The organism is Macrococcus capreoli (assembly GCF_025628935.1).
Taxonomy (GTDB): domain Bacteria; phylum Bacillota; class Bacilli; order Staphylococcales; family Staphylococcaceae; genus Macrococcoides; species Macrococcoides capreoli.
Genome location: NZ_JAOTIS010000001.1, coordinates 173,015 through 230,685, shown reverse-complemented (window position 1 = coordinate 230,685; position 57,671 = coordinate 173,015). Strand labels below are relative to the sequence as shown.

Genomic DNA, 57,671 nt, shown 5'->3' with positions numbered 1-57,671 from the left:
AATAAACTTTTTCATACATACCTCTTATATAATTTGATATATTACAAATTTAAACCTTTGCATGTTTATAGTCAATAAATTGTAATATTAAATCGTTTATTCATATAAAAAGAGTTAAAAATGTTTATCCAACATTTTTAACTCTTTTCTTAATATTTAATGTAATTAACATAACGGATTGTTAATTAACCAATAGAACCTTCCATTTCAAACTTAATTAAACGGTTCATTTCAACTGCGTATTCCATCGGTAATTCTTTAGTGAACGGCTCGATGAAGCCCATTACGATCATTTCTGTCGCTTCTTCTTCAGAAATACCACGACTCATTAAGTAGAATAATTGCTCTTCAGATACTTTAGAAACTTTCGCTTCGTGTTCTAAAGAAATATTGTCATTTAACATTTCGTTGTATGGGATTGTATCTGATGTAGATTCGTTATCCATAATTAATGTATCACATTCGATATTTGAGCGTGCACCTGTTGCTTTACGTCCGAAGTGAACGATACCACGGTATACAACTTTACCACCTTGTTTAGAAATCGATTTAGAAACAATTGTAGAAGACGTGTTTGGTGCCATGTGCATCATTTTCGCACCAGCATCCTGAACTTGTCCTTTACCTGCTAAAGCGATTGATAATGTCATACCACGTGCACCTTCACCTAATAAGTAACATGCAGGGTATTTCATTGTAAGTTTAGAACCAATGTTACCATCAATCCATTCCATCGTTCCGTTTTCATAAACGAAAGTACGTTTCGTAACTAAGTTGAATACGTTATTCGCCCAGTTTTGAATTGTTGTATATCGGCAGTATGCATCTTTCTTAACGATGATTTCTACTACAGCCGAGTGTAATGAATTCGTTGTGTAAACTGGAGCAGTACAACCTTCAACATAATGTACGCTTGCGCCTTCATCAACGATGATTAACGTTCTTTCGAATTGACCCATATTTTCTGAATTAATACGGAAGTATGCTTGTAAAGGTGTTTCTAATTTAACACCTTTTGGCACGTAGATGAATGATCCACCAGACCAAACGGCTGAGTTTAAAGCTGCAAATTTATTATCTGCAGGTGGAATCACTTTCGCAAAGTGTTCTTTAAAGATATCTTCATTCTCACGTAATGCTGAATCAGTATCTTTAAAGATAATGCCTTGCTCTTCTAAATCTGTCTGCATATTGTGGTATACAACTTCAGATTCATACTGCGCTGATACACCTGCTAAATATTTTTGTTCTGCTTCAGGAATACCTAATTTATCAAATGTTTGTTTAATTTCTTCAGGAACTTCATCCCATGAACGTTCTGTATGTTCAGATGGTTTTACGTAATACGTAATTTCATCAAAGTTTAATTCAGATAAATCCCCACCCCACATTGGCATAGGCATTTTGTAGAATTGTTTTAAAGATTTTAATCGGAAGTCTAACATCCATTCAGGTTCATCTTTCATTTTAGAAATTTCTCTCACGATATCTTCTGTTAATCCTCGTTCAGAACGGAATATCGATACGTCTTTATCATGGAAACCATATTTGTAATCGCCAACATCTGGTGCTTGTTTAACCATTTCGTTCACTCCTTTTATTCTTCATTTTTCGTGCCACGTTCCAGCGCTTTCCACGCTAACGTCGCACATTTAATACGTGCCGGGAATTTCGCAACGCCTGAAAGCGCCTCGATATCCCCTGCATCTTCTTCTATTTCGTAGTCTTCACCAAGCATCATCTTTGAGAATTCATCACTCATTTTGAGTGCTTCTGCAATTGTCTTTCCTTTAATCGCTTCAGTCATCATCGAAGCACTCGACATAGAAATTGAACAACCTTCGCCGTCAAACTTGGCATCACGAACAACTTCATCCTGAATATCAAGCGTTAAGCGAATGCGATCGCCACACGTCGGGTTATTCATATCAATTGTTAAAGCACCATCTTCAATGACCCCTTTATTGCGTGGGTTCTTGTAATGGTCCATAATAACCGAACGATAAAGTTGGTCTAAATTATTAAAACTCATAACTGAAAAACTCCTTTGTTTCTTTCAGGCTTTGAACGAATGTGTCTATTTCATCTTTTGTGTTATAGATGTAGAAACTTGCACGTGCTGTAGATGATTGATTTAACCATTTCATTAACGGTTGCGCACAATGGTGCCCTGCACGAATGGCAATCCCATGTGAATCTAATGCAGTCGCTAAATCATGGGGATGAACACCTTGTAAATTGAATGTAATTAACCCGGCACGTTTGTCTGCTGCAGGACCGTATATTTCAACACCTTCAATTTCACTCATCTTTTCGTATGCATAAGCTGTTAATTCGTGTTCGTAAGCTAGGATGTTATCCATACCGACTTCAGTTAAATAGTTGATCGCTTCTGCTAAACCAACTGCTTCAGCGATTAATGGTGTTCCCGCTTCAAACTTCGTCGGTAATTCCGTCCATGTCGATTCTTGTAAACCTACAAAGTCAATCATATCGCCACCAAACTCTATTGGCTCCATTTTATTCAGTAATGCTTTCTTACCGTATAATGCACCAATACCTGTTGGGCCTAACATTTTATGACCACTGAATGCGAAGAAATCACAATCTAAATCTACAACATCGACTTTCATATGTGGAATAGATTGTGCGCCATCAACCACCATAATTGCGCCATGTTCATGTGCAATTTGTGCGACACTTTTCACATCATTAATCGTACCTAATACATTTGAAACGTGAGCCATTGCCACGATTTTTGTTTTATTCGTAATTGTTGCTCTTACATTTTCTAATGTAATCGTTCCATCTGCTTCCATTGGAATATATTTCAACACGGCTTTTTTACGTTTCGCAAGTTGCTGCCACGGGACTAAGTTCGCATGATGTTCCATCTGGGTGATGACAATTTCATCACCTTCCTGAACTGCCATATCACCATAACTCTGTGCCACTGTATTAATTGCAGTTGTCGTCCCACGTGTGAATATAATTTCTTCAAAATACTTCGCATTGATGAATGCACGAACAGTTTCGCGTGCATTTTCGTATCCATCTGTCGCACGCGTCCCTAAAGTGTGTACACCACGATGTACATTTGCGTTCATATGCTCATAGTAATATTTTGTTTTATCGATTACACTTAACGGTTTCTGACTTGTAGCAGAAGAATCTAAATAAACTAAATCTTTTCCATTTACTTGCTCACTTAATATCGGAAAATCTTTTCTGATTGCATCAATATTTAAATTGGTCATTTATTATCAAGACCTTTCAGAACGTATTTAATAATTATAATTTACCCATTACTTTTTCTTCGATAACATCTGTTAATTGACGTTTGACTGCTTCAATCGGTAATTCTGTAACAACTGGTGCTAAGAAACCATGAATCACTAAACGTTCAGCTTCCTGTTTAGAAATACCACGACTCATTAAATAAAATAATTGCATTGGATCAACACGACCAACAGATGCTGCGTGACCTGCTGTGACATCATCTTCATCGATTAATAGAATTGGGTTGGCGTCTCCGCGTGCTTTCTCAGATAACATTAAGACACGAGATTCTTGTTGTGCATCTGCTTTCGTTCCACCATGTTTAATGTGTCCAATACCATTAAAGATTGATGAAGCTGAATCTTTCATTACACCATGTTTTAAGATGTGACCTTCACTTGCTTTACCATATTGAATAATTTGTGTTGTGAAGTTTAATTTTTGTTCGCCACGACCTACAACGACAATCTTTAAATCACTCTTAGCGTTATCGCCATTTAAGTAAGTTGTATTGTCGTTAATTGTATCGCCGTCATTCATTAAGCCTAATGCCCAGTCAATTGTTGCATCTTTCGCTGCCATACCACGACGAATCACATGACCAGTGAATCCTTTATTTAAGAAGTCTACAGCACCGTACGTGATTTTAGCGTTATCTTTCGCGATCACTTCTGAAATAATGTTTAATTGTGCATCTTTCGTTTCAACTGTTGATAAATAGTTCTCAACGTAAGTCACTTCTGCACTTTGATCAGCAACGATTACTAAATGGTTAATAATATTTACATCTGCATCGTCATGTAATACTACGTATTGAATTGCGTTTTCTACGATAACATTGCGTGGAACGTAAACGAATAATCCACCGTTCATCATTGCAGCATGTAATGCTGTTAAACGATGTTCGTCAACTTTTACCGCTTCAGTCATATAATATTGTTTCACTAAGTCAGCATTTTCAATTAATGCTGTTTCAATATCTTTAATAATAACACCTTGATCAATTAAAGATTGTTCAACTTTAACTAATGCGGGAGTGTTATTATGTTGAACGATTAAGTTTTCAACATTGTCCATATCTAATAAGTTTTTAACTGCTTCTGGTAATGCGTCTGTTGAAGCATACACATCACTTTTAATATCTTTATGATGGACATCAAATACCCATTTATCTAATTTTGTTTTATCTGGTTTCGGCATTTCAATTGTATTGATTTTACCGAAAGCATCTACACGTAAATCTGTCATCCATGATGGTTCTTTACGTGAGCTTGAGAAATCTTTAAGTATCTCGTTCGTTACATCTATTGTGCTCATCACATTTTCCTCCTAGTTATTAATCAGGCTTACGCGTTTACAGTTTCATCTTGAATGTTTAACTCTTGTTTAATCCAGTCATAACCTTCTGCTTCAAGACGTTTTGCTAATTCTTCGCCACCTGATTTAACCACTCTACCTTGCATCATTACGTGTACATGGTCAGGTGTAATGTAGTTTAATAAACGTTGGTAATGCGTAATGATTAAGCAACCGAAGTTTTCGCCGCGCATTGCGTTAATCCCTTTAGAAACAACTTTTAACGCATCGATATCTAAACCTGAGTCAATTTCATCTAAGATAGCGAATTTTGGTTCTAACATCATTAATTGAAGAATTTCGTTACGTTTCTTTTCTCCACCTGAGAATCCTTCGTTTAAGTATCGTTGTGCCATATCTAAATCCATTTCTAAATATTCCATGTTTTTATCTAATTTCTTAATGAATTGCATTAAGTTGATTTCGTTACCTTCACCACGTTTCGCGTTAATTGCTGAACGTAAGAAATCAGCATTTGTTACACCAGAAATTTCAGAAGGATATTGCATTGCTAGGAATAGACCTGCTTGTGCGCGTTCATCAACTTCCATCTCTAATACGTTTTTACCGTCAAGTAATACTTCACCTTGTGTTACTTCATATTTAGGATGACCCATAATTGCTGATGATAATGTAGATTTACCAGTACCGTTTGGTCCCATAATTGCGTGAATTTCATTTTGTTTAATTGTTAAATTTACACCTTTTAAAATTTCTTTACCTTCAATAGACACGTGTAAATCTTTAATTTCTAATACTGATACCATGTTGAATTCCCTCCGATATATATAATAATTTCGTCTTATCTAGTTTATAATAATTTTAATCTGAGGTCAAAGACCTATGACTTAAATCACAGTCTTTATTATAACCTAATTCAGTCTTTTATTAAATTAAACGGGCTAACTTTTTTATACGGATTGAGAATATTACAATATTTATTGAAAATGAAAGCTTATAATAGGCTATCACAACCATTTGATATACAATAAAACTAATAAATAGAGGAGGCTATTATGTATATAATTTCAACGATACTCGCAACAATTGTGTGTATTGAACATGTTTATATTATGATGTTAGAAATGTTTTTTAGTGATTCTAAACGGGCTGCAGCAACATTCAATATTGAGCAAAGCTTTTTACAGGACGATAGAGTTAAGACATTATTTAAAAACCAGGGATTATATAATGGTTTTTTAGCTGCAGGATTAGCGTATGGATTATTCTTTAGTGCACACACACTAGAAATTACGACGATGTTTGTAATATTCGTTATCATTGCAGCAGTGTACGGAGCGATGACGAGCAGCAAAGGAATACTGATTAAACAAGGATTACCTGCATTACTTGCTTTAATTGCGATAATTATCTTTAATTAGAAAAAGAACCTTACCATAAATCAGTTGATTACGGTAAGGTTCTTTTATTTTGGATATAGCCTTTGAAGACAGTCTTTCCTGACTAAACGGCGTTTTCAATTTATTCGGACCTTAACGCATTGAAAACAGCCTCTGCTATTACTTCGCAGGGATCACAGATCCATTATATTTCTTGTTAATAAAGTCTTGAATTTCTTTTGATTGTAATACTTTCACTAACGCTTTAATTTTCTTATCGTCTTTATGTCCTTCCTGAACGGCGATAAGGTTAGCATATGGTGAATCTTTACCTTCAATTGCAATTGAATCTTTAACCGGATTCAATTTGTTTTCTAATGCAAAGTTTGAGTTGATGATTGTCGCATCACCTTCACCGTTATTATAAGTTTTCGGTACAAACTCAGCTGCTTGTTTATTGTTGAATTGAATATCTTTTTTGTTTTCAACGATATCTTTAAATGTTGCTTTAACTGGATCTACGCCATCTTTTAATTTAATTAATCCTTCTTTTGTAAAGAATGATAAGAAACGGCCTTCTTCAGCTGGGTTATTTGAAACATACACTGTAGCGCCTTTAGGTAAATCTTTTAATGATTTAACTTTTTTAGAATACACAGCCATCGGTTCAATATGTACGTTCCCTGCTGATTCAATTTTATATCCTTTAGCTTTTTTCTCAGTTTCTAAATACGGTGTGTGCTGGAAGAAGTTCGCATCAAGGTCACCTTCCGTTAACATACGGTTAGGAGTCGTATAATCATTGATGATTTTAATTTTTAAGTCGTATCCTTCTTTTTTAAGTGCTGCTTTCGCTTGTTCTAATATTTCTGCATGTGGTGCAGGTGAAGCACCAACAACGATTGTCTTTTCATCTGATTTAGATGATTTACTCTCTTTTCCATTGCCACAAGCGGCTAATACTAAAATTAAAGATGCTGCAAATATTACATATAAAAATTTCTTCATGATAACACTCCTCTTATTTAATTTTTAGTTTATTATTTATAAAAATCCGAATGGATAATTATCGTTTATCAACTTTCTTAGTAATGAAGTCACCGACAAACTGAATCGCAAACACAATCAGTAATATAATCACTGTTGAAACAAAGATGACATCATTTTGTCCGCGTGTAAAACCAACTAAGTACGCTAAGTTACCTAAACCACCGGCACCGATAACACCGGCAATTGCTGTTGATCCAACAAGCGCAATTGTTGTCACGGTAATACCTGAAATAATTGCGGGTAAACTTTCCGGAATTAATACTTTCTTAATTAATGTCCACGTATTCGCACCCATTGATTCAACTGCTTCAATGACACCTTTATCAATTTCTTTTAATCCAATTTCAACTAATCGCGCATAGAATGGTGCTGCACCGATAATTAATGCCGGTAATGCACCTTTCACACCACTAATTGTATTCATAATAAGGTTTGTGAACGGGAATAATAATAAGATTAATATAATGAACGGAATCGCTCTAAATAAGTTCACGATAAATGCCGTAATACTATAAAAAACACGTGCTGCTTTCGATTTACTGCGTGACGTTAAAAATAAAATAATACCGATAATTAATCCAAAGATAAATGTAAAAATGGCGGAGATAAATGTCATCGATAACGTTTCAACGGTTGCTGTCCAGACATCTGACCATACTACATTCTTCATACTTAACATATCTGTTAATGTGTTCATAAATTTATCCATGTCGTTCTACCTCCATCTCTACACCATGACGTTGTAATTCTTCAGCAATAGGTTGGAGTGAACCGTTGACCCCTTCAACATGTACGATTAAATTACCGAACGATCCTGATTGTGTATGTTTTACATTACCAGCAAGAATATTCATATCCAGACCATATTTCTTAATGACTTTACTTACAATCGGTTGGCCTGTTGATGAGCCGACAAATTTCAATCGTAATATACTGCCATGAGGATATGCTAATTTAATTTCTTCAATGGAAGCTTCTGTTTCATTATCCTGGATATCGTCACGAACGAAACGTTTCGTAATATTCGTCTTCGGATGGTTAAATACTTCAATAACTGAACCTTCTTCAACAACTTTACCTAATTCCATCACTGCGACTTTATGACAAATCTTACGAATAACTTCCATTTCATGTGTAATTAATATAATCGTTAAGTTTAATGATTTATTAATATCAACGAGTAAATCTAATATTTCATCTGTCGTTTGTGGGTCAAGCGCACTTGTTGCTTCATCACAAAGTAATACTTTCGGATCATTACTTAATGCGCGTGCAATTCCTACACGTTGTTTTTGTCCTCCCGATAATTCAGAAGGAAATGCATTTTCGCGCCCTTCAAGTCCTACAAGTTTAATTAACGATTTCACTTTCGGATCAATATCACTTTTCTTTACACCAGCGATTTCTAATGGTAAAGCGATATTGTCATACACCGTTCTGCTCCACAGTAAATTAAAGTGCTGGAATATCATTGAGATTTTCTGACGCTCTTTATTTAATTGCTGCTTAGACAGTTTGTTAATCGTACTACCGTTAACGATAACATCACCACTCGTCGGTAACTCTAAACCGTTAAACATGCGGATTAACGTACTTTTACCAGCACCACTGAAACCGATGATGCCATATATTTCTCCACTTTGTATTTCTAAATTGACATGGTCAACCGCTTGAATATTTCCTTTTTTCGTTGTAAATGTTTTTACAACATTATTTAATGTAATCAATTTTGTCCTCCTAACAAAAAACGTCTTTCTTATGCGAACATAAGAAAGACGATAATAATCTATTGTCGACTCTCTCATCTTCTAAAGTTATCAACTTTATGTGAATTGGCACCTTGTCGTATTGACGGTTGCCGGGTTTCATAGGGCACATCCCTCCACCTCTCTTGATAAGAGCATATTCAGTTGTAATTTAATATGTGTTTAATATTAAAATAGTTTTAGTATTTCGTCAACAGTAAATTTATATTTTCGTATAAAGTTGTAACAGATTCAAACTGATACGAAATATCTTTCACAATACCATCCTTCACAAATAACATGACAGGAACGCTTTGTATGCAAAAATGCTGGCTGATATCTTCATAATAATTTAAATCGATCTTTTTAACTTGAACTTGCTTTGCAGCACTTGTAATATCCAGCATCTTCTCAGCCAGTTTACAAGTACCACAAAACGGTGTATATCCAAAAACAATATAAGGTGATGCTATTCCCTCATATTGCAAACGCTTGTTTAAGTTCATAATGTGCGGGTTTACCTTTCCAGTTGAAATGCGCTTTTACATCAAATTGATGCTTTTCCATCGTACGTGCTAAATAGTCAAGCGGACAATTGCCCACTTCACCATATTTCGGATCAATATGAATATGATTACTCTCACTTAAATGTCGTTTAAACCACGACCTAATCTTACGACCGGCTTTATCACTATCTGTCATAATATAAACTTTATGATGATATAAATCTTCAATCATATCATCCAGTTTACCGATACCCATCGTGCCATTCGTGCAAATAATATGTACAGGCTCAGATAATACTTCTTGTAATCTTAGTTTATCAAGCTTACCTTCTACTACGATAACTTTAGTAATTACAGACATGTCCATCACCTTTTTATCATATTGTATTCAGTTTTGACGTACGTTTACAAAAAAATTTCCTTGATAATCATATTATCAAGGAAATTATAACATTTATGCGTTAATCATTTCATCATATTGTGCTTGATCCATTAAATCTTCTAAACCAGCATCGTCAGCTTCAACTTTAATCATCCACGCTTGATCCATTGCTGATTCATTCACTAATTCAGGTGAATCTTCTAATTCTGAGTTAACTTCGATTACTTTACCAGAGATTGGTGCATATAATTCAGATACAGTCTTAACTGATTCAACGCTACCAAATGGTGCGCCAACTTCGATTTCGTCACCAACTTCAGGTAATTCAACGAATACGATATCCCCTAATTCAGATTGTGCAAAGTCTGTAATTCCGATTGTTTTTACGTTATCTTCTGATTTTACCCATTCATGGTCTTTTGAAAATTTTAAGTTTGACATTATAAAACCCTCCGTTTAATAAAAGTACTATCATTTATAATAATGACATAATGTAAGCGTTTATTCAATCATTTTATAACCAAGTGTGCTCGTATTCCTGTTCTTTGAATCCTAATGTAATTTTAGAACCGTTGACTGCTAACGGTCTTTTCACTAACATCCCATCAGATGCAAGCAATGCTAATTTTTCTTCCATTGTCTTTTCGCTTAACGTTTCTTTAAGGTTTAATGCCTTAAATTTCGTGCCTTGTTTATTAAATAATAAATCAACATCAACATTTGTTGCTGCAATGATTTGTTCAAATTCTTTCGCTGTCGGTGTATGTTCTACAATATGAATCGGTTCAAAACTTACGCCATGTGTTTCTAAATATTGAGCTGCTTTTCTACACGTACTACAGTTCGGTAATTGATAAAATTTAATCATGTTGTGTCCTCCTTAATCAGTTAACATCATATTAACAATTATTATTAACATATACAACTTCAATCCTTATCGTTTTCTATTTCAATAAAAAGGTATATAATAATGACATAAAAAAATATTGTGAGGTAATAACAATGAGAACGATAAGTCAATATGAAGAATTTAAAGATATCATCAACCAGGATGAAAAAGTAATTGTGAAATTCTTTGCCGATTGGTGCCCGGATTGTACACGTATGGATTTCTGGATAGATCCGATTGTTGATGAGTATAATGATTATACATGGTATAAAATCAACCGCGATCAAGTCCCAGAAGCAGCGGATGAAAATGAAGTAATGGGTATTCCAAGTATATTAATATTTGAAAAAGGTGAAAAGCTTGCTCATTTACACTCAGCGAATGCAAAAACACCTGAATCAGTTAAAGCATTTTTAGCAGAAAACCTTAAATAATCTAAAGTCATCCTAATGTTTGTGTTGTTAGGATGACTTTTTGTTTAATATTCAGAGATTAATTGATTGTTTTTTCTTACTTTAAACTCCGCTTCAGTTTGCGCAGTTAAGTACACAGCACCGTAAATCATTTCGTCATCATTGCACCCTAAGTGTCTGGACAATTCTGGATTTAATAATGGTGGCTGCGTCTTTATGCAACTACCTACGCCTTCTTCATAAAGCGCTAAACATAACGTTTGCATGAACCCACCAATCGCCAGTACATCTTCTAAATGTTCTTTCTGACGACGATCACGCGGCCCGATGACAATCAATATGCCTGCTAATAATTGCGTACTTTCAATATGCTTATTTATTTTTGCGTCATTATTTTTAAACGCAATATTGGCAAATGCACGCGCATAATCTTCAAGTCGGTCTTTTTTCACCCAATTTATACGCCATGGTTCACGCATACCATGATTCGGGCTATACGTTGCAAGATCAATCGCTCGAACGACACGTTCATCTTCAACATGAGTATCAATATATTGTTTAATACTTCTTCTATTTTTAATTGCCTCTTTTAATTCCATAATAAAAACCCCTTTATAATTGATAACCATTATCAATTATAAAGAAGTCATTTGCATTTGTAAATTATGATTTATATAGCGTGATTTGGTCGTGTAAATCTTTAATATGAATTTGACCTGGTGCTACCGGTTCTCCAACATATCCAAACGTCATTGAAGAGCCGAACACACCACATGCAACACGCGTAATTCTTCCGATTTCCTCCATCGCGATACCGATAATATTTAAATTGCAATTTTGCTTCGTTTCATACACAACCGACATTAAATTAAGCACATCTTTACCGTCATTTGGTTTGACGGCAAGTTTACAATAATCTGCGTTTAATTGAATCATACGATTATAAATTGCGAGCATATCTTTTATACGTGGTGTAAATTCGTATTCATGATGACTTATTAATACTTCAATGTCGTTTGCACGTGCTAATTCTAATAATTTTTGCATATAATCGTCGTACATCATTAATTCTAAATCGATAATATTACATAATTTTTTCTCAATCACCGCTTTTAATAATTCGAAGTATGCATCCATCGTAATTTTAGTTTTGCCATTTAAATCTTCTGTTCGATATGTAAACAGTATTTGTTTCGATGGGAACTTTGATTTGATCCATTGAATCTCTGTTTCATAAAATGCAATAGTTTCATTTACTAAATCCGCACGATATTCAATGACATCGAAATAATCAGCGTATTGAATCGCTTCCTGAATGATTTCGTTATCTGTATTTTGAACATTCGATAACGTTAATATTACCTTTGGAATCGCACCTTTTTGCTCCGTCATGATAAGTCCTCCTCTGATTTATCCAATATTAACAGTGAAAGTATGGTAAAATAGAAAAGTGCTGTTAATTATTGAACAATAGCTTAATTCTATTTTACCTTAATTGTTCAATTAATTGTATCAATTATACCCATATTTTAAATTCAGTAGAATTTATATTGGAACGCATATTGAATAAAAATATGGAGGCTTATTAAGTGAAAACACTATTTGATTTAAAAACATTACCAGGCTGGACGATTGATAATCATACTAAGATAGCGATACGTCTAGTAGAAAATGAAAACTATATTGCTATTACAAAACCTATTTATAAAAGTCATAGTGTGATGGATATTATTGAATTTATAAAACAAAATGATGGTACTGTCGAATTCAACAATAGAAACAATAATAATCAAATTGCTGTAACTATTGATTACGATGAAAAGAAAATTTATATAAAAAGCGCTTAAACTTAGCTAGAATCAAATTATTTTTCTTATTCCGGGATATCAATAGGATTATTAAGGTATTCATAGTATAATTAAAATGCAATATACATACATATTGCATTTTAATTATACTTTTTTTGAGAAAGGAGGAATCTATATGTTTAAGGAATTTAAAGCATTCGCATTAAAAGGGAACGTTTTAGAATTGGCTGTGGCAGTTGTTCTTGGTGCAGCTTTTGGAAAAATTATAGCATCATTAGTAGCTGATATTATTATGCCTGTAATTGGTCTTATTTTTGGCAATACTGATTTTGCGTCTAATTGGGTATATAAAGGAATTAAATACGGTTTATTTGTTCAATCAATTATCGACTTTATTATCGTTGCATTCGCAATCTTCATGTTTATTCAAATCATCAATAAATTAACAAAAGCTCAACCGACTGAAGAAACCGTTGAAGAAAATGTACAGTTATTAACTGAAATCCGTGATTTATTACGAAAATAATCTATTTCTATGGCCTCTATTTAAGCATAGGGGCTTTTTTTATAATTTATTTGAAATCTAATTTGAATTTTGTTATATTTAAATATGCTAGTTATTTTATCATACTATCTCGGGGGCGTTACGGATTCGACAGGGGTCACTTGGGTTGGTATAGCGTGTCGGAGGGTTGTCTTCGTTATCAACACAACAGTTATAATAACTGGCAAAACAAACAATTTCGCAGTAGCTGCCTAATCGCACTCTGCACCTCTCTCAAGCATCGCCTATGTGCCTGATGTAGAGGTTCAACTTTAGTAGGATACGACGAACACTTCCGCCTGTAGTCAGTTCGTAAGAGATTAATCGGGCTAGCGATACATTCGGATGTCCGTTTTCAGATGTATCGTGAACTTTAATAACAGGACTACACACGTAGAAGTATCAATTGCAGGATCTTTGGACGCGGGTTCGACTCCCGCCGTCTCCATACATTAGCCGCTTAACCGCATGGTTGAGCGGTTTTTCAATTTTTTAGGAAGCATTTTGGACACAAATTTATATATAAATAAAAAAACTACTAATCCATTGATTAGTAGTTTGCGCGTTCTTTCAACGCTCTATCCATTTCACGTTTCGCTTCTTTTGCTTTCAACGCATGTCGCTTATCGTAATCTTTCTTACCCTTTGCAAGACCAACAAGCATTTTACAGTAACCATTCTTAATATATAACTTAAGTGGCACTAACGCGTACCCTTGCTCACGCGTCTGACCGAACAATTTATCGATTTGTTTACGTTTCATAAGTAACTTACGCGTTCTCAGCGGATCATGATTAAAGCGATTCCCTTCTTCGTACGGTGCAATATGCATATTATATACATACAATTCACCGTTATAGACTCTTGCATAAGAGTCTTTCAGATTGGCACTGCCACGGCGTATCGATTTAATTTCAGTCCCCTGCAGAACGATACCCGCTTCAAACGTTTCTTCTATCGTATAGTCATGACTCGCTTTTCTATTTTGTGCTAACGTTTTCCCTTCACCTTTCGGCATAACTTCACCTCTATTTCTTTTTACCTCGACCAGCATTTTTCACAGCTTTCGATTTATAGAATGGCTTTTTACCACCTTTTTTCTTCGCTGCTTTACTGAATTTTTCTCCTGCCGCTTTACCGCGACCTTTTTTACGGGGCTTTTGATTAGATTGGTTGCTACCACTTCTACGTTCTGCTTTTATTTTCACTTCTCGAATTTTACTTTCAATCTTATCCATGTCCATGCCGACAATCGCAAAGTCAATCATACGTTCTTCGACATTCACATCGACAACTTTTACTTTTACTTTCTGACCAATCTTAAACACTTTACCGTGTCGTTCACCAATCATTGCCATATGTCGCTCATCAAAGTGATAATAATCATCCGTCATATTTGAATTATGAACCATACCTTCAATCGTATTCTCTAACTCCACAAACATTCCGAAGTTCGCGACAGAACTAATAATACCGTCAAATTGTTCTCCTAAATGCTGAATCATATATTCTGCTTTCTTCAAGTCATCCGTATCGCGTTCGGCATCAATCGCGCGTCGTTCACGTTTTGAAGTATGTTCACTAATATCTACTAATTTATCAGCCCAAAGCTCTTTCTGCTCTTCATTCATAGAATGCTCAATTAAATATTTACGGATTAATCGATGCACGATTAAATCCGGATAACGTCTGATCGGCGATGTAAAATGCGTATAATATTCAGCCGACAATCCAAAGTGTCCTAAGTTCTGCTCTGAATATTTCGCCTGTTGCATTGAACGTAACATCAATGTTGAAATCACTAGTTCTTCAGGTTTATCTTTAATTTCTTTTCCGATATTTTGTAACGTCTTCGGATGGATATTCTCGGTACCGCCTTTAACGATTAACCCGAAGTTTGTAATAAATTCAAAAAAACGTTTCAAACGATCGGCTTTCGGTTCTTCGTGTATACGATAAATAAACGGCACTTTAAGTTTCGCAAAATGTTCAGCAACTGTTTCATTTGCCATTAACATAAATGATTCAATCAGTCGCTCACCTAAGCCTCGCTCACGAATGACTACTTCTTTCGGAACGCCAACTTCATCGACTAAAATCTTTGCTTCTTTTAAGTCAAAGTCAATTTCTCCACGTTTCACACGCATTTGCTTTAAGATATCTGCTAAGTCTTTCGCGTTTATCAACATTTCATGTATATGTTGATATTCATGAATCAATATCTCATCTTTATCTTCTAATATACGGTTAACCGCATCATACGTCATACGTTCATCCGAATGAATCACACTTTGATAAATAGAATGATTGACAACATGACCTGTATGGTCAATTTCCATCTCACAACTTAATGTTAATCGGTCAACTTTTGGATTTAACGAACAAATGCCGTTACTTAAGCGATGTGGAATCATCGGTATCACACGGTCCACTAAATATACACTTGTTCCACGTTCAAACGCATCTTGATCAAGCATAGAACCTTCAGTGACATAATGACTGACATCCGCTATCGATACAATCAAGTTGTAATTACCATTATCAAGTTTTTCTACACTAATCGCGTCATCTAAGTCTTTCGCATCTGCACCGTCAATCGTAATCGTTAATACGTCACGTAAATCCACACGGTTTTTATAATCTTTTTCATCTATTTCATCAGGTACTTGATTCGCTTCTTCAATCGTTGCAGGATTAAAGTCGATATTAATACCATGATTGTAGATGATTGATAATATATCGACACCAGGATCATTTTTATGTCCTAGAATCGCTTTAACCATACCTTCTGGATTATTTGTGCCATCAGCGTATTGTGTAAGTTCTACTAATACTTTATGCCCTTCTACAGCACCTAAATTTTTACCTTTAGGAATAAAGATATCTTGCGTGATACGTTTATCATCCGGTAATACGAAACCAAAATGTCGTGCTTCAGTATATGTCCCAACCACTTGCGTAATTGCACGCTTTTGAATCGCTTTAACTTCACCTTCATTACGCCCGTCATTAGCTTTAGACACTTTCACTAGTACTGTGTCACCATCCATCGCACGATTAATCTTATTCGGCGGAATAAAGACATCTTCTATTGTTTCATTGTCAGGGCGTACAAATGCAAAGCCTTTTTTATGTTGACTTAAAGTCCCTTGCACTAATTCACCAGGACTTCCTGGCATATAATATTTATCATTCTTTGTACGTTGAATTCTACCTGTCTGCTCTAATGCAACTAATGTTTTCACGAGTCCAGTAAAGGCATCTGCATCTTTTAATCCGAGATGTGTTTCAATTTCTTCTACCGTAATTGCATTTCCTTTTAATGATTGTAAATATGCAATAACTTCTTCTTCAAATAGATGCATAAAATTGCCTCCTTTTAATTTGACCACTCTAATGTCTCTAAAAATGCTAAATAGTCTTCAAACAACTGTTCTTTCTCAATATCAATCGTTACAACATGGCCACTCTTCTCATACCAGTGAATCTCCTTGTCATCACTTTCTGATTCATTATAAATAATATTCGCTGAATCAATATCAATCATCGTATCTAATCGACCTTGTGCAACAAATAATGGTGCATACACATTACCTAATGTCGGTCTGATTTCTGCTAATGTCGATTGTAATTCTTCGAGCATTGAAGTTGGATGAAATGCCTGCATTTCCTGTTCAATTTGTTCAGGCGATTTCCCTTCACGCTTCTTAAATTCTCGTGCATACGCTAATACACCTTCAAACATCGCACCTGTTGTCTTAATATGCATCGGTGAACAAAAAGTTCCGACACCTAATACGTCACGATACTGACTCAGTTTTAAACTAAATACACCACCGAGTGAAACACCTGCAACTGCGATTTCGTCATATCCTTTAGATTTTAAAAAATCATATGCTTCAATAACTTGACTCCACCATACATGTGGACTAGAAGCGAGCAGTTCTTCAGGAGGAACACCATGCCCTTCATAATGGGGTGCATATGTTGTATAGCCTTGCTTTTGTAAGAAACGTCCGAGTTGGCGGACATCAGACGAATTGCCTGTAAACCCATGTAATAATAATACGGCGCGTTGTCCTTCTTCAAAGAAAAACGGTTTCGGTAATTGTATTCTCATCGTCAAAACTCCTTATATTCATATTGTATGTGTTTTAAGCCGAAATTTAAAATAAAAAAGTCCGAACAATGTGTCCGGACCCTTTATTAAATACCAAAATAACCAATTGCAATTGTAATTAAGAAAAGTAAAACAGACGCAACAATTGTAATTCTATTTAAGATTAAATCAACACCACGTTGTTTTTGTTTTCCGAATAATTGTTCAGCTCCACCACTAATTGCTCCTGATAAGCCATTACTCTTACCTTCTTGTAATAACACAACAGTGATCAATACAAGACAATCAATAATAAGTAATACAGTTAATAATGTATTCATTGATGGTCCTCCTCAATTTCTAATAACTCTTATAATATTAACATATTCACATGTAAAAAGAAACATAAAGAAAAGGGACGTCGTCACGTCCCTTTTCAGTGTATAGACTATTCTGTTAATATTATTTGTTTAAATTATAGAATGAATTTAATCCTTCATATTTAGCAGTTTCAAATAATTCATCTTCAATACGTAATAATTGGTTGTATTTTGCAATACGGTCCGTACGAGATAATGATCCCGTTTTAATTTGACCTGCATTTGTTGCAACTGCGATATCAGCAATTGTAGTATCTTCAGTTTCACCAGAACGGTGAGAAACTACTGCAGTATAGCCTGCTTTTTGGGCCATTTCAATTGCTTCAAATGTTTCAGTTAAAGTACCGATTTGGTTCACTTTAATTAAGATTGAGTTACCAACGCCTTCTTTAATACCGCGTTCTAAAATCTTAGTATTTGTAACGAATAAGTCATCACCAACTAATTGAACTTTATCGCCTAAACGTTCAGTTAATGCTTTCCATCCGTCCCAGTCGTTTTCATCCATACCATCTTCAATCGTAATGATTGGGTATTTGTTTACTAATTCTTCTAAGTAATCTACTTGTTCAGCTGAAGTACGTTTCGCGCCGCCTTCACCTTCAAATTTAGAATAGTCGTAAACACCGTTTTCGTAGAATTCAGATGAAGCACAGTCGAATCCTAAGAATACATCTTTACCTGGCTCTAAACCAGCTGCTTTAATTGCTTCTAAAATTGTTTCAACAGCATCTTCAGTACCTTCAAATGTTGGTGCGAAACCACCTTCATCACCTACTGCAGTAACTAAGCCACGTGATTTTAAGATCTTCGCTAAGTTATGGAAGATTTCAGCACCCCAACGTAATGCTTCTTTGAAGTTAGGAGCACCAACTGGTAATACCATGAACTCCTGGAATGCGATTGGAGCATCTGAGTGAGAACCACCGTTAACGATGTTCATCATTGGAACTGGTAATTGAGTCCCGTTAAATCCACCTAAATATTTATATAAAGGCATACCTAAATATTCAGCAGCAGCACGTGCTACAGCAATAGAAACACCTAAAATAGCGTTAGCGCCTAATTTACCTTTGTTGTCAGTACCGTCTAAAGCAATCATCATTTTATCGATAGAAACTTGATCTAATACTGAGAAGTCGCCTTCAATAATTTCAGGTGCGATAATTTCGTTAACGTTCTCAACAGCTTTTAAAACACCTTTACCCATGTAACGAGAAGCATCGCCGTCACGTAATTCAACAGCTTCATGTTCACCAGTAGAAGCACCTGAAGGTACTAAAGCACGACCTAACGCACCACTTTCAGTAAATACTTCAACCTCAATTGTTGGGTTACCTCTTGAATCTAGTACTTCGCGTGCATAAACATCTGTAATAATTGGCATGTGTAAAACTCCTTTGTTGTTTGTTTTATTTTCTATTTCATTATTCATGATTTATCATCAATATGCAATTAATTAAATTAATTTTAGTAATACTATTCATTCAAAAATGAATTATTTCTGAATTAATGATTCTCCTGTCATTTCTACAGGTTGTTCAACACCTAATAAGTCGACTAATGTCGGTGCTAAATCAGCTAAGCGACCACCACTTCGTAATGTAACGTCTTCTTTTGTAACAATCACTGGTACTGGATTAGTTGTGTGTGCCGTCATCGGCTTGCCATCGATTGTTAATACTTCATCGGAGTTACCATGGTCGGCAGTAATGATTGCTGTTCCACCCATTGCAAGAATCTTATCAACAACGGCACCTAGACACTCATCTACCGCTTCAATTGCTTTAATTGTTGGTTCCAGCATACCTGAATGACCTACCATATCCGGGTTAGCAAAGTTTAATAATACTAAGTCTAAATCCCCTTTATCAAGTTCAGCAAGTAATGCATCACGCACTTCATAGGCACTCATTTCAGGCTTTAAGTCATAGGTTGCAACTTTTGGAGAATCAATTAATACACGACGTTCTCCATCGAATTCTTCATTTCGGCCACCACTCATGAAATACGTTACATGTGGATACTTCTCTGTTTCAGCAATACGTAATTGTTTTAAACCATTTTTACTTGCTACTTCACCAATCGTATTCACTAAATCCTCTTTTTCAAATACAACGTCAGCTTTAACTTGATCATTATATTTCGTAAATGTAACGAATTTAATACCGATTAAACGTCTGTCCATTTTAAAGCCATCAAATTCTTCATTCGTATATACTTCTGATAATTGTGCTGCACGGTCCGGACGGAAATTGAAGAAAATCATCGCGTCACCATCGTTAACACCTGTATTCTCAGAACCTGCTTCATTGTCTTTGACAACGAATGGTACTACGAATTCATCATTGATACCTTCAGCATAACTTGCTTCAATTCCTTCTTTAGCCGTCTTGTATTCGACACCTTTTCCGTAAGTCATCGCATCATATGCTAATTGTTCACGATCCCAGCGTTTGTCTCTGTCCATTGCGTAATAACGACCCGATACAGAAGCAAATTGGCCGATACCAATCGCTTTAAATTGACGTTCAGTTTCTTCAACGAATTGTAATGCTGTTTGCTGTCCTACATCACGTCCATCTAAAAAGGCATGCACGTAAACTTTCTCTACGCCTTGTTCTTTCGCGAGCTTTAATAAAGCAAACAAATGCTCATAATGGCTGTGTACTCCACCATCAGAAAGTAAACCCATTAAATGTAACACAGAATGATGTGATTTAACATGTGCCATTGCATCAAGTAACACTTTATTCGTAAAGAAGTCACCATCTTGAATTGATTTATTAATGCGTGTTAATGATTGATATACAATACGACCTGCACCAATATTTAAGTGACCTACTTCAGAGTTACCCATTTGACCTTCTGGTAGACCAACATCAAGGCCACAAGCTTTTAATTGTTCATGTGGATATTTGTTGTAGTAACGATCAAAGTTCGGTTTATTGGCTTGCGCCACTGCATTACCAAACGTTTCTTTACGGCAGGCAAAGCCGTCTAAAATGATTAAAGCTGTCGGGCTTTTCATTATTTAGCACCTTCTAACAATTTAACGAATGATTCAACTTCTAACGATGCGCCACCCACAAGTGCGCCATCAATATTTTCATTAGCCATGTATTCTTTAATATTCTCAGGTTTCACTGAACCACCATATTGAATACGAACAGCTTGCGCTACTTCTTTGTTGAAATCTTTTTCTACAACTGAACGAACAAACTTACAAGAGCTTTCAGCATCTTCACTTGTCGCCGATTTACCCGTACCGATTGCCCAGATTGGCTCATATGCAATGACTGCTGATTTCACTTGTTCTTCTGTAAATCCTTTTAAAGCATTGCTTACTTGTGATCCAACACGTGCTTCAAATTGCCTTGATTCACGTTCTTCGTCTGTTTCACCACAACAAATGATTGGTGTCATTCCATGTTTAAATACTGCTAATGCTTTCTTATTTACATCTTCATCTGTTTCACCGAAGTATTCACGACGCTCAGAGTGACCTAATACAACATATTTCACACCTAAATCTTTTAATGCTGCTGGTGAAGTTTCACCCGTAAATGCACCATTATCCTCGAAATAACAGTTTTGAGCACCAATATTTAAACCTTCAACATTTGCACTTACTAAAGCATCTAATTGGATTGCTGGTGCACAGATTACTGCATCAACACTTTCAGTACTTGGTAATTCTGGTAATTTTGTAACAAAATCTTTTGCTTCTTTTACAGTTTTGTTCATTTTCCAGTTACCTGCAATAATTGGTTTTCTCATAATAACATCCACCTTTTTATTTTTCAGAAATTGATTTAATACCTGGTAATTCTTTACCTTCTAAATATTCTAATGACGCGCCGCCACCTGTTGAAATGTGTGTAAATTTATCCGCAAATCCTAAATCTTGAGCTGCAGCAGCTGAATCACCACCACCGATAATAGTAGTTGCACCTTCTAAATGCGCGATAGCTTCACAAACACCGATTGTACCTTTAGCAAAGTTGCTCATTTCGAATACACCCATCGGTCCATTCCATACAACTGTTTTAGCACCTTCTAATTCTTTCTTAAATAAAGCAACAGTCTCAGGTCCAATGTCTAATGATTGTAAGTCTTGTGGAATGGCATCAACTGTTACAGTTGAAATTTCTCCATCATTTGAGAATTCTTTTGTAACGACTGCATCGACTGGTAATACAATTTTACCTTCACCACGTGCTAATAAATCATTTGCTAATTCGATTTTATCTGCTTCTAATAATGATTGACCGATTTCTTTACCTTGCGCTTTTAAGAATGTATAAGCCATTCCACCACCGATTAATACTTTATCAGCTACTTTTAATAAATTTTCAATAACACCGATTTTATCTGAAACTTTTGCTCCACCTAAAATCGCTACAAATGGACGTTCTGGGTTTTCTACAACGCCCCCGATGAACTTAATTTCTTTTTCCATTAAGAAGCCAGCTGCAGTTTCTAAATGTGTTGCTACACCAACGTTTGATGCATGTTCACGATGCGCAGTACCGAAAGCGTCGTTAACGAATACATCACCTAAAGATGCCCAGTACTTACCTAATTCAGGATCATTTTTACTTTCTTTTTTACCTTCTAAATCTTCAAAACGTGTATTTTCAAATAATAATACATCTCCAGCATTTAATGTATCGATTGCCGATTCTAATGCTTCGCCACGCGTTTCCGGTACGAATTTAACTTCTTTACCAAGTAATTCAGTTAATCGTACAGCGACTGGTTGTAATGATAACTTCGCTTTATCCTCTTCCGTTTTTACTTTACCTAAATGAGAGAATAATATGACTTTTCCACCTTGCTCTATAATATATTTAATAGTAGGTAATGCTTCTACAATACGATTGTCATTCGTAATCGCACCATCTTTCATTGGTACGTTGAAATCCGCACGTACTAAAACCTTTTTATCTTTTAAGTCTAAATCTGAAACAATTTTTTTAACCATCTTTGTGGCCTCCTATAAAATATTAGTCGTACGATGTTAATTATATCAATGAACCCCTTATATTAAAATAAGCGAGAGAAGCGTAATCTTCTCCCGCTTACGCGTGTTAATATTCTTATTTAGCTTGAGCTTGTTCAGCTAAGAATTCTAAAGTACGTACTAATTGAGCAGTATAACTCATTTCGTTGTCATACCATGCAACAGTTTTAACCATTTGGTGTTCACCAACAGTCATAACACGAGTTTGTGTTGCATCGAATAATGAACCGTAAGTGATTCCGATGATATCAGATGATACGATTTCATCTTCAGTATAACCAAATGATTCATTTGAAGCAGCTTTCATAGCAGCATTAACTTCTTCTACAGTTACTTCTTTTTCTAAGATTGTTGTTAACTCAGTAACAGATCCTGTTGGAACTGGAACACGTTGAGCAGATCCATCTAATTTTCCTTTTAATTCAGGAATAACTAAACCGATAGCTTTAGCAGCACCTGTTGAGTTAGGTACGATGTTGTTTGCTGCAGCACGTGCACGACGGAAGTCACCTTTCGCATGTGGAGCATCTAACGTGTTTTGGTCACCTGTGAATGCGTGAACTGTCATCATTAATCCTTCAATGATACCAAATTCGTCATTTAATACTTTAGCCATTGGAGCTAAACAGTTTGTAGTACATGAAGCACCAGAAACGATTTCTTCACTACCATCTAATACGTCATGGTTAACGTTGTATACAACAGTTTTTAAATCACCTTTTGCCGGTGCTGAAATTAATACTTTTTTAGCGCCCGCTTCAATATGTGCTTGTGCTTTTTCTTTGTCTGTAAAGAAACCAGTACATTCTAAAACTACATCGATTTCTAATTCTTTCCAAGGTAATTCAGCCGGGTTAGGATTTTCGAATGATTTGATTTCACGACCATTTACTCGGAAACCACCTTCAATTACTTCAACCTCTTCTTTAAAACGACCTTGTGTAGTATCATATTTTAATAAATGTGCTAACATTTTATCGTCAGTTAAATCGTTTACCGCAACTACATCAATACCTTCTACTTCTTGTAATCTTCTGAATGCTAAACGTCCAATTCTACCAAATCCGTTAATTGCTACTTTTACTGCCATGTTAATGGCCTCCTTTATATATCTTATATATTTTATTAGGGTGAACCCTAAGTGAATCTCAAATGATTATTGCTTTAATTATTATCGTTAGAACATTTAACTCTTTTTGTATCTTTTATCAATTAATATTACACAATACAACAACACTATTATTATAACCCTATTTCATAATAAAACAAAAATATTACTCACATCCGAAAGATTATCCGAATAAATTTAATAATATATGTTATTTTATCTATATAGCATCATCTTTATCGTATCTTCTTATGACGATACAGTTGAAAGTGCTTGTTGATTGATTTGATTCACTAACCAATGTGCAACTGCTGAATCAATAATTAATATCGTATGTTTCGGCGCGACATTTAAATATGCTTCAATCGCATGTTGTTTCGTGCTGCCACCTGCTACCGCTATAATCTTCATCGATTCATTTAAATCTTCGAGCTGAATACCAACCGTTCGCACTTTATGTACGACGTCACCTTTAGCATTGAAGTAATAACCAAAAGCCTCTGCAACTGCCTGTTGCGCATCCAGCGTCTTAAAATCATCTTTAGAAGATTGTCTGCGTTTCGCCATCTTTAATGCATCACCAATACCGTGTATGATTACATCCGCATGTTTAATATGATGTAATACGCGTTTGACAGATGGTTCATTAACCAATGTCTTATATGCCTCTTCACTCACTTGATCCGGAACATATAACACTTCAAACTGACACTTACCATGCTCTGCCATTTGCTGGACGATTGCATTCGCTTGAAAAGATAATTCTTCACCTAATCCTCCGCGAGCTGGTGTAAAAGTGATTCGTTTATTTAATGGTTTCAATTGATTCGCAACGCTTAGCATTGTAGAACCACCTGTTACCGATACGATATCGCCATCATGAACAATTCTTTGAAGCACATTACTGGCCGCTTCACCTAATCGATTCTTAACGATGTCATCTGTATCAACATTACCATTCACGATAATCACTTCATTTAAACCATAATGCGTCTTAATTTGTTGCGATAAACTTTCAAGAGCCGCGTAACCTTCCATTAAAGCACGCAATTCAGAAACCAAATCAATACCTGACTCTGTAATTGTCATGCCTTTAGATGAAATATTGACTAACCCTTGTGCTTTCAACAAATCAATTTCAGTCCGTAGCACACGTTCAGTGATTAACAATATGTCACTTAATGCTCTACGTCCTATCGGTTGATGGAGATGAATCGTATCTAATATTAAATATCGTCGATACATCTTTTCAATTAAATCGGGAATCAGAAGTTGCTGAACTTGTAATAAATGATTCATACGACTCCTCCTTTAATTGATAACTAGTTGGACTCATTTTGTCCCAGATGGGTCAAAAACCAACTTACGTTACAAAGCAATCATAACAAGCATTAAAATGTTTTGCAAGTATTAAGAAAAATTAAAAACGTTTACATTAATAATTTTTTCTTAAATTCATTATTTTGACGAAATTTGTTCCATATATTCAATAATCGTGACGAAATCAATTTGACCTTCCTGTATTACGAATGCCCTTTCTGCATCAACTAATACAGGTACGCGCATACAATATAATTCATTCAATTGGTCATCCGACAGAATATTGATCTCTTTCACCTCAAATGAACATTGCGCTTGTGCAAATTCAATTTGAATTTTAGCATCGTTACATAATCCACAACGTGGCTGTGTGTATAAAATTAAATCTTTCATGTGATCCTCCTATGTAAAACAATTAAGATAAATTAAGTTAAGCTACTATCAATACTTACTTACTACTATTATAATAGGAATAACGTATGACAAGAAAAGAATATGCAGCAGTTCAAATCTTTGACTATATTTGACGTTATAGTGTATATTATTTTTAACAGTAAATAAGGAGGCAATACAATATGAATTTAATACCAACAGTTATCGAATCAACAAATCGTGGTGAACGCGCTTATGATATTTATTCACGTTTACTCAAAGATAGAATTATTATGTTAGGCTCTGCAATTGATGATAACGTAGCAAACTCTATCGTTTCTCAATTACTATTTTTACAAGCACAAGATGCTGAGAAAGATATTTATTTATATATCAACTCGCCAGGTGGTAGTGTTACAGCTGGAATGGCAATTTATGATACGATGCAACATATTAAACCGGATGTACAAACAATTTGTATCGGTATGGCAGCATCTATGGGATCATTCTTATTAGCAGCTGGTGCGAAAGGAAAGCGCTTTGCATTACCGAATGCTGAAGTGATGATTCATCAGCCATTAGGTGGCGCACAAGGTCAAGCGACAGAAATCGAAATCGCGGCACGTCATATTTTAAAAACACGTGAAAAGTTAAACCGCATTTTATCAGAACGTACAGGTCAACCGATTGAAAAAATCGAAAAAGATACTGATCGTGATAATTTCTTATCTGCCGATGAAGCTAAAGCTTACGGATTAATCGATGAAGTAATGCATCCGATTGAAGATAAAAAATAATTGTTTACAAGAATAGTTGTAATTAATGTATATCATTAATAACCATCCAGACATCATCAACTGATGAAAATGTCTGGATGGTTTTTTCATTAATTATGACTGTATTTATTTTTTCTGATATTTAATTTTATTAGTTTGCTTTGGAGCACCTTTATAACAGAATATTTTTCCATTTTATATCCATGATAATAATAGACAAAATAAACACTCACAAATAGTAATTATTCCTATTTAAGAAAATTAATTTACAAAAGATTTACACTACTGCCCTCTTTTATTTACAATCTTCTGATAAATTGATTATGAATTTAATTTCAAAAATTATTTTTCGGAGGCATATTATGAAAGCAATTAACAAAGTTTTAGCAACAACTTTAACGGCAGGTTTATTAGCAACAACATTTCCAGTAACACATACTGGAAACACTGTACAAGCTGCAACAAAAGTTTGTAAATCAAATAAGAAAACACCTAAAAATGTTATCTTTATGATTGGTGATGGCATGGGGCCATCTTATATTGCTGCACATCGTTATATGCGAGATAACAAAGCGACGAAACAACTTGACCGTATTTCATTTGATGATTATTTATTAGGTGCACAAACAACAATCGCTGATGATGAACACCAAAATATTACAGATTCAGCTTCTGCTGCGACTGCAATGAGTGCGGGTGTAAAAACTTATAACAGTGCGATTGCTGTTGACGTTAATAAACATGAAGTAAAAACAGTATTAGAGCAAGCAAAATCTAAATATAAATCAACAGGTTTAGTTGCAACGAGTGAAGTTACGCATGCAACACCAGCAGCATACGGTGCGCATGATGAATCACGTAAAAATATGGCAGCGATCGCTGATGATTACTACGATGAAATGATTAATAAACAACATAAAGTTGATGTTATTCTTGGCGGTGGTAAAGATTACTTTGAACGTAAAGACAGAAACCTAATTAAAGCTTTTGAAAAAGACGGCTATAAATATGTAACAAACAAAAACGAATTATTAAAAGCAACTGCTGATACAAAAGCGAAACAATTGTTAGGATTGTTCTCACCAGGTGGTATGCCAAAAATGATTGATAGAGATGACAATATGCCATCATTACAACAAATGACAAACACAGCGATTAAAAAGTTATCTACAAATAAGCATGGATTCTTCTTAATGGTTGAAGGTTCTCAAATTGACTGGGCAGGTCATGCGAATGATATCACTGGTGCAATGAGTGAAATGCAAGACTTTGATTTAGCCTTCCAGGAAGCGATTAATTTTGCGAAGACAGATTGTAACACTTTAGTTATTGCTACTGCCGACCACTCTACTGGTGGTTTATCAATGGGACAAGGCGGAGAATACAACTTCTTTGTAGATCCAATTAAAAAAATGAAACATACGCCTGAATATTTACGTGCGCAATTAATGAAAGATGGCGCAGATGTAGATGCGATTATTAAAGAAAATATCGGATTCGAATTAACTGAAGATGAAATCAAAAATATTAAAGATGCCGTTGCCGCAAAAGATGCTGTAAAGATTGAAGACGCAATTGAAAAGCCAGTCAATAAGAGAAGTTTCACTGGATGGACAACTGGAGGCCATACTGGTGAAGATGTATATATTTATGGCTATGGTCCAGGAAGTGAACAATGGCGTGGAAGTATGGACAATACGGATAACGCGAAACGCATCTTTAAGTTCTTTAAATAAAGAAACGATTAACAAATAAATCCAGGCACTGCATGAGTGTCTGGATTTATTTGTTATCTATACGAAAAGGAGTTAATTCATGAATAAAAACATTATTACGACAATACTAATTGCGTCAATAGCGTTATCTGCATGCAATGCCCAAAGTGCAACTCAAAAAGAAAATAATACACAAACAGCAGAGATATCTGAAAAAACAAGTAAAAAAAACGCAAATGAAAACAGTACATCTAATCAAACGACACCATTAACTGAAAAAGAAGCAACAAATATATATGGTGCTGTAACGCAATTAAAACCTGGCATAACAAAAGTTTACCCAGTTAAAGGATTGAAATTAAAAACAATGAGCTCAATTATTCAGTCCAAAGATAATGATACAATCATTTATTCTGAAGATACCGGTCACGGTATACCAACAATACCTGCAGGTAAGGATCATCAGTTTATTGCAATCGCTGAAGTCACGTATCAAGATTTAAAGATGTATTTATTACAAGATGGTCGTTACATCACAGCAAATCCAAAGCATGTGGAAATTGTTAAATCAGATGAAACAGCGCATTTCTATCCGAAATTTGAAATGCATCAAGATGATTATAAATATTTAAACACTTTAGATAAAAGTGATCCGAAATATAAAGCTTATGAAAAATATGCAATCAATTTTGGTGAAAAACTTTATGATAGTAAAAAAGAATTATTAATGTATACAGCCATTCATCAAGTCAACGGACAAACTGAAGGCAGTTTTGAAATAAAAGAAGAACCGTTCCAATCTTTCGAACAATTTAAAGCAAAAAAAACCATCCTAAACCGCTAATGATTTAGGATGGTTTTTTTGATGTGATGAAATCGAGCTCAATAAAATATAGTTGTGATTATCTTTTTAGTTCAACTTGCTCACCCGCACGCAGTTTATCTGCGATTTCATCGAGTTTTCTTAAACGGTGGTTAACGCCAGATTTAGAAATCACACCTGTCGACACCATTTCTCCAAGTTCTTTCAATGAAATATCTTGATGCAACACTCTTAATCGCGCAATTTCTCTCAATCGTTCAGGCAATTCTTCAATCCCTATCTCCTGATCAATCAATTTAATATTGTCAACTTGTCGCATCGCAGCACTGATTGTTTTATTCAAATTCGCCGTCTCACAATTGACTAAACGATTCACTGAATTACGCATATCACGCACAATACGAACATCTTCAAATTTCAATAATGCTTGATAACCACCAATAATACTTAAAAACTCCGAAATTTTTTCTGCTTCTTTTAAATACGAAATATAGCCTTTCTTTCGTTCAAGCGTTTTTGCATTTAATTCATATTCATTCATTAAAGCCGTTAACCCTAACGAATGACTTTCATATAAAGAAAATATTTCTAAATGATAAGACGACGTTTCCGGGTTGTTCACCGAACCCCCCGCTAAAAATGCTCCTCTTAAATAACTACGTTTACAACATTCATCATGCACTAATTCCGGATCAACGATTTGTTTAAATTCGCCGTTTGTTAATATTTTTAATTCATCTAATATTTCTTTCGTTTTCATTTTAATACGACAAATATAAACATTGTTCTTTTTTAATTTCATTTTTTTTCGTACTAATAGTTCGATATCTACACCAAATATTTTCTTCGTTAAACTATATACACGTCTTGCTATTGCAGCATTCTCTGATTGAACGTTGATCACCCATTGCATGTTTTGAATACTTAAATTACCATTCATCCGTATCAATGCTGATAATTCCGCTTTACTGCAACACATATCTGTTTCAATCCGCGTTAGTTCGTTCTTCATTTCCGAGGCAAACGACACATTACTCGCCTTCTTTCTGATTAAACTCAATCGTACTTATTTCACTTAATGCTAATTCATAAATCATATCCGCGAGCACTTCATTATTATGGCGGACGATACCATCTAGATTGATATCCACTAATTCGTTATTTGTAATGAGATTAATCCCCATATCACGAATACGTTCAACGTCACACGTCACAAATGTCGAGTTATTGCGCGCATAATTTTCATGAATTTTATCATTAAATGCGGTATCATTTGCAATTACAAACTGAATAAACGATGTACCGACATGTTTATGAATCGCTTCAATATGATCAGCCACTGTATAATTAATCGTCTCACCACGTTGCGTCATAATATTGGCAACATACAATTTCGTAGCGTCACTCTTTACAATGGCCTGTGCCAGCTCATCCAGCACTAAATTAGGAATAATACTCGTATATAAACTGCCAGGTCCCATAACAATTAAATCTGATTCCAGTAAAGCATCAATGGCTTCTTTCATCGGTTTAATATTGGCAGGAGTTAAAAATACTTTATCTATTTTCTTATCTTTTAATGGAATCAAAGATTCTCCAACTACAATTTCCCCGTCTTCCATTATCGCATTGAGTATTGGACTTGTATTTGTTGAAGGAATCACTGTCCCTTTCACATTCAGAATTTTACTTAATTCTTTTACCGCATGTCCGAAATCAGTTGTGATGTCAGTCATTGCAGCAAGCATTAAATTACCGACGGGATGGCCACCTAACGTCTCATCATTAAATCGATATTGAAACAATTTCTCAAGCATCGGTTCAACATCGCTTAATGCAGCCAGTACGTTACGAATATCACCCGGTGCCGGAATATCCATGACATCACGAATTTTACCCGTACTTCCACCATCATCAGCAACCGTTACGATTGTCGTTATTTCTACAGGATAGTGCTTTAAACCTCTCGCCATGACAGACAATCCTGTACCTCCGCCAATCAGACAAATTTTAAGCCTTCTCATCAATAATGCCTTCGATTAGTGCGTCTCTATGGCGAGTATTTAAATCGAAATCAAAGAAGTCTTTCAATTCTGTGCTGATACGTTCTGCAAGTGCCACAGAACGGTGCTGTCCTCCGGTACATCCTATTGCGATAACCACTTGTGATTTTCCTTCACGCATATAGCCAGGAATAACAAACTTTAATAAATCCATCAATTTTGTATAGAATAGTTCTGTTTCTTTCCATTTCATCACATAATCGTAAACACGTGCATCCATCCCTGTTAAAGGACGAAGTGATTCGATATAATAAGGGTTCGGTAAAAAACGCACGTCAAAAACGATATCAGCATCAATAGGAATACCATGTTTAAAGCCGAAACTCATAACATTAATAGAGAATATATTATCTTTGCCTGAGCCGAATAATTCGATGACTTTAGAACGTAATTCTTTCGGTTTATAATCTGTCGTATCTACAATATGAGTTGCCACACCACGCAAGTCAGCTAGTAATCTGCGTTCTTCATTAATCGCTTGTAACGGCGTACCACCCGCAGCGATCGGATGTGTTCTACGTGTTGCTTTATAACGGGAAACTAATACATTATCCTGCGCTTCAATAAATAAGATTTGAACAAGAATATCTGTTAAATTCGTGATATTCTGGAGTTCTTCACGCAAATTATCAAAGAAATCTTTACCTCGTAAATCAACACCGATAGCAACACGCGATAATGACTGGTTATTATCCTGCATTAACTCTACAAATTTAGGTAATAGTATCGGCGGTAAATTATCAACACAAAAATAACCTAAATCTTCAAGGCACTGGATCGCAACAGACTTACCTGCCCCGCTCATACCCGTAACAATTACTAACTTCTTAAAGTTTTCCTCACTGTTCATCGTTATCCTCCTCAAGCGCTATTATCTCTATCATACAAGCATTCATAAAAATAGACACGCATACGCGTATCTATTTATTACTTATCATTAATCATTTAAAGCTTCAATATAATGTTGTGCATTTTGTGCGGCAATACTACCATCGCCTGTTGCAGTAACGATTTGACGTAATTTTTTAGCACGCACATCCCCTGCTGCATAAATGCCCGGCACGCTCGTTTCCATTTCATCATTCGTTACGATATATCCCGCTTCATCTGTAATACCTAAATCTAAAAATGGTTTTGTTAAAGGCTGCATTCCGATATACACGAATACGCCATCCGTTTCAACTGTTGATTCTTTGCCTTCATTATCAACTAGAGTTACAGAACTTACTTTATTTTCACCATTGATTGATTTTAAAGTTGAATTCCAGATAAAATCTACTTTTTCATTTTTAAATGCACGGTCTTGTAAAATCTTCTGTGCTCTTAATTTATCACGTCGATGAACGATTGTGACTTTATCCGCAAATTTCGTTAAGTAAACACCTTCTTCAACTGCAGAGTCGCCTCCACCGATAACGACTAGGTTCTTTTGCTTAAAGAAAGCGCCGTCACAGACCGCACAATATGATACGCCACGGCCACCCAGCTCTTGTTCTCCCGGCACACCAATTTTTTTGTATTCTGCTCCTGTTGCGATAATTAATGCTTTCGCCTTTAATTGTTTGTCACCCAAATCGACAATTTTCATATCGCCATCTAAAGTTACAGATTTAATATCACCATACGTATATTCCGCGCCAAATTTTTGTGCATGATTAAACATTTTTGTAGAAAGATCAGGCCCTGTAATAACATCAAATCCAGGAAAGTTCTCTACGTCCGCTGTATTTGCCATTTGTCCGCCAGGCATACCACGTTCAACCATAATTGTTGATAAATTTGCTCTTGATGCATAAACTGCTGCTGTCATACCCGCAGGACCAGCGCCTACAATTACTACATCATATTCTTTTACTTCAGTCATATTTTTACCTCCACTAATTCATTTCGTAAGTTCAATATACAATATAAAGGATAAATTAAATATTATTTTGCTTGAATCCATTATAAACTTTAATAAAGTGATAACGTGTCGTATTAAATTTCTCAATCACTTCACGCTTCGTAATTTTATCATTTGTTAAGCGCATATATAAGAAGTAACATACTGCAACATACGCATTAACATGCTTTAAATCCATCTTCGCCTCAATGATACTTTCAGCTTTCTCTATCCAGTAATCAAATAATTCAATATCATAAACAATTCGATTCAAACGTTCCAATCCTTTATGAATAAAATCAAGTTTAATCAAATTTAAATCATGAAATATATAGGATAGGTACAGCTTTTCAAAGTCAGGTAACTGCTCTAAACGTTCCCATACTTTTCGGTTGATTAACATCGTCTTATCTTCCATTTGAGAAATTAGGAAGATGCCAATCAATCGATGATTACGATCTGCTGCATCAATTAATGGGATAATCACTTCTGTTAAATATTGATGTCCTTCATAAATACGTCTCGGACTTAAACCTGGTTGTGGCACTAATTCCGTTAAACTTTCCCAGAACTGATCGGACTGTTTAAATTGTCCAAGTGCGAAGCTATTAAAGCTGAGTGCATGATACATTTGCTGATTTAAGAATTTTCCCTTTTTATATAACGGGAACAGCAATTCATGCGACTCTTCAAATTTATTTAAGAAACTTAATACAATACCTAATTTAAACTTTTCATCATCATTGAGCGGTACAATCTTTTCTAATCGCTTTAAATACTGCTCATATTGCTCCGTTTGATTTGTATTGTATAACAACAGCGTGTAATGACATAACGCATGTATATCTGTTGCATCTTCTGCCAGCAGTTGCTCAAGTATCGCACTACTTTCCTTATATTCACCAATAAATAATAACGTCATCGCTTTTAAATTTCTAATTTCAGCACGGGATTGAATATCAACGGGTTGATAGTTAATCCAGTCTAATGCTAATTCATAATTCACTGTCTGGAAAAAATGTTGAAAGATATAGTGAACCACGAAGCTTTCGCTTTCTTCTTCCATTTTCGACTGATCATCATAAAAGACATCAAATAATGTACGCATTTCTTCCAGATAATGTTCGTCATCCGTATTCAAACTATAATACATCCCGAATAAAAACGCCTTATTCGGGTCTCGCTTTCGAATAAATAATCTGCTCAATTCATAAAAAACATCACTACTATCAAAATGCGTCGTTAAATATTGTATTAATGTTTGTTCTGCATCATCATAACGACCAATCAATTGATAACACTCTGCTAAACTTTGTACAACTTGCCACTTATTTTCTTTCTGCAGGGATTTCTGATAATAAGAGATGGCTTCTTCGTATGACTGTTGATTTTGTTTCTTCAAGCCGATTTTGTAAAAATCATCATCGTTGCCTGGAAACTTAATAATATTATCCATCCATCTCACCCCTCTAATCACGTATTCTATCTATTTATACATATTATATCTTATTTTTGATAATCATAGGATTACCGTATGCAAATGCATGCGCCGGTACATCTTTAGAGACTACCGTCATTGCGCCGATGACTGAATTATCTCCGATGGTTACACCTGGCAGCACTAATGCATTTGCTCCTATTAATACATTATCACCGATATGAATGTTACCGACGCGATATTCATCTACTAAATATTCATGGGTTAATAAAGTCGCATTGTATCCGATTACTGAATTCTCACCGATTGTGATGCGTTCAGGGAACATTAAATCCGGCATTGCTTTATATGCAATCGAAGTTTTGTCACCAATGGTCATCCCTAATAGCATGCGATACATATTTCTTTTCAATTGAACTGACGGGCATATTCTACCAAGTTCAATAACGATAAAGTTTTTAGTAACTTTAATAAATGATACAGTGCGATATAGTTGCCATAATGGATTCACATGCCCCGATTTAGTTCTGGTCGTTCTACGCATCGCGAGAGCTCCTCATCGGATAATTCACATCTTTATATTTCGGCAGTTGATATTTTAAATGACGATACATCCACACCGCAAGTGCGCTAATGATAATAATGATTGAAATCATTTGAGCCATACGTAAATGTTCCGTCAACATTAAACTATCCGTTCTCATTCCTTCTATAAAGAAGCGACCGATAGAATACCAAATGGCATATGTTAATAATGTTTGACCGATGCGTAAATGTTTACGCACTGACAGCAGCACAATAAAGCCAATTAAATTCCATATTGATTCATATAAAAAAGTAGGGTGATAATATACACCATCAATTTCCATATTATTAATAATAAACTTCGGTATATGTAATTGTTCTAAAAAGCTTCTTGAAACGACGCCACCATGAGCTTCCTGATTCATAAAGTTACCCCAACGTCCAATCGCTTGTCCTAATATAATACTCGGTGCTGCTATATCACCCATTTGAAAGAACGATATATTTTTCTTACGTGTTAAGTAATAGCCCATGCCGAGTGCACCAATTAATCCGCCGTGAATCGCAATACCACCATTCATAATCATCGGTATTTCAGCGAGATGATCTTTGTAATATGACCATTCAAACGTTACGTAATATATTCTCGCACAGAGTATGCCGACGATTACTGAACCGATGACAATGTCGATTAACGCATTTTCAGGAAAATGCTTCTTTTCTGTTTCGCGTTGTGCTAATAAGTAACCCAGCAATATACCACAAGCAATAATAACGCCGTACCATCTCACTTGAATGGGTCCTAATTCAAGTGCTATTGGATTTAATGTTAACAGCATGTTATATCTCCTTTAATGATTGGTTTTTTATTTGAGCATTGAGTCTATCATTGAAATCTTTCGCAGTATTTGTGCCCATTTTATTTAAACGATAATTCATTGCAGCGACTTCAATAATAACTGCTAAGTTTCGTCCAGGTCTTACTGGAACTGTCTTTTTCGTAATTTTAGAATCAAGGATGGTTAATGTTTCTTCAATTAAACCGACGCGATCATATACTTTATCTTTCGCCCAGAATTCTAAATTGACATTCAGCATTAATCGTTTCTCCGGTAACACACTACCTGCACCGAATAACGTCATCACATTAATAATGCCTAAACCGCGTATTTCAAGTAAATGTTCTATTAGTTTCGGAGCTTTACCCATGAGGACATTACGTGAGATTTCTTTAATTTCAACATTATCGTCTGCTACTAATCGGTGCCCGCGTTTCACTAGCTCTAACGCGGTTTCACTTTTACCGACGCCTGAATCTCCTGTAATTAATACACCGACACCATAAACATCTACTAACACCCCATGTAAGCTCGTTTCAGGTGCTAACTCGCGCTCTAAATATGATGAGATTTTATTAATTAAACTTGTTGTCACATCACTACTGCTCAGCAAAGGCGTACCCTTTCGATTACATGCATCAATTAACTCTTCCGGCGCTTCAATATCACGTGTTAATATAATACATGGTGTTTCTTTACGGCATAACTTTTGCATACGTTCTGCTCGGTCTTCTTTCTTTAATGTTTCAAAGAAAGACATTTCAGTCGTACCTAGCACTTGAATTCTGTCTGAAGAATAATGAGAAAAGAAACCCGCCATTTCCAAACCTGGTCGGGATATATTTGTATTGATAATTGGAATTTCTATTGCGACGTTACCTGCAATGATTTCCAGGTCAAACTTTTCGATTAATTCTATACTTGTAATCATCTTAAACCTCCACTATCCAATACTTTTATATTAAATAACTTTCTTTAATAATACAATTTATAACGACAAAGGGATACTGACAATTTGTTGTCGGTATCCCTTTAAAATCAACTTCTTTCAATATGTCGTTTTAAATACTGTCCTGTGTATGATGCTTGTTCTTCCATAATCTGTTCCGGTGTACCAATCGCGATAATTTTACCGCCATTATCTCCACCTTCAGGCCCTAAATCAATAATATGATCCGCTGTTTTTATGACATCAAGATTATGTTCGATGATAAGTACCGTATCGCCATTCTCTACTAACTTATTTAATACTTTCAGCAGTCTTGCGATATCATCAACATGTAAACCTGTTGTCGGTTCATCTAAAATATATAACGTCTTCCCATTACTTCTGCGATGCAATTCACTCGCAAGTTTCACACGCTGTGCTTCTCCACCAGAAAGCGTCGTTGCAGGTTGTCCTAGTTTTACATATCCCAGACCAACATCTACAATCGTTTTTAGTTTACGCTTTATCTTCGGAATATTTTCAAAGAAATGATAAGCATCTTCAACGGTCATATCTAATACATCTGCAATGTTCTTATCTTTATATGTCACATCTAATGTTTCACGGTTATAACGTTTACCTTCACATACTTCACATGGCACGTATACGTCAGGTAGGAAATGCATTTCAATCTTGATAATGCCGTCGCCACGACATGCTTCACAGCGTCCACCTTTAACGTTGAAACTAAATCTACCCTTCTGATAACCACGTAGTTTCGCTTCATTCGTCTGGCTAAAGACATCACGAATATCATCAAATAATCCTGTATATGTTGCCGGGTTTGAACGTGGTGTTCTACCAATCGGTGACTGGTCTATATCAATGATCTTATCAATATGTTCTATTCCTGTTACACGGTCATGCGGCCCCGGTTTTGCTTTTGTTTTGTAGAGTTTTTGAGCTAACGCTTTATATAATACATCATTTACAAGACTACTCTTACCTGACCCTGAAACGCCTGTTACAAGCGTCATCATACCAAGTGGAATGTTAACCGATACGCCTTTTAAATTATGACTTGTTGCATTTTCAATCGTTAAAAAGCGCCCATCAGGTTTACGGCGTGTCTCTGGCATTTCAATTTGCTTTTTACCGCTTAAATATTGACCAGTTAATGACTTCTTATTCTTCATCACTTGATTCGGTGTCCCTTGTGCCACGATTTCACCACCGTGAACACCAGCACCTGGCCCAATATCAATTAAATGGTCTGCTGCAAGCATCGTATCTTCATCATGTTCAACAACAATCAATGTATTTCCCATATCTCGCATTGATTTCAAAGTATCAATCAATTTATCATTGTCACGTTGATGCAGACCGATTGAAGGTTCATCAAGTACATACATCACACCTGTTAAACGAGAACCAATTTGTGTCGCTAATCGTATACGTTGTGCTTCTCCACCTGATAAAGTACCGGCTGCTCGGTTTAAAGTTAAATATTCTAATCCTACATTATTTAAGAAACTTAAACGTTCCGTAATTTCTTTTAAGATTAATTTAGAAATTTGTTGTTCTTTTTCTGTCAACTCAATTTCATTATAGTATTTTAAAGCTTCACCGATAGAGTATTCTACAACTTCACCGATGTGTAATTCTTTAATCTTGACGCTCATCGCTTCTTTCGATAAACGGTAACCATGGCAAGTATGACATGCTTCATCCACCATATATTTGCGCATTTGTTCACGCGTATATTCAGAAGGGCTCTCTTTATAACGACGTTCAATATTCGTAGCTACCCCTTCGAATTGCATAACACGTTTACGCGTCACACCGTTATCTTGTTTAAAGGTGAATTCAATATCATCTGTATGACCATATAAAATAATGTGCTGTTCTTCTTCTGATAATTTCTCAAAAGGCTTTTTCATACTGATTTTAAAATGTTTACATGCCTGCTTTAATAACGTTGGATAATAATTTGAACTGATTGGTTCCCATGGTACGATAGCGCCTTTTTCTAAAGACAATGTACGGTCCGGAATGACTAAGTCAATATCAACAGATAACTTCGTACCTAAACCATCACAATCCGGGCAGGCACCGAATGGCGAGTTAAATGAGAACATTCTCGGTTCTAACTTTTCAATTGAGAAGCCACAAATGTGACACGCATGATTCTCCGAAAACTTCACTTGATCTCCGCCGATGACATCGACAACAACATTACCTTCTGCTAAGCGCAACGCATTCTCTAATGAATCTGCAAGACGCGCTTCAATGCCAGGTTTAACTACTAATCTATCGACTACAACATCAATATCATGGTTTTGATTTTTATTTAAATCAATATCATCCGATACATCATAAACTTCACCATCAACTTGAATACGAGCATAACCTTTCTTAGCAATATCTTCGATGAGTTTCTTATGTGTTCCTTTGCGGCCACGAACAATCGGCGCGAAAATTTGAATCTTCGTGCGTTCTTCCATTTCCATCACTTTGTCTACCATTTGCTGAATCGTTTGAGATTCAATCGGTACACCGTGCTCAGGACAATACGGAATACCAATTCTCGCATATAACAAACGTAAATAATCATAAATCTCAGTTACTGTAGCAACGGTACTGCGTGGGTTTTTACTCGTTGTCTTTTGATCGATTGAAATCGCTGGTGATAACCCTTCAATCACATCAACATCTGGCTTATCCATTTGCCCTAAAAACATTCTGGCATACGCACTTAAAGACTCTACGTAACGACGTTGTCCTTCAGCATATATCGTATCAAATGCTAAACTCGATTTACCTGAACCTGATAAGCCTGTCATCACAACAAGCTTATCACGCGGAATTTCAATATCAATATTTTTTAAATTATGTGCTCTCGCACCTTTCACTATAATTGATTTATTCTTCATAATGTCACCCTTCAGCTTTAAGCTCAAATAATATATCTCTTAGCTCTGTTGCACGTTCGAAATCTAATGCTTTTGCTGCTTCTTTCATTTCTAACTCAACTTGTTGTATCATCGCATTGCGTTCTTTTACGGTTAATTTTTTCTTTTTCTTATTTTCTTTCGGTAATTCATCCGTCACATCAATAGAGGCACTGATTTTATCGCGCACTTTCTTATTGATCGTCATAGGTGTTATACCATGTTCTATATTATATGCTTCCTGAATTTCACGACGTCGATTTGTTTCATCAATGGCGATTTTCATTGAATCGGTCATCTTATCTGCATACATGATGACTTTACCTTGATCATTACGTGCCGCACGACCAATAATCTGAATGAGTGAGCGATGACTACGTAAGAAGCCTTCTTTATCTGCATCGAGTATTGCAACGAGAGAAACTTCCGGAATATCTAAACCTTCTCTTAATAAATTGATACCCACTAATACATCAAATACACCTAATCTTAAGTCTCTAATAATTTCAATACGCTCTAATGTTTTAATTTCCGAATGCAGATAATTTACTTTTATTCCCGCTTCTTTTAAATATGTCGTTAAATCTTCACTCATCTTCTTCGTTAATGTTGTGATTAATACACGTTCATTCTTCTCGATGCGCTGACGAATTTCTTCCATTAAGTCATCAATTTGATGTTCAGATTTACGGACTTCGACGATTGGATCAAGTAATCCTGTCGGTCGAATAATTTGTTCTACCATTTCATCAGTATGCTCTATTTCATATGGTCCCGGTGTTGCTGATACATACACGAACTGATGCCCTTTTGCTTCAAACTCTTCAAACTTCAACGGTCGATTATCTAACGCACTCGGTAATCTGAAGCCATGGTCAACGAGCACATTTTTACGTGCCTGGTCACCATTATACATACCACGGACTTGAGGTAAAGTTACATGACTTTCGTCCATCATGATAAGCCAATCATCCCCGAAATAATCAAGTAATGTATATGGCGTCGCGCCTCTTTCACGCAATGTTAAATGCAGTGAATAATTCTCGATACCCGAACAGAAGCCCATTTCTCGCATCATTTCTAAATCATAGTTCGTACGCTGTTCCAGTCGCTGAGCTTCTAACAATTTATCTTCAGCTCTAAATTTCTTCAGTTGTTCTTCAAGTTCTTTTTCGATACGTTCAATGGCAATTTTCATTTTCTCTTCACGCGTAACGAAGTGACTGGCTGGGAATAATGCAAAATGTTCACGTTCTTTTAATACTTCGCCTGTTAAATAGTTAATCTCACGAATACGCTCGATTTCATCCCCGAAGAATTCTACACGAATACAATGCTCATCACGTGATGCCGGGAAGATTTCTACGACGTCACCACGTACTCTAAACGTACCACGTTTGAAATCAATATCATTACGGCTATACTGGATATCAATTAATTTGCGTAATAATTGATTACGTTCAATCTCCATACCGACACGCATGCTCACAACCATGTTCTTATATTCTTCCGGGTTTCCTAAACCGTAAATGCAACTGACAGAAGCGATAATGATGACATCATCGCGTTCGAATAATGCACTTGTAGCAGAATGTCGTAACTTATCAATTTCATCGTTAATCGAAGCATCTTTTTCAATGAATGTATCTGTTGAAGGGACATAAGCTTCCGGTTGATAATAATCGTAGTAACTTACGAAATATTCAACTCTATTGTCCGGGAAAAATTCTTTAAATTCACTATATAACTGACCCGCTAACGTTTTATTATGGGCCATAATTAATGTCGGTTTACCAACTTCTTTAATAACATTACTCATCGTAAACGTCTTACCCGTACCTGTAGCACCCAGTAACGTTTGATGACGCTTACCTGCTTTAATACCTTCTACAATCTTACGAATCGCCTCGGGCTGATCTCCTGCAGGCTTGTAATCTGACTTTATAACAAACGGATGATGTTCCATTATACGCCCTCCTTATCGATAATATTTTACCAAAAATATTTCACAAAATACAAACATTTGTTCGATAAAAAACAGCCACAACAATATCACGTTGAGCTGTTAATCCTGTACTTGATCTAATTTATAAAACTCTACGATTAAATACCCGATCATTAAACTGACCGTATCCAGAAACACAATCATTTCAGAATGAAAAAAACCTTTATATACTGACACACCGATAACAATAACCGATAATATCATACCCGTATATTTATTTCGAACAATCATACTAAAGATGACAACCATCAGAGCCGGTAATAAAAATGCTAACCAATACCATATCGTCATAAGTCTGACTCTTTTATTTTTAATATCGATACCGTTAATTCTTTTAGTTCTGAGCGAGGTATAAACTTCTCCTGCAACATTTCCGGCAATATATTATTTAGAAAATCCTGCACGCAATGTAAATGATCAAACTGAATAATTGTTCTTAAACTTTTCTCATAAATTTCAAAAAATAATGGCTCTGGATTGCGTTTCTGTATTTCACCAAACGATTCATATAACAAATCAATCTTATCTGCTACTGAAAGAATTTGCCCTTCTATCGTTTCGTCTTTTCCTTCTTTTAACCTTTCATGGTAAATCGCACGATATTGTTCTGGAAATTCTGAATCAATAAATCGGCCAATCATTTGTTCTTCAACATCACTAAACAATTGTTTTAACTCTCGCGATGCATATTTCACCGGTGTTTTAATATCACCCGTAAATATTTCAGGGTAATCATGATTCAATGCTTTCTCGTAAACATTTTTCCAATTGATTTCAGTGCCATGATATTCTTCAACTGTCGCTAAATATTGCGCAATTTTCGTCACTTTAAAAGAGTGACTGGCGACATTATGTTCTTGATATTTAAACTTCCCCGGGCAACGAATTAGTTTTTCTAAATCAGACAAGCTTTTAAAATATTGATGTACACCCATTTCATCACTCCTCCAAACATGTATTAATATTTTTATTTAAATTCTTTTAAGATGATATTCAACTTGCTCGAATTTAATTCTCCAACATACGTTTTCAACACTTTTCCTTCTTTATTAACGAACAATGTCGTCGGTATGTTATATATTTTATATTGTTTCATTTGTTTCTCATCAAGCATAATCATAGGGTATTGTGCATGATACTTTTGAATAAATGCATCACGTTTATGCGGTTCATCCTGAACGTTCATTCCAAGTAGTCCGATGTGATTTGGTTTCTCCTGATCAAACTTTACAAGTTCAGGCATTTCTTCATTACAAGGCCCGCACCATGAAGCCCATACATTAATCACTGTAATGTCGTGTTTGAGCTGCGTTTTTAATTTTAACTTTTCACCTTTAAGATTTTCTATTGTAACATCCCCGATGTTTTGATTATTTATAGGATGTTGATGCGTTTCAACCGGTTGATTATCATCTGGTGTCTGATTAAATTGTGTTACTTGATATATACTGTACCCTGCTAGCAATAAAAAAATAAGCAGTAAAATTGCTGTAATAATATGTTTCATCTGTCCACCTCTATATTTATTACGTCTATCATATCGTAATTATAGTTAACTTTAAACTGAAGTCATAAAAAAAGAGATGAAACATTGTCTCATCTCGAAATTTAATATTATTGTTATTCTATCATTTATTAGTAAATATATTGGAAGTTACCTTTTTGATAGCTTGGAATAACGCGGTACGTTTTTACACCTTGACGTGGATAGTTCATTTCAGATACTAAAATGCTACCATTTGAATATGTACGTTCTACAACTGCTACATGGCCATAATATCCTAATTGTGATACTAAAACGGCACCTTTAATAGGTGTACGTCTTACTTTATAACCAGCATAACGCGCTTTGTAAGCCCAGTTTTTCGCATTGCCCCAGTATTTCCCTACAGGACGCCCTAATTGTGCACGACGATTATAAGCATAATATGCACAACTGCCCCAGTAGTATGGATTTGAATAGCCATATGAACCAGCTTCTGCTGTTTTAGTTTGTGTTTGTGGTGTGATTTCAGTTAGCTCGGCAGTAGTCAATAACATCATAGCAGTTAAGAATGATATAACGATCTTTTTCATGATTTCTTTTTCCTCCGAATAATTTAATATTTTAATATATTGTTTAACATCTCTTGTTTATCAACAATATTGATATTACCATAAAACATTCGCGTAAAATTTAATGTTACGTATATGTAATATAAGTGTTATATGTACACTCAAACATTGCAGCTATGTTACAAACAATAATAACTTATGTAAAGGCAAGTAAAGAAAGCCTATTATCGTGTAACTTTATCGGTATAATATTTAACTCAATAAAGTTTTATTTAATAAATAAAATTACAAAAAAACATCTAACGTATTTGTTAGATGTTTCAATCCCTTTTTTTAAGGGAAGAAGATTTAATTGTAATAATCTATTATGTATGCCATTTGTGTTTATTGATGGCTACATAATCAATATCGATAATATCCTGTAATTGTACCATTAACATAATTTACAGCACGTTGCCCGACACCTGCTTCAGGGTTTAACGCATCTACCATCTGTCCATTGCCGATATATACACCAACATGACTTGCATCATTAAAGAATACTAAATCACCTGGTTGTGGCGTATCAACTTTCTGTCCAGCTGCTATTTGAGCATACGTCGTTCTTGGAATGGATTTCCCTAATGCAGCTAACACTTGTTGCGCAAACGATGAACAGTCAACGGCTTTATCGTCATTTGCACCATATACATAAACTTTGCCTTGTGCAATTTGCAAAGCGATGCGTGCGACTTTGTTGTCTACTGTACCACTTTGATAGGATTGCTTCGAATCATTAACAATGTGCTTTTCACTCTCAATTTGAAGCGATTGGACTACTTCTGTTAATGATGCCTGTTTTTTCTCGTCTTCAAGTGTAATACGCATTGAATGGCGTTGTATCGGTTCGTTATGATATGTTTGTACATTATCCTGCTTCAGTGCATAAATAAATTGAGCAGTTTGAGGTGACAACGTTGGTGTTGTTGTCTTGAATTGACGATCCTTGTGTTTTAGCTTTCGATATTCTTGCTCAGATACAATGATGTCATCGCCAACTTTTAACGTATTTGTCGACAATTTATTCCATAATCGTACTTCATATGTTTCTATATTAAACCGTTTCGCTACACTTTGGACAGTATCATGGTGATGTACACGGTATCGTTTCACAACCGACTGAACTTGTTTGTTCATAGGATTAATTTGCTTTAAAGTAGCAACTTGAACTTGCTTCGGTTGCTGAAAAGACGCATCACGTTGCGCATGATATGTATTCGCCCGCGCTTGTGTTGCGACTAAAATGATTGCACCAACACTCATCGATGATAATAATATGCGCTTCATAAATTACAACTGCCTCCTGTAACTTTAATGCATCAATAAATTAGTGACCTCATTATTTTTGTTTTGATAAATATTTCGCAATATTTTCAGCGTCTTTACCTTCAACTAAATTTTTAGGCATTGCCCCTTTACCATTTTGAATAATCTTAAGGATTTCCTGCTCAGAATATTTGCTGCCAACTTTCGTTAAATTAGGCTCACTGCCACCTTCTAAATCTTTACCATGACAGCCAATACATGAACTATTTGCGAACGCTTCTCTACCAGGATCATTGAACTTCGTATCTGTTGCTTGCTTTTCTCCCCCATTACCACACGCCCCAAGTACTAATGCTGACAGTGCTAAACCCGTTAATAACTTCTTCATGATAATCCCCCATAATGATATATTTGCTTTTATTATACTAAAAAAAGTGGATGTGACAAAATTATGTCATCCACTTTTTGAATTGATTTGTATTCTATCGTGATAGTTGTGACTTCAAGTATGCATCTATGAATAAATCTAAATCCCCATCCATCACTGCGCCAGTATTCCCAGTTTCAGCATTTGTACGATGATCTTTGACCATTGAATATGGATGGAAGACATATGAACGAATTTGAGAACCCCAGCCAATTTCTTTCTGTTCACCACGAATTGCTGCTAGTTCTGCTTCCTGTTCTTCAATCTTTCTTTGATATAACTTCGCTTTTAACATCTTCATCGCCTGTTCACGGTTTTTAATTTGCGAACGTTCATTTTGACATGTTACTACAATGCCTGTTGGCGTATGTGTAATACGTACGGCAGAATCAGTTGTGTTAATATGCTGTCCACCAGCACCACTGGCACGATACGTATCCACTTTAATATCTTCCGAATTAATTTCAATTTCGATATTGTCATTATTCAGTTCCGGCGTTACTTCACACGACACAAATGACGTATGACGACGTCCAGATGAATCGAATGGTGAAATTCGCACGAGACGATGTACACCTTTTTCCGCCTTTAAATAGCCATACGCATTATGTCCTTTTACGAGTATTGTCACACTTTTTATACCTGCTTCATCACCAGGTAAATAATCCAGCGTTTCAACTTTAAAGCCACGTTTATCAGCAAAGCGTTGATACATTCTAAGCAACATTTCACCCCAGTCTTGTGATTCCGTACCACCCGCTCCAGGATGTAACTCTAATATCGCATTATTCGCATCGAATTCTCCATCTAACAGCATCTTCAATTCAAAAGCATTCGTTTCATCTGATAAACTATTCAGTTGTGCAATCAAATCTTGTTCACTTTCATGATCTGATTCTTCTTTTAACATTTCAATAAGCACATCGATATTTTCATATTTTTCTTCTAATGCGTTAAAGCCATTAACCACTTCTTTTAATGCATTATTTTTATTTATGATATTCTGTGCTTTTTCACCATCATTCCAGAAATCCGGATCTGCCATCATCTCTTCGTATTCCTGAATGTTCGTCTCTTTTTCTTCTAAGTCAAAGAGACCCCCTAAAGCTATCAAGTTTTTCCTGTATTTCAGCCATTAAATTTTTAATTTCAAATTGTTCCATTCAAACTACTCTCTTCCGTGACAATTTTTATATTTCTTACCGCTTCCACATGGGCAAGGTTCATTACGACCAATATCTGGTTCAGTCTTAATCTTCGGTTGCTGTTTCACTTTTTCTTTACCGTCATTCGCTACCATCGCCTGACCTTTAGCCACTTGTTCACGTTCAACATGCTCATTCTTTTCGACGATAGATTTCAACACATATTTACTTACATCGTCTTCAATGTTATCCAGCATGTCTTCGAACATCGTTAAACCTTCATTTTGATATTCACGTAACGGGTTAATCTGACCATAACTTCTTAAATGAATTCCAGTACGTAATTGATCCATCGTATCGATATGGTCTGTCCATTTCATATCAATCGTACGTAGTAATATCATACGTTCAAATTCTAAGAACTGTTCGCCTAATTCAGACTGTTGGTGCGCTAATTGTTTATCAACAGCATTCATGACAATTTCATAAATTTCATCTTTATCACGACGCTTAATATCATCAACTTTTAATGCACCTTCTGTTAAGTACATATCATCTACATAATTCGTAAATGCTTCATAATCTGCATTATCTTCATCGCCCATAAAATGATAATCTACTGCACGACGGACTGATTTTTCTATCATCCCTTTTACCATTTCAGAACAATCTTCTGTTTCTAATATTTCATTACGTTCTTCATATATAATTTCACGTTGTTTACGCAATACATCATCGTACTCTAATACACGTTTACGACTATCATAGTTGTTACCTTCTACACGTTTTTGTGCAGATTCAACAGCGCGGGAAACCATTTTTGATTCAATCGGTGCTTCATCGTTCATCCCTAATTTCGTCATCATCGATTGCATTCGTTCAGAACCGAAACGTACCATTAACTCATCTTGTAAAGATAAATAGAAACGTGAATAACCCGGGTCACCTTGACGTCCAGAACGCCCACGTAACTGATCATCGATACGGCGTGATTCATGACGCTCTGTACCGATCACGGCTAAACCACCAAGTTCTTTAACGCCTTCACCAAGTTTAATATCCGTTCCACGACCTGCCATGTTTGTTGCAATCGTAACTGCACCTTTCTGGCCGGCAAGTTGGACGATTTCAGCTTCACGTTCATGGTTTTTGGCGTTTAATACATTATGACGAATACCGCGTTTCTTAAGTAACTCAGAAATATATTCACTCGTTTCAACTGCGACAGTTCCTAATAATACAGGTTGTCCAAGTTTATGACGTGAAATCACTTCATCAACAACAGCATGGAATTTCCCTTTTTCAGATGCAAAGATTAAGTCTGCAGCATCGACACGCGCGATTGGGTTATTTGTAGGAATTTGCGTTACTGCCATGTTATAAATATTCATTAATTCTTCTTCTTCAGTCTTCGCTGTACCTGTCATCCCTGATAACTTATTATACATACGGAAGAAGTTCTGGAATGTAATTGATGCCATTGTTTTAGATTCATTTTGAATTTCAACAGCTTCTTTTGCTTCAATCGCCTGATGAACCCCTTCAGAGAATCGACGTCCTGGCATCGTACGCCCTGTAAATTGGTCAACGATGACAATCTCACCATCCTGTACGACGTAATCCACATCTTTCACCATAGATCGATTTGCCTTTAAGGCGATGTTAATATGATGCATTAAATTAACGTTTTTCACGTCATATAAGTTATCGACTTTAAACATCTTTTCTGCTTTGTCGATCCCTTGTTCTGTTAATTGGATACCTTTCGTCTTCTCATCATAGTTGTAATCTTCTTCGTCTTTTAACATTTTCACAAATACATTCGCTTGAATGTACATGCTTGTTGATTTCTCAGCTTGACCTGAAATGATTAAAGGCGTACGTGCTTCATCGATTAAGATAGAGTCAACCTCATCAATAATCGCAAAGTTCAACGGACGCATAACGCGTTCTTCTTTATACGTCACCATATTATCACGTAAATAATCGAATCCTAATTCATTATTTGTACTGTATGTAATATCGGCATTATAAGCGTCACGCTTCTCTTCAGTCGTTAACTGATTTAAGTTAACTCCCACTGTCAGTCCTAAGAAATTATATAAATGTGCCATTTCTTCTGCCTGTGTGCTTGATAAATATTCGTTAACGGTAACAACATGCACACCACGACCAGTTAATGCATTTAAATAAACCGGCATCGTTGCTGTTAACGTTTTACCTTCACCTGTTCTCATCTCTGCGATATCGCCACGATGAATGGCAGCTCCACCCATGATTTGTACTTTAAATGGCGTCATTCCTAATACACGTGTAGCAGCTTCACGTACGATCGCAAATGCTTCCGGTAATATATTATCTAAATATTTTTCTTGTTTTTTATAATCTTCTAGCGCTTTCAGATCCGCTTGAAATTTTAATGTTTTATTTTTAAGGTCTTCATCAGATAATGCAGCCATTTCTTTTTCTAATGCCATGACACTATCTGCAATTTTTGATAATGATTTCAGTTCTCTTTTGTTGCCGTCAAACATCTTTTTAATGAATCCCATTATGTTCTCTCCTTTTAATACGTATACATACGTCTACATCTAATTATAATAGCACTTATCACGTTTTTATTGAAATATTTCGTTTATCTTTCGTTTATATTCTGTTTGTTGAATGAATAAACGGCTAACACCTTACAAATTTATAGATATGAGTACGTAGCGCTGTTCATAACGATAAAAAAGAAGAGCGTTATGACAATAATGTCTTAACACTCTTCTCTCAAAATATAGATTATTGATTTACTGTTGTTTCAATTAACCCATATTTACCATCTTTACGTTTATAAACGATGTTTGTATCATTTGTTTCAGCATCATTAAAGATATAGAAATCATGACCTAAAAGGTTCATTTGTAATACCGCTTCTTCAGCATCCATCGGTTTTAAATCGAATTGTTTAGAACGGATAATTTCAATTTCATCTTCTTTTTCCCCGTGCACTTCTTCAACTTCCGGAAGACTTGGAAATACTTCTTTCTCTACACCTTTTTCACGGAATTTACGGTTTACTTTTGTTTTATGTTTACGAACTTGACGTTCTAATTTCTCGACAATTAAATCAACCGCTGCGTATAAATCATCGTGGCGTTCTTCCGCACGTAATGTCACATTTTTTAGAGGAATTGTAACTTCAACTTTAGATTTACCATCTTGATAAGTTTTAATCTTTACGTGTGCATTCGCATCCGGCACGTTTGTAAAGTATCTTTCAAGCTTGCTTAATTTCTCCTCAATGTAATTTCTAATTGCATCTGTTACTGAAATATTGTCTCCGTGGATTTCATATCTAATCATTATAACCACTCCTTTGAAACTATTCTTGTTGTTTCTTCCTACTTATATTTTACCAAATATTCAGGCTCTTGCAAACGCTAACACCGTGATTTCACAATGTTTATTGGATAATAATACACTACTGGCATGACTTGCTGTTAACCCGGTTGTATAAATATCATCGACGAGCAATATACGTGCATTGTCTTGTAAACTCCCAATACATTTAAAAGGATTGTCCTGTTTCATTCTGTCAATCTTATTTAATCCCATCTGCTTTTCACGATATGCTGTTGTAAGCACTTCACTATATTGTACATGCATTGCATCTAATATGGTTGAAACCGGGTTAAAGCCACGTGTTCGTAATCGTTCATTTGAAGTTGGCATTGGAATAACCATATCAAACGCTTTAAAATATTGACGTGTCAATTGTGATTGAAAAATTTGTGCAAAGGCTTTTGCTAGTAATACATCACCATTTGATTTATATTGATGCAATAGCTTTGACATCTCTTCGTGATATTCACAAATCATATTGACATGATTGACGAAACCGAAATACTTCAAAATAAATTGACAATCCAGACAATCCGTTTCGTCTTCTGCTAGTGCTTTCTGACAATAAGTGCAACGTCGTACATCATGTCGTTGTAGCACAGTCTGCTTACAATCATCACAAACAAACGGAACGCGTTTAAATAAATTATCAATTGTTAATATTTCATGAATCGGTTGATGACATATGATACAGCGCTGATGTGTCATGTGCACCTCGTTTATTCATTTGACGTATTTTTTTCAATGCATCAAGCATCGACAAACTAATCCCATCATGATAAAAGATGACTTCTCCATTTTGTTTATTCCCTTTACGGTCAACACGTCCGGCAATTTGAATCAGACTATCACTTCGAAATAAATGACTATTCATCACCCACACAGATAAATCTTGCATCGTGAAACCACGCTCTAATATCGTCGTCGTAAAAATAAAGCGATATGTTTTATTGCGAATGGCTTCTACTTTTTCATGTCGTTCTACATCAGTAGAATAAACACATACCGTATGACGTTGTAAATGTTGATTTAACCGTGTATATGTCGCTTCCATTAACTTAATATCATGAAAAAAGATAAGAATGATTTCATCGCATTGAGCATGTGCTAATAATGTACTCATCTTATGTTCCACAGCACCTTTTGACATAAATTTAAAGCGTGGTACTGGTAATGGGCGTTGATGATATCTTAACGGCAAATAGATAGTACTTGTTTTGCATGCCTGCATGATATATTTCGGTGGTGTTGCAGACAAATAGACAAACATACCATGTTCAGTGAGTGCCCTATTTAACAGACGAATTAAACGCGGATCATAACCGACAGGAAATGCATCGATTTCATCAATAATGATTAAGTCGAAATGATCTTGAAAATACATAAGCTGGTGTATCGTACTAATAATGAAATAGTCGGACGTTATTTCAGCATGTCCACCATATAACGTACATAGATAATCTGTCTTCAAATATTGGCTTAACCTTAATGAAAGTTCTTTCACAACATCTGTTCTCGGTGACACGACAGCAACATTACATCCTTGCGCCCTTGCAGCAACGATTCCTGCTAAGATCATTTCCGTCTTTCCAGCGCCAGTTACAGCATATAATAAACATGACTTTCGCTGCTCAAATTTGTTCACAATAAATTGTGACGCTTTGCTTTGCTGCGCAGTCAATTCAAAAGGTAAGTCAATTACAATGTTTTCAGCGAACTGCGCTGTTTTTAAATAATGTATATATTTACGTGAATGAACACTTTGTGTAATACAACTGCGACAATAATAAATCGTTTGCTGATAACCATGATGATAATATTGATGAAATAAATGTCGTGCTTGATTCAAACAAAAATGACACATCAATTGACTTTTATACTCAATCGCGGGTTGTGATGAAGGTGTTTCTGAAATCGTGATTCGCATCTTTTCCTCCATAAAAAAAGACACACAAATAAATGTGTGCCGGAATAATGACTATAAGACAAGACTATTTTAAACAATTAAACTTTCTGTTTGTGAAACCTAATCCAATGGCTTTTTCTCCTAAGTGTGTACCAATGACTGGACCAAAATAACTCTTAATAAAATCGACGTCCGGAAATTCTATTTTCAAATCATTGATGATTGCATCCGCTTCATCACTCGCATTAGAATGAATAACAACCGCTGTTACATCTGTAAAGTTTTTCGATTGCTCAGCAAATAAATCCTTCAATTGCTTTATCGCCTTTTTCTTTGTACGTACTTTATCAAACGGTACAATCTTCGTATCTTTAAAATGTAAAATAGGTTTAACTTGTAACATGCTACCAATTAATGCTTGTGCACCCGTTAATCGTCCACCCTTTTGAAGATTCTTCAAATCGTCTACTAAAAAGTAAGCAATTGTTTCTTGTTTCATTGCTTCAAGCTCGTTAATAATTGCTTCAGGAGATATTGTATCTTTTAGTTCAGCTGCACGCAATACGTAAAAGCCCATTGCCATCGCAGCAATTTCTGAATCAAATGCATGTAGTGTGAAGTCATCTACCATAGAGCCAGCAGTAATTGCATTCTGGTATGTCCCACTTATACCACTTGATAAGTGAATTGATATACAATCTGTAAAACCTTCTGACTTTAATTGTTCTAATAGTGCAACATAAGCACCCGTTGTCGGCTGACTCGTTGTAGGTAACTCTTTCTCATAACGCATTCTTTCGTAAAACTGTTGCGCATCATATGTTGCTTCTACAAAGACTTCGTTTTTGAAAATAACATTCAAAGAAATGATGCGAATATCTAATGCTTTAATCAATGCATCAGGTATATACGCAGTTGAATCTGTAATAATGGCTGTTTTCATAAATGACCTCCGTCCCATTACATCCCAATATATATTTTATACGGTTTATTATTAAAAATAAAGTAATACAAATTAAATGATAATATTTGTATCATTCTGTTAAAATAGAATTTGTTCAAATGATGCGATAGAATGAATTAATATTAAAACAACTTTACATGTTAAATGAGGGATACAATGCAGAACTATATCACAATTAAGCAGGATGTTGTCAATGAAGTGATCATTAATAAATCACGATTTATCACATACTTGTACAAAATAGAAAATGAAAATGAAGCAAAGGAAAAAATTGCTGAAATTAAAAAGCAACATAAAGATGCGAATCATAACTGCTCTGCATATACGATTGGTGATCAGCATCAAATTCAAAAAGCCAATGATGATGGTGAACCGAGTGGCACAGCTGGTGTTCCGATGCTTGAAGCATTAAAGAAGAACGATGTTCATAATACGTTAGCCATTGTAACACGATATTTCGGGGGTATTAAACTCGGTACAGGCGGTCTCATTCGCGCATATCAAGGCGGTGTCTCAGATGCGATAAAAGTTGCCGGTAAAGTGATTATTAAAAATGCGCTTAAATATCATGTCACAATCAATTATGATCAGACTGGGAAGTTCGAACATAGCATAGCTGAATTGCCGTACGTCGTCCTGGAAACGATATATACTGATAAAGTGACGTACGTTATCCAGATTACAGCAGAAGATCAAACAGCTTTTGAATCATTTCTTGTTGAAACGACACAAGGCAGTGCTGTGTATACAATTGAAGAAGAAATGATGCTACCTTTTAACATTGAATAATGAAATAAAAAAGGATGAGACATAATGCTTTGTCCTCTTACGATTAACGACTTAAACGGCCATCACTTGAAGCATATTTGACAAAAACAAAACTCAACCTAAATCAATGAGCGATTTACGGTTGAGTTTCTTATTTTACTTAGGGCTAAACGCAATGCCGACAGCCTTTCCTTCTATTTTAATATTTTATGTGCAAATTTTAGTAATGGTTTATAATGATCATCGACAAGTCCCGTAAATTCAACAATCAATTCTATCGTAATAATAATTAACGTTACGATTAAGATGGCGCCTAATTGCGTCGATAAATACAATATTATCGAAGCGATACTAAACAATGTCGCGATTGAATAAATTAACAATACTGTTTGCGCGTGCGTATATCCGAGCGCTAATAGTTTATGATGCAAATGCGATTTATCTGCCTGCATAATCGGTTTCCCTTGTCGGTAACGTCTAATCATCGCAAACCCCATATCAATAAATGGAACTGCTAGTATAATAATTGGGAAGAACAGTGAAATTAACGTAATATTTTTAAAGCCTAATAAACTTAATACACCAATAATAAAACCTAATAATAACGCCCCGTTATCACCAAGAAAAATTTTCGCTGGGAAAAAGTTATATTTCAAAAATCCTAATAATGAGCCAATTAACACACTACAAATCATCATAATAAAGATATTTTGCTGCAATATAGCAATAAATCCTATCGTAGCCAGGGCAATTAATGATACCCCAGCTGCCAGTCCATCTAAACCATCAATTAAATTGATCGCATTCGTTACCGCAACAATCCATAGTACTGTCATTGGAATGCTTAAAATGCCAAATTCAATCACAATACCAAAGGGCAATGTAATCAAATCTAACGTAATACCATGCATTACAACGATAAGTGCCACACCAATTTGTCCAATTAACTTTACGATAGCTGACAAATCAAATAAATCATCTACAATCCCCATTATATTTATTAAGATTGCACCGATAATAATCGGACGTATTTCCCATTCAACCGGATGACCAATCCATATGCCTATTATAAAGGAAATTAATATTACCACGCCGCCCAAAACAGATACGGGCTTCGTATGAACTTTACGTAAATTCGGTTTGTCTAGAGCACCGACTAAATGTGAAAATTTTATAATAAAGGGTGTTATAATAAAGGAAATTAAACAAGTAATAAAAATCAATTTTAATGTAAACATAAGCCACCTCAAGCTATTCATTCTTTTTTACTATAGCATATAAAAGACTACTCGCCTATTAAAGAATGTATATTAAATTGCAAACGACATAATATAATGGCATAAATTTAATTGACGAATACGTGAATTTGTTACATAATAATACGGTTAAAACAATATCATTTTAAGCGTGATTTCATCACTTTTTAGCTCTGACATAGTTCTTATTTTTACAAGTGTAAAGCAATTCGAAACTGCTTTACTATTTTTTTGACAAAAAAGGGGTAATAGTATGAATAAAAGAGTATTAATCGATGTACTTTATACGATTATTGGTTCTATCATTGTCGGCATTAGTTACAATTTATTTTTACTTCCAGGTCAAATCGCTGCCGGCGGGATTTCAGGTCTTAGTACAATATTAAATAAAATGATGGGCACAGACCCTGCAATGATTCAGTTTTTATTCAATATTCCAATATTCATTGTCGGCTGGTTCACATTAGGGAAATCATTTAGTTTAAAGACGGTTATTGCAACTTTTACGGTACCTTTTACAATCTTTTTAACATCAAGTCTAGTGGCTAAAGGGACGACAGATGCCCTTCTGTCATCTTTGTATGGTGGAATTGTCCTTGGAATCGGATTAGGTTTAGTATACCGTGGAAATGGATCAACGGGTGGTACAGCTACGTTAGCTCAAATCGTCAAGAAATATACGGGACTATCAAGCGGCTTCTGCCAGCTTATTGTTGATGCATTCGTCGTCATTCTCAGTGCCTTTGTGTTTAACTTTGAACTTGCATTATATGCTTTAATTTCAATCTATGTTACAAGTAAAGTCATTGATATCGTACAACTGCATACGGGTGACAATAAACTTGTCTTTATTATTACGACGAAAGAACAACAAGTGATTGATTTAATCCATGAGCATGTAGAGCGTGGTGTAACGAGTGTCAATGCGTTTGGCGGCTATAATCGCGAAGGTAAAAGTTTATTATTCTCTGTTATGGAGCAAAATGAAGCAATTTATTTCAAACAAATTATTACGCGAGAAGAACCCGATTCATTCGTCATCTTTATCAATACATCTGAAATTATTGGTAGAGGTTTTTCTACAGCAAAAATTTATCGAAGTAAGTAAGGAGGGATATTTTGATTGAAGCCATTATCTTTAATGCTGCTGTAACTGTGAGTGGAATTTATTTATTTCACCGATTACAGTTTTTCGAAGAGAAAGAGATCGTATTTTCAAAAAACTATATTACACTATTAATGACGCTGATTTCTTTCTTATTGATGACATATCCTGTGACATATCATGATATTTCATTTCACTTAGCATTTATTCCATTATTATTTTTAGGCCGTTATACAAATTTTATTTATACGATGTTTAGTGCGATTGTATTAGTACTCGCTGAAATATTTATCTTTAATGTTATACCTGTCAGTTCATTTGATTTAATCATTATTGCAATATTCGCGAGTATGATCGGGCCGTTTATTAAACAGAATGACTTCAATGCAATTCAATGGTTAACTTTGATGAGTCTTGTTATTATGGGATTGTATCAATATTTTACGTTAACATTTAACTTATTCGCTTTCATGCTTTTAGTCGTATCAAGCTTTATACTATCGCTTACATCAAGTTTAATGTTTGTCGACATATGGCGTATTTATAAAGTGATTCAGCGCTATGAGAATGAAGATGAACTCGATCACTTAACAGGTTTAGGGAATGTGAGAGAGTTTGATCGTTATTTAAATGTTGTCAGTAAGAAAGCATCCGATGCGAAACAATCACTTTCACTTCTATTGATCGATATTGATGACTTTAAAGAAGTAAATGATCGATTTGGGCATGACGCAGGTGATGCTGTACTGCAACAAATGTCTCAGGTAATTAAGAACTATGTTCCGATTGACTCAAAGACTTTTCGTAATGCAGGTGAAGAATTTAGCGTAATCTATACGAATCAAACGCTTGATAATACCGTGAAAGTTGCGGAAAGTATTCGACATGGCGTTAATAATGCATCATTTCATTTACCTAATAAAGAAGTGATTCATTTAACAGTAACGATTGGTATCGGTTATATCTCAACAGACGAAGTGAAGACGCACCGCAAAATCTTTAAAGAAGCGGATGAAATGCTTCACGCTGCAAAGCATCAAGGACAAAATACAGTAATGTTCAATCCAATTATCAAATAACAGGAAGTTTGCTTTCTGTTATTTTTTTATATAGGAGGTCACAATGGTTTCAATTCAACTGTACGACGAGAAAAAAGTGAAAGATGTCGCGATGCTCGCAGGAAAAATATTATTAGAATCTGGTGCTGAAACGTATCGTGTAGAAGACACGATGACACGTATTGCAACGCATTACGGTTTATATAATACGCATAGCTTTGTTACACCGACAGCGATTATCTTCTCACTCAATGAAAAAAGCTCGACCCGATTGTATCGCATTTCAAGTCGAACGACAGATTTAGAAAAAATTTCAGAAGTGAACGAAATTTCACGCGCTATCACTGGTGGTAAAGTGACGTTAGAAGCTGCTAAACTGGCATTAGATGAATTAGATGCTGCTAATTTACAGTATGATTTCTGGTTAAAATGTTTTGCCAGTGCGATTGTCTGTGCGCTCTTTTTATTAATGTTCAAAGGACAACTTTCAGATACAATCCCTGCATTCATTGCAGGTGGTATCGGTTTTTACATCTGTCATTATTTTAGTCAGCTCTATAAAATTCAATTTTTCGCTGAATATGCTGGTGCAATGGCCATCGCACTCGTCGCACTTTTCTTTGTAAACTATATTTATAAAGGAGAATTCGATAAAATTATCATTTCAGCGGTCATGCCACTCGTCCCAGGGGTTGCAATTACGAATGCCATACGTGATATGATGGCGGGGCAA

The 57,671-nt window shown here is 35.4% G+C and carries 60 protein-coding genes, 1 other RNA gene and 1 riboswitch (2 of these 62 running past the window's edge); of the genes, 12 read left to right on the top strand and 49 right to left on the bottom strand.

All coding sequences use genetic code 11. The features are described from left to right. From OCL94_RS01190 to sufC, 6 genes are all read right to left on the bottom strand, one after another. Positions 1 to 15, bottom strand: partial view of a serine hydrolase domain-containing protein gene (locus OCL94_RS01190; RefSeq protein ID WP_262993721.1) — the 5' portion only. 1,077 nt of this gene lie to the left of the window's left edge; 15 of the gene's 1,092 nt are visible here — the first part of the coding sequence; it begins with the start codon at positions 13 to 15; its stop codon lies beyond the left edge, outside the window. A gap of 170 nt (positions 16 to 185) precedes the next feature. Next, the gene (gene sufB, locus OCL94_RS01185) at positions 186 to 1,583 is read right to left on the bottom strand and encodes a Fe-S cluster assembly protein SufB (protein WP_262993719.1); all 1,398 of its coding nucleotides are present in this window, start codon (positions 1,581 to 1,583) and stop codon (positions 186 to 188) included. A 14-nt stretch (positions 1,584 to 1,597) separates the two neighbouring features. After that, entirely contained in the window at positions 1,598 to 2,032 is a 435-nt protein-coding gene (sufU, locus tag OCL94_RS01180) for a Fe-S cluster assembly sulfur transfer protein SufU (protein ID WP_262993718.1), read from the bottom strand. Then, positions 2,022 to 3,257: a cysteine desulfurase gene (locus OCL94_RS01175; RefSeq protein WP_262993716.1), complete on the bottom strand. Its 1,236-nt coding sequence runs from the start codon at positions 3,255 to 3,257 to the stop codon at positions 2,022 to 2,024. Before OCL94_RS01175 ends, sufU begins: the two co-directional genes overlap by 11 nt. A 34-nt stretch (positions 3,258 to 3,291) precedes the next feature. Next, on the bottom strand, positions 3,292 to 4,596 hold the full coding sequence (gene sufD / locus OCL94_RS01170; RefSeq protein ID WP_262993714.1) for a Fe-S cluster assembly protein SufD: 1,305 nt from the start codon (positions 4,594 to 4,596) through the stop codon (positions 3,292 to 3,294). Between the two features lie 29 nt (positions 4,597 to 4,625). Continuing rightward, on the bottom strand, positions 4,626 to 5,402 hold the full coding sequence (sufC, locus tag OCL94_RS01165; RefSeq protein ID WP_262993712.1) for a Fe-S cluster assembly ATPase SufC: 777 nt from the start codon (positions 5,400 to 5,402) through the stop codon (positions 4,626 to 4,628). A gap of 249 nt (positions 5,403 to 5,651) precedes the next feature. On the opposite strand from sufC, the gene OCL94_RS01160 reads away from it, so the two are divergent. Further along, on the top strand, positions 5,652 to 6,017 hold the full coding sequence (locus OCL94_RS01160; protein WP_262993710.1) for a DUF1304 domain-containing protein: 366 nt from the start codon (positions 5,652 to 5,654) through the stop codon (positions 6,015 to 6,017). A 138-nt stretch (positions 6,018 to 6,155) separates the two neighbouring features. Here the strand turns inward: OCL94_RS01160 and OCL94_RS01155 are convergent, their stop codons facing one another. From OCL94_RS01155 to OCL94_RS01125, 7 genes are all read right to left on the bottom strand, one after another. Continuing rightward, the gene (locus OCL94_RS01155) at positions 6,156 to 6,983 is read right to left on the bottom strand and encodes a MetQ/NlpA family ABC transporter substrate-binding protein (RefSeq protein WP_262993709.1); all 828 of its coding nucleotides are present in this window, start codon (positions 6,981 to 6,983) and stop codon (positions 6,156 to 6,158) included. Positions 6,984 to 7,041: 58 nt separating this feature from the next. Continuing rightward, positions 7,042 to 7,734, bottom strand: coding sequence for a methionine ABC transporter permease (locus tag OCL94_RS01150; protein ID WP_262993707.1), 693 nt, complete (start codon positions 7,732 to 7,734; stop codon positions 7,042 to 7,044). Next, positions 7,727 to 8,752, bottom strand: coding sequence for a methionine ABC transporter ATP-binding protein (locus tag OCL94_RS01145; RefSeq protein WP_262993705.1), 1,026 nt, complete (start codon positions 8,750 to 8,752; stop codon positions 7,727 to 7,729). The genes OCL94_RS01150 and OCL94_RS01145 overlap by 8 nt, the downstream gene beginning before the upstream one ends. A gap of 71 nt (positions 8,753 to 8,823) precedes the next feature. Further along, positions 8,824 to 8,926: riboswitch (SAM riboswitch) on the bottom strand. Positions 8,927 to 8,970: 44 nt separating this feature from the next. Continuing rightward, a complete protein-coding gene (locus OCL94_RS01140; RefSeq protein ID WP_262993703.1) occupies positions 8,971 to 9,276 on the bottom strand; it encodes a thioredoxin family protein in 306 nt (101 codons plus the stop codon). After that, positions 9,248 to 9,637: a toprim domain-containing protein gene (locus tag OCL94_RS01135; RefSeq protein ID WP_262993701.1), complete on the bottom strand. Its 390-nt coding sequence runs from the start codon at positions 9,635 to 9,637 to the stop codon at positions 9,248 to 9,250. Before OCL94_RS01135 ends, OCL94_RS01140 begins: the two co-directional genes overlap by 29 nt. A 93-nt stretch (positions 9,638 to 9,730) precedes the next feature. Next, positions 9,731 to 10,099, bottom strand: coding sequence for a glycine cleavage system protein GcvH (gene gcvH, locus OCL94_RS01130; protein ID WP_262993699.1), 369 nt, complete (start codon positions 10,097 to 10,099; stop codon positions 9,731 to 9,733). Positions 10,100 to 10,172: 73 nt separating this feature from the next. Continuing rightward, on the bottom strand, positions 10,173 to 10,526 hold the full coding sequence (locus tag OCL94_RS01125; RefSeq protein WP_262993697.1) for a Spx/MgsR family RNA polymerase-binding regulatory protein: 354 nt from the start codon (positions 10,524 to 10,526) through the stop codon (positions 10,173 to 10,175). A 134-nt stretch (positions 10,527 to 10,660) separates the two neighbouring features. Between OCL94_RS01125 and OCL94_RS01120 the strand changes: the two genes are divergently transcribed. Then, positions 10,661 to 10,981 carry a thioredoxin family protein gene (locus OCL94_RS01120; RefSeq protein ID WP_262993695.1) on the top strand — a complete coding sequence of 107 codons (321 nt, stop codon included), beginning with the start codon at positions 10,661 to 10,663 and terminating at the stop codon, positions 10,979 to 10,981. Between the two features lie 44 nt (positions 10,982 to 11,025). Here OCL94_RS01120 and OCL94_RS01115 read toward each other — a convergent pair whose 3' ends face one another. Both OCL94_RS01115 and aroD read right to left on the bottom strand, forming a co-directional pair. Further along, positions 11,026 to 11,559 (bottom strand): nitroreductase family protein, encoded by a 534-nt coding sequence (locus OCL94_RS01115; protein ID WP_262993692.1) that lies wholly within the window; start codon positions 11,557 to 11,559, stop codon positions 11,026 to 11,028. A gap of 64 nt (positions 11,560 to 11,623) precedes the next feature. Then, the gene (aroD, locus tag OCL94_RS01110; RefSeq protein ID WP_262993690.1) at positions 11,624 to 12,352 is read right to left on the bottom strand and encodes a type I 3-dehydroquinate dehydratase; all 729 of its coding nucleotides are present in this window, start codon (positions 12,350 to 12,352) and stop codon (positions 11,624 to 11,626) included. A 197-nt stretch (positions 12,353 to 12,549) separates the two neighbouring features. Here aroD and OCL94_RS01105 point away from each other — a divergent pair, with 197 nt between their 5' ends. The 3 genes from OCL94_RS01105 to ssrA all read left to right on the top strand — a co-directional run bounded on the left by OCL94_RS01105 (position 12,550) and on the right by ssrA (position 13,763). Then, positions 12,550 to 12,807, top strand: a complete 258-nt coding sequence (locus tag OCL94_RS01105) for a hypothetical protein (protein ID WP_262993688.1) — start codon at positions 12,550 to 12,552, stop codon at positions 12,805 to 12,807. A 136-nt stretch (positions 12,808 to 12,943) separates the two neighbouring features. Continuing rightward, complete coding sequence (gene mscL / locus OCL94_RS01100; protein WP_262993686.1) at positions 12,944 to 13,294, top strand: large conductance mechanosensitive channel protein MscL; 351 nt, start codon at positions 12,944 to 12,946, stop codon at positions 13,292 to 13,294. Positions 13,295 to 13,405: 111 nt separating this feature from the next. Then, positions 13,406 to 13,763: a transfer-messenger RNA gene (gene ssrA, locus OCL94_RS01095) on the top strand. Positions 13,764 to 13,862: 99 nt separating this feature from the next. On the opposite strand, the gene smpB is transcribed toward ssrA, so the two are convergent. The 11 genes from smpB to OCL94_RS01040 all read right to left on the bottom strand — a co-directional run bounded on the left by smpB (position 13,863) and on the right by OCL94_RS01040 (position 25,638). Continuing rightward, on the bottom strand, positions 13,863 to 14,330 hold the full coding sequence (gene smpB, locus OCL94_RS01090; protein ID WP_262993684.1) for an SsrA-binding protein SmpB: 468 nt from the start codon (positions 14,328 to 14,330) through the stop codon (positions 13,863 to 13,865). A gap of 10 nt (positions 14,331 to 14,340) precedes the next feature. Continuing rightward, a complete protein-coding gene (gene rnr / locus OCL94_RS01085) occupies positions 14,341 to 16,677 on the bottom strand; it encodes a ribonuclease R (protein ID WP_262993682.1) in 2,337 nt (778 codons plus the stop codon). Positions 16,678 to 16,691: 14 nt separating this feature from the next. Continuing rightward, positions 16,692 to 17,432, bottom strand: a complete 741-nt coding sequence (locus tag OCL94_RS01080) for an alpha/beta hydrolase (RefSeq protein ID WP_262993680.1) — start codon at positions 17,430 to 17,432, stop codon at positions 16,692 to 16,694. Between the two features lie 86 nt (positions 17,433 to 17,518). Beyond that, on the bottom strand, positions 17,519 to 17,752 hold the full coding sequence (gene secG / locus OCL94_RS01075; protein WP_096077071.1) for a preprotein translocase subunit SecG: 234 nt from the start codon (positions 17,750 to 17,752) through the stop codon (positions 17,519 to 17,521). 121 nt (positions 17,753 to 17,873) lie between these two features. Then, positions 17,874 to 19,178 carry a surface-displayed alpha-enolase gene (eno, locus tag OCL94_RS01070; protein ID WP_262993678.1) on the bottom strand — a complete coding sequence of 435 codons (1,305 nt, stop codon included), beginning with the start codon at positions 19,176 to 19,178 and terminating at the stop codon, positions 17,874 to 17,876. A gap of 111 nt (positions 19,179 to 19,289) precedes the next feature. Further along, positions 19,290 to 20,825, bottom strand: a complete 1,536-nt coding sequence (gene gpmI, locus OCL94_RS01065) for a 2,3-bisphosphoglycerate-independent phosphoglycerate mutase (protein WP_262993888.1) — start codon at positions 20,823 to 20,825, stop codon at positions 19,290 to 19,292. Continuing rightward, positions 20,822 to 21,571: a triose-phosphate isomerase gene (gene tpiA, locus OCL94_RS01060; RefSeq protein ID WP_262993676.1), complete on the bottom strand. Its 750-nt coding sequence runs from the start codon at positions 21,569 to 21,571 to the stop codon at positions 20,822 to 20,824. Before tpiA ends, gpmI begins: the two co-directional genes overlap by 4 nt. Before the next feature lie 16 nt (positions 21,572 to 21,587). Further along, on the bottom strand, positions 21,588 to 22,778 hold the full coding sequence (locus tag OCL94_RS01055; protein ID WP_262993674.1) for a phosphoglycerate kinase: 1,191 nt from the start codon (positions 22,776 to 22,778) through the stop codon (positions 21,588 to 21,590). Positions 22,779 to 22,893: 115 nt separating this feature from the next. Continuing rightward, positions 22,894 to 23,907, bottom strand: coding sequence for a type I glyceraldehyde-3-phosphate dehydrogenase (gene gap / locus OCL94_RS01050; protein ID WP_262993672.1), 1,014 nt, complete (start codon positions 23,905 to 23,907; stop codon positions 22,894 to 22,896). A 267-nt stretch (positions 23,908 to 24,174) separates the two neighbouring features. Then, complete coding sequence (locus OCL94_RS01045; RefSeq protein WP_262993670.1) at positions 24,175 to 25,224, bottom strand: sugar-binding transcriptional regulator; 1,050 nt, start codon at positions 25,222 to 25,224, stop codon at positions 24,175 to 24,177. A gap of 159 nt (positions 25,225 to 25,383) precedes the next feature. Continuing rightward, positions 25,384 to 25,638, bottom strand: a complete 255-nt coding sequence (locus OCL94_RS01040) for a glutaredoxin family protein (protein ID WP_262993668.1) — start codon at positions 25,636 to 25,638, stop codon at positions 25,384 to 25,386. A 182-nt stretch (positions 25,639 to 25,820) separates the two neighbouring features. Between OCL94_RS01040 and clpP the strand changes: the two genes are divergently transcribed. The 3 genes from clpP (at position 25,821) to OCL94_RS01025 (ending at position 28,952) form a co-directional block, all read left to right on the top strand. Continuing rightward, a complete protein-coding gene (gene clpP, locus OCL94_RS01035; RefSeq protein WP_262993666.1) occupies positions 25,821 to 26,414 on the top strand; it encodes an ATP-dependent Clp endopeptidase proteolytic subunit ClpP in 594 nt (197 codons plus the stop codon). A gap of 338 nt (positions 26,415 to 26,752) precedes the next feature. Next, on the top strand, positions 26,753 to 28,129 hold the full coding sequence (locus tag OCL94_RS01030) for an alkaline phosphatase (RefSeq protein WP_411268460.1): 1,377 nt from the start codon (positions 26,753 to 26,755) through the stop codon (positions 28,127 to 28,129). A 79-nt stretch (positions 28,130 to 28,208) separates the two neighbouring features. Further along, positions 28,209 to 28,952 carry a hypothetical protein gene (locus OCL94_RS01025; RefSeq protein WP_262993664.1) on the top strand — a complete coding sequence of 248 codons (744 nt, stop codon included), beginning with the start codon at positions 28,209 to 28,211 and terminating at the stop codon, positions 28,950 to 28,952. A 58-nt stretch (positions 28,953 to 29,010) separates the two neighbouring features. Here the strand turns inward: OCL94_RS01025 and whiA are convergent, their stop codons facing one another. From whiA to OCL94_RS00915, 22 genes are all read right to left on the bottom strand, one after another. Next, positions 29,011 to 29,961 carry a DNA-binding protein WhiA gene (whiA, locus tag OCL94_RS01020; protein WP_262993662.1) on the bottom strand — a complete coding sequence of 317 codons (951 nt, stop codon included), beginning with the start codon at positions 29,959 to 29,961 and terminating at the stop codon, positions 29,011 to 29,013. Between the two features lies 1 nt (position 29,962). Next, on the bottom strand, positions 29,963 to 30,955 hold the full coding sequence (locus OCL94_RS01015) for a gluconeogenesis factor YvcK family protein (RefSeq protein ID WP_262993660.1): 993 nt from the start codon (positions 30,953 to 30,955) through the stop codon (positions 29,963 to 29,965). Further along, entirely contained in the window at positions 30,942 to 31,844 is a 903-nt protein-coding gene (gene rapZ / locus OCL94_RS01010) for an RNase adapter RapZ (RefSeq protein ID WP_262993658.1), read from the bottom strand. Before rapZ ends, OCL94_RS01015 begins: the two co-directional genes overlap by 14 nt. 87 nt (positions 31,845 to 31,931) lie before the next feature. Beyond that, positions 31,932 to 32,858 (bottom strand): thioredoxin-disulfide reductase, encoded by a 927-nt coding sequence (gene trxB / locus OCL94_RS01005; protein ID WP_262993656.1) that lies wholly within the window; start codon positions 32,856 to 32,858, stop codon positions 31,932 to 31,934. A gap of 55 nt (positions 32,859 to 32,913) precedes the next feature. Further along, on the bottom strand, positions 32,914 to 34,332 hold the full coding sequence (locus OCL94_RS01000; protein ID WP_262993654.1) for a tetratricopeptide repeat protein: 1,419 nt from the start codon (positions 34,330 to 34,332) through the stop codon (positions 32,914 to 32,916). A gap of 43 nt (positions 34,333 to 34,375) precedes the next feature. Beyond that, positions 34,376 to 34,858, bottom strand: coding sequence for an acyltransferase (locus tag OCL94_RS00995; RefSeq protein WP_262993652.1), 483 nt, complete (start codon positions 34,856 to 34,858; stop codon positions 34,376 to 34,378). Continuing rightward, positions 34,851 to 35,678 carry a prolipoprotein diacylglyceryl transferase gene (lgt, locus tag OCL94_RS00990; protein WP_262993650.1) on the bottom strand — a complete coding sequence of 276 codons (828 nt, stop codon included), beginning with the start codon at positions 35,676 to 35,678 and terminating at the stop codon, positions 34,851 to 34,853. Before lgt ends, OCL94_RS00995 begins: the two co-directional genes overlap by 8 nt. A 1-nt stretch (position 35,679) precedes the next feature. Then, positions 35,680 to 36,609: an HPr(Ser) kinase/phosphatase gene (gene hprK, locus OCL94_RS00985; protein WP_262993648.1), complete on the bottom strand. Its 930-nt coding sequence runs from the start codon at positions 36,607 to 36,609 to the stop codon at positions 35,680 to 35,682. A 107-nt stretch (positions 36,610 to 36,716) separates the two neighbouring features. Continuing rightward, complete coding sequence (uvrA, locus tag OCL94_RS00980) at positions 36,717 to 39,539, bottom strand: excinuclease ABC subunit UvrA (RefSeq protein ID WP_262993646.1); 2,823 nt, start codon at positions 39,537 to 39,539, stop codon at positions 36,717 to 36,719. Between the two features lie 4 nt (positions 39,540 to 39,543). Next, positions 39,544 to 41,526 (bottom strand): excinuclease ABC subunit UvrB, encoded by a 1,983-nt coding sequence (gene uvrB, locus OCL94_RS00975; RefSeq protein WP_262993887.1) that lies wholly within the window; start codon positions 41,524 to 41,526, stop codon positions 39,544 to 39,546. Between the two features lie 96 nt (positions 41,527 to 41,622). Further along, entirely contained in the window at positions 41,623 to 41,853 is a 231-nt protein-coding gene (locus OCL94_RS00970) for a CsbA family protein (protein WP_262993644.1), read from the bottom strand. Continuing rightward, entirely contained in the window at positions 41,850 to 42,497 is a 648-nt protein-coding gene (locus OCL94_RS00965) for an HD domain-containing protein (protein ID WP_262993641.1), read from the bottom strand. The genes OCL94_RS00970 and OCL94_RS00965 overlap by 4 nt, the downstream gene beginning before the upstream one ends. Before the next feature lie 32 nt (positions 42,498 to 42,529). Beyond that, a complete protein-coding gene (locus OCL94_RS00960; protein ID WP_262993639.1) occupies positions 42,530 to 43,069 on the bottom strand; it encodes a TlpA family protein disulfide reductase in 540 nt (179 codons plus the stop codon). 128 nt (positions 43,070 to 43,197) lie between these two features. Further along, a complete protein-coding gene (locus OCL94_RS00955; RefSeq protein ID WP_262993638.1) occupies positions 43,198 to 43,638 on the bottom strand; it encodes a CHAP domain-containing protein in 441 nt (146 codons plus the stop codon). A 381-nt stretch (positions 43,639 to 44,019) separates the two neighbouring features. Continuing rightward, positions 44,020 to 44,943 (bottom strand): C40 family peptidase, encoded by a 924-nt coding sequence (locus OCL94_RS00950; RefSeq protein WP_262993636.1) that lies wholly within the window; start codon positions 44,941 to 44,943, stop codon positions 44,020 to 44,022. Positions 44,944 to 44,995: 52 nt separating this feature from the next. Then, entirely contained in the window at positions 44,996 to 45,310 is a 315-nt protein-coding gene (cccB, locus tag OCL94_RS00945; RefSeq protein ID WP_262993634.1) for a cytochrome c551, read from the bottom strand. Positions 45,311 to 45,404: 94 nt separating this feature from the next. After that, positions 45,405 to 46,512, bottom strand: a protein-coding gene (gene prfB, locus OCL94_RS00940) for a peptide chain release factor 2 (RefSeq protein WP_262993632.1) whose coding sequence is annotated in 2 segments (ribosomal slippage) — positions 45,405 to 46,439 and positions 46,441 to 46,512 — 1,107 coding nt in all. Because the reading frame shifts where the segments join, the coding sequence is not laid out codon by codon here. Positions 46,513 to 46,517: 5 nt separating this feature from the next. Continuing rightward, complete coding sequence (gene secA, locus OCL94_RS00935) at positions 46,518 to 49,046, bottom strand: preprotein translocase subunit SecA (RefSeq protein WP_262993630.1); 2,529 nt, start codon at positions 49,044 to 49,046, stop codon at positions 46,518 to 46,520. A 232-nt stretch (positions 49,047 to 49,278) separates the two neighbouring features. Then, positions 49,279 to 49,842, bottom strand: coding sequence for a ribosome hibernation-promoting factor, HPF/YfiA family (gene hpf / locus OCL94_RS00930; RefSeq protein WP_262993628.1), 564 nt, complete (start codon positions 49,840 to 49,842; stop codon positions 49,279 to 49,281). 60 nt (positions 49,843 to 49,902) lie between these two features. Beyond that, the gene (locus OCL94_RS00925; RefSeq protein WP_262993626.1) at positions 49,903 to 50,589 is read right to left on the bottom strand and encodes a ComF family protein; all 687 of its coding nucleotides are present in this window, start codon (positions 50,587 to 50,589) and stop codon (positions 49,903 to 49,905) included. Further along, positions 50,546 to 51,808, bottom strand: coding sequence for a DEAD/DEAH box helicase family protein (locus OCL94_RS00920; RefSeq protein ID WP_262993624.1), 1,263 nt, complete (start codon positions 51,806 to 51,808; stop codon positions 50,546 to 50,548). The genes OCL94_RS00925 and OCL94_RS00920 overlap by 44 nt, the downstream gene beginning before the upstream one ends. 64 nt (positions 51,809 to 51,872) lie before the next feature. Continuing rightward, positions 51,873 to 52,730, bottom strand: a complete 858-nt coding sequence (locus OCL94_RS00915; protein WP_262993622.1) for a DegV family protein — start codon at positions 52,728 to 52,730, stop codon at positions 51,873 to 51,875. Positions 52,731 to 52,907: 177 nt separating this feature from the next. On the opposite strand from OCL94_RS00915, the gene OCL94_RS00910 reads away from it, so the two are divergent. Beyond that, positions 52,908 to 53,540, top strand: coding sequence for a YigZ family protein (locus tag OCL94_RS00910; RefSeq protein WP_262993621.1), 633 nt, complete (start codon positions 52,908 to 52,910; stop codon positions 53,538 to 53,540). Positions 53,541 to 53,713: 173 nt separating this feature from the next. On the opposite strand, the gene OCL94_RS00905 is transcribed toward OCL94_RS00910, so the two are convergent. Continuing rightward, a complete protein-coding gene (locus tag OCL94_RS00905; protein WP_262993619.1) occupies positions 53,714 to 54,757 on the bottom strand; it encodes a glycosyltransferase family 4 protein in 1,044 nt (347 codons plus the stop codon). A 271-nt stretch (positions 54,758 to 55,028) separates the two neighbouring features. Here OCL94_RS00905 and OCL94_RS00900 point away from each other — a divergent pair, with 271 nt between their 5' ends. The 3 genes in view from OCL94_RS00900 to OCL94_RS00890 are tightly spaced (at most 43 nt apart) and all read left to right on the top strand, a layout consistent with a single transcriptional unit that may run on beyond the window. Further along, positions 55,029 to 55,883 (top strand): YitT family protein, encoded by an 855-nt coding sequence (locus OCL94_RS00900; protein ID WP_262993617.1) that lies wholly within the window; start codon positions 55,029 to 55,031, stop codon positions 55,881 to 55,883. A gap of 11 nt (positions 55,884 to 55,894) precedes the next feature. Continuing rightward, positions 55,895 to 56,959 carry a GGDEF domain-containing protein GdpS gene (gene gdpS, locus OCL94_RS00895; RefSeq protein WP_262993615.1) on the top strand — a complete coding sequence of 355 codons (1,065 nt, stop codon included), beginning with the start codon at positions 55,895 to 55,897 and terminating at the stop codon, positions 56,957 to 56,959. 43 nt (positions 56,960 to 57,002) lie between these two features. Further along, on the top strand, positions 57,003 to 57,671 hold the 5' portion of the coding sequence (locus OCL94_RS00890) for a threonine/serine exporter family protein (protein WP_262993613.1). 90 nt of this gene lie beyond the right edge of the window; the window shows 669 of its 759 coding nt (coding positions 1-669); the start codon lies at positions 57,003 to 57,005; its stop codon lies off the right edge, out of view.

What these genes read in the sequence shown, in the direction of transcription:
- smpB (WP_262993684.1), bottom strand. Translation starts at nt 14,330, where the DNA reads ATGCCGAAAGGTGAAGGGAAAACGTTAGCACAAAATAGAAAAGCGAGT.
- OCL94_RS00915 (WP_262993622.1), bottom strand. Translation starts at nt 52,730, where the DNA reads ATGAAAACAGCCATTATTACAGATTCAACTGCGTATATACCTGATGCA.
- OCL94_RS01080 (WP_262993680.1), bottom strand. Translation starts at nt 17,432, where the DNA reads ATGAGAATACAATTACCGAAACCGTTTTTCTTTGAAGAAGGACAACGC.
- cccB (WP_262993634.1), bottom strand. Translation starts at nt 45,310, where the DNA reads ATGAAGAAGTTATTAACGGGTTTAGCACTGTCAGCATTAGTACTTGGG.
- tpiA (WP_262993676.1), bottom strand. Translation starts at nt 21,571, where the DNA reads ATGAGAAAACCAATTATTGCAGGTAACTGGAAAATGAACAAAACTGTA.
- secG (WP_096077071.1), bottom strand. Translation starts at nt 17,752, where the DNA reads ATGAATACATTATTAACTGTATTACTTATTATTGATTGTCTTGTATTG.
- OCL94_RS01120 (WP_262993695.1), top strand. Translation starts at nt 10,661, where the DNA reads ATGAGAACGATAAGTCAATATGAAGAATTTAAAGATATCATCAACCAG.
- sufU (WP_262993718.1), bottom strand. Translation starts at nt 2,032, where the DNA reads ATGAGTTTTAATAATTTAGACCAACTTTATCGTTCGGTTATTATGGAC.
- OCL94_RS00960 (WP_262993639.1), bottom strand. Translation starts at nt 43,069, where the DNA reads ATGAAACATATTATTACAGCAATTTTACTGCTTATTTTTTTATTGCTA.
- OCL94_RS00965 (WP_262993641.1), bottom strand. Translation starts at nt 42,497, where the DNA reads ATGGGTGTACATCAATATTTTAAAAGCTTGTCTGATTTAGAAAAACTA.
- OCL94_RS01115 (WP_262993692.1), bottom strand. Translation starts at nt 11,559, where the DNA reads ATGGAATTAAAAGAGGCAATTAAAAATAGAAGAAGTATTAAACAATAT.
- OCL94_RS00925 (WP_262993626.1), bottom strand. Translation starts at nt 50,589, where the DNA reads ATGACACATCAGCGCTGTATCATATGTCATCAACCGATTCATGAAATA.
- mscL (WP_262993686.1), top strand. Translation starts at nt 12,944, where the DNA reads ATGTTTAAGGAATTTAAAGCATTCGCATTAAAAGGGAACGTTTTAGAA.
- OCL94_RS00910 (WP_262993621.1), top strand. Translation starts at nt 52,908, where the DNA reads ATGCAGAACTATATCACAATTAAGCAGGATGTTGTCAATGAAGTGATC.
- OCL94_RS00995 (WP_262993652.1), bottom strand. Translation starts at nt 34,858, where the DNA reads ATGCGTAGAACGACCAGAACTAAATCGGGGCATGTGAATCCATTATGG.
- eno (WP_262993678.1), bottom strand. Translation starts at nt 19,178, where the DNA reads ATGCCAATTATTACAGATGTTTATGCACGCGAAGTACTAGATTCAAGA.
- OCL94_RS01015 (WP_262993660.1), bottom strand. Translation starts at nt 30,955, where the DNA reads ATGAGAAGGCTTAAAATTTGTCTGATTGGCGGAGGTACAGGATTGTCT.
- OCL94_RS01150 (WP_262993707.1), bottom strand. Translation starts at nt 7,734, where the DNA reads ATGGATAAATTTATGAACACATTAACAGATATGTTAAGTATGAAGAAT.
- OCL94_RS01025 (WP_262993664.1), top strand. Translation starts at nt 28,209, where the DNA reads ATGAATAAAAACATTATTACGACAATACTAATTGCGTCAATAGCGTTA.
- OCL94_RS01040 (WP_262993668.1), bottom strand. Translation starts at nt 25,638, where the DNA reads ATGAAAGATTTAATTTTATACACACAGCCACGTTGTGGATTATGTAAC.
- clpP (WP_262993666.1), top strand. Translation starts at nt 25,821, where the DNA reads ATGAATTTAATACCAACAGTTATCGAATCAACAAATCGTGGTGAACGC.
- OCL94_RS00950 (WP_262993636.1), bottom strand. Translation starts at nt 44,943, where the DNA reads ATGAAGCGCATATTATTATCATCGATGAGTGTTGGTGCAATCATTTTA.
- gcvH (WP_262993699.1), bottom strand. Translation starts at nt 10,099, where the DNA reads ATGTCAAACTTAAAATTTTCAAAAGACCATGAATGGGTAAAATCAGAA.
- OCL94_RS01135 (WP_262993701.1), bottom strand. Translation starts at nt 9,637, where the DNA reads ATGTCTGTAATTACTAAAGTTATCGTAGTAGAAGGTAAGCTTGATAAA.
- trxB (WP_262993656.1), bottom strand. Translation starts at nt 32,858, where the DNA reads ATGACTGAAGTAAAAGAATATGATGTAGTAATTGTAGGCGCTGGTCCT.
- lgt (WP_262993650.1), bottom strand. Translation starts at nt 35,678, where the DNA reads ATGCTGTTAACATTAAATCCAATAGCACTTGAATTAGGACCCATTCAA.
- OCL94_RS01140 (WP_262993703.1), bottom strand. Translation starts at nt 9,276, where the DNA reads ATGAACTTAAACAAGCGTTTGCAATATGAGGGAATAGCATCACCTTAT.
- sufD (WP_262993714.1), bottom strand. Translation starts at nt 4,596, where the DNA reads ATGAGCACAATAGATGTAACGAACGAGATACTTAAAGATTTCTCAAGC.
- OCL94_RS01125 (WP_262993697.1), bottom strand. Translation starts at nt 10,526, where the DNA reads ATGATTAAATTTTATCAATTACCGAACTGTAGTACGTGTAGAAAAGCA.
- OCL94_RS00905 (WP_262993619.1), bottom strand. Translation starts at nt 54,757, where the DNA reads ATGTTTACATTAAAATTGATTTTTATTACTTGTTTAATTTCCTTTATT.
- OCL94_RS01160 (WP_262993710.1), top strand. Translation starts at nt 5,652, where the DNA reads ATGTATATAATTTCAACGATACTCGCAACAATTGTGTGTATTGAACAT.
- gap (WP_262993672.1), bottom strand. Translation starts at nt 23,907, where the DNA reads ATGGCAGTAAAAGTAGCAATTAACGGATTTGGTAGAATTGGACGTTTA.
- secA (WP_262993630.1), bottom strand. Translation starts at nt 49,046, where the DNA reads ATGGGATTCATTAAAAAGATGTTTGACGGCAACAAAAGAGAACTGAAA.
- rapZ (WP_262993658.1), bottom strand. Translation starts at nt 31,844, where the DNA reads ATGAACAGTGAGGAAAACTTTAAGAAGTTAGTAATTGTTACGGGTATG.
- aroD (WP_262993690.1), bottom strand. Translation starts at nt 12,352, where the DNA reads ATGACGGAGCAAAAAGGTGCGATTCCAAAGGTAATATTAACGTTATCG.
- sufB (WP_262993719.1), bottom strand. Translation starts at nt 1,583, where the DNA reads ATGGTTAAACAAGCACCAGATGTTGGCGATTACAAATATGGTTTCCAT.
- rnr (WP_262993682.1), bottom strand. Translation starts at nt 16,677, where the DNA reads ATGCATCTATTTGAAGAAGAAGTTATTGCATATTTACAATCATTAAAA.
- OCL94_RS01175 (WP_262993716.1), bottom strand. Translation starts at nt 3,257, where the DNA reads ATGACCAATTTAAATATTGATGCAATCAGAAAAGATTTTCCGATATTA.
- OCL94_RS00955 (WP_262993638.1), bottom strand. Translation starts at nt 43,638, where the DNA reads ATGAAAAAGATCGTTATATCATTCTTAACTGCTATGATGTTATTGACT.
- OCL94_RS00900 (WP_262993617.1), top strand. Translation starts at nt 55,029, where the DNA reads ATGAATAAAAGAGTATTAATCGATGTACTTTATACGATTATTGGTTCT.
- hpf (WP_262993628.1), bottom strand. Translation starts at nt 49,842, where the DNA reads ATGATTAGATATGAAATCCACGGAGACAATATTTCAGTAACAGATGCA.
- OCL94_RS01155 (WP_262993709.1), bottom strand. Translation starts at nt 6,983, where the DNA reads ATGAAGAAATTTTTATATGTAATATTTGCAGCATCTTTAATTTTAGTA.
- OCL94_RS00920 (WP_262993624.1), bottom strand. Translation starts at nt 51,808, where the DNA reads ATGCGAATCACGATTTCAGAAACACCTTCATCACAACCCGCGATTGAG.
- OCL94_RS01055 (WP_262993674.1), bottom strand. Translation starts at nt 22,778, where the DNA reads ATGGTTAAAAAAATTGTTTCAGATTTAGACTTAAAAGATAAAAAGGTT.
- OCL94_RS01045 (WP_262993670.1), bottom strand. Translation starts at nt 25,224, where the DNA reads ATGAATCATTTATTACAAGTTCAGCAACTTCTGATTCCCGATTTAATT.
- sufC (WP_262993712.1), bottom strand. Translation starts at nt 5,402, where the DNA reads ATGGTATCAGTATTAGAAATTAAAGATTTACACGTGTCTATTGAAGGT.
- hprK (WP_262993648.1), bottom strand. Translation starts at nt 36,609, where the DNA reads ATGATTACAAGTATAGAATTAATCGAAAAGTTTGACCTGGAAATCATT.
- OCL94_RS01000 (WP_262993654.1), bottom strand. Translation starts at nt 34,332, where the DNA reads ATGGATAATATTATTAAGTTTCCAGGCAACGATGATGATTTTTACAAA.
- OCL94_RS00970 (WP_262993644.1), bottom strand. Translation starts at nt 41,853, where the DNA reads ATGACGATATGGTATTGGTTAGCATTTTTATTACCGGCTCTGATGGTT.
- uvrA (WP_262993646.1), bottom strand. Translation starts at nt 39,539, where the DNA reads ATGAAGAATAAATCAATTATAGTGAAAGGTGCGAGAGCACATAATTTA.